The 55689-nt window shown below is 70.6% G+C and carries 53 protein-coding genes, 1 tRNA gene and 1 riboswitch (1 of these 55 only partly in view); of the genes, 29 read left to right on the top strand and 25 right to left on the bottom strand.

Annotated features, from left to right (window positions below):
* Positions 1-162: 162 nt before the first annotated feature.
* Complete coding sequence (locus tag ABEA43_RS35605; protein WP_345568857.1) at positions 163-1092, top strand: ABC transporter substrate-binding protein; 930 nt, start codon at positions 163-165, stop codon at positions 1090-1092.
* Positions 1093-1105: 13 nt separating this feature from the next.
* Here the strand turns inward: ABEA43_RS35605 and ABEA43_RS35610 are convergent, their stop codons facing one another.
* Together ABEA43_RS35610 and ABEA43_RS35615 are read right to left on the bottom strand one after the other, a co-directional pair.
* Complete coding sequence (locus ABEA43_RS35610) at positions 1106-1870, bottom strand: MOSC domain-containing protein (RefSeq protein WP_345568860.1); 765 nt, start codon at positions 1868-1870, stop codon at positions 1106-1108.
* A 164-nt stretch (positions 1871-2034) separates the two neighbouring features.
* On the bottom strand, positions 2035-2841 hold the full coding sequence (locus ABEA43_RS35615; protein WP_345568861.1) for an alpha/beta fold hydrolase: 807 nt from the start codon (positions 2839-2841) through the stop codon (positions 2035-2037).
* A 75-nt stretch (positions 2842-2916) separates the two neighbouring features.
* Here ABEA43_RS35615 and ABEA43_RS35620 point away from each other — a divergent pair, with 75 nt between their 5' ends.
* Together ABEA43_RS35620 and ABEA43_RS35625 are read left to right on the top strand one after the other, a co-directional pair.
* Positions 2917-3486 (top strand): TetR/AcrR family transcriptional regulator, encoded by a 570-nt coding sequence (locus ABEA43_RS35620; RefSeq protein WP_345568863.1) that lies wholly within the window; start codon positions 2917-2919, stop codon positions 3484-3486.
* 43 nt (positions 3487-3529) lie between these two features.
* The gene (locus ABEA43_RS35625) at positions 3530-3664 is read left to right on the top strand and encodes a hypothetical protein (protein ID WP_345568864.1); all 135 of its coding nucleotides are present in this window, start codon (positions 3530-3532) and stop codon (positions 3662-3664) included.
* Positions 3665-3802: 138 nt separating this feature from the next.
* Here ABEA43_RS35625 and ABEA43_RS35630 read toward each other — a convergent pair whose 3' ends face one another.
* From ABEA43_RS35630 to ABEA43_RS35650, 5 genes are all read right to left on the bottom strand, one after another.
* On the bottom strand, positions 3803-4744 hold the full coding sequence (locus ABEA43_RS35630) for a sigma-70 family RNA polymerase sigma factor (protein WP_345568865.1): 942 nt from the start codon (positions 4742-4744) through the stop codon (positions 3803-3805).
* 107 nt (positions 4745-4851) lie between these two features.
* Complete coding sequence (gene hutI / locus ABEA43_RS35635; protein ID WP_345568866.1) at positions 4852-5997, bottom strand: imidazolonepropionase; 1146 nt, start codon at positions 5995-5997, stop codon at positions 4852-4854.
* Complete coding sequence (locus ABEA43_RS35640; RefSeq protein WP_345568868.1) at positions 5994-7316, bottom strand: formimidoylglutamate deiminase; 1323 nt, start codon at positions 7314-7316, stop codon at positions 5994-5996. Before ABEA43_RS35640 ends, hutI begins: the two co-directional genes overlap by 4 nt.
* Complete coding sequence (locus ABEA43_RS35645) at positions 7307-8557, bottom strand: allantoate amidohydrolase (protein ID WP_345568869.1); 1251 nt, start codon at positions 8555-8557, stop codon at positions 7307-7309. The genes ABEA43_RS35640 and ABEA43_RS35645 overlap by 10 nt, the downstream gene beginning before the upstream one ends.
* 31 nt (positions 8558-8588) lie before the next feature.
* Entirely contained in the window at positions 8589-9275 is a 687-nt protein-coding gene (locus ABEA43_RS35650) for an SDR family oxidoreductase (protein WP_345568870.1), read from the bottom strand.
* 56 nt (positions 9276-9331) lie between these two features.
* On the opposite strand from ABEA43_RS35650, the gene ABEA43_RS35655 reads away from it, so the two are divergent.
* Genes ABEA43_RS35655 through ABEA43_RS35665 form a run of 3 tightly spaced genes read left to right on the top strand, consistent with a single transcriptional unit; the run spans position 9332 to position 11585 of the window.
* Positions 9332-9862, top strand: coding sequence for a PadR family transcriptional regulator (locus ABEA43_RS35655; protein WP_345568871.1), 531 nt, complete (start codon positions 9332-9334; stop codon positions 9860-9862).
* A gap of 23 nt (positions 9863-9885) precedes the next feature.
* The gene (locus ABEA43_RS35660) at positions 9886-10839 is read left to right on the top strand and encodes an ATP-binding cassette domain-containing protein (protein ID WP_345568872.1); all 954 of its coding nucleotides are present in this window, start codon (positions 9886-9888) and stop codon (positions 10837-10839) included.
* Positions 10836-11585 carry an ABC transporter permease gene (locus ABEA43_RS35665; protein ID WP_345568874.1) on the top strand — a complete coding sequence of 250 codons (750 nt, stop codon included), beginning with the start codon at positions 10836-10838 and terminating at the stop codon, positions 11583-11585. Before ABEA43_RS35660 ends, ABEA43_RS35665 begins: the two co-directional genes overlap by 4 nt.
* On the opposite strand, the gene ABEA43_RS35670 is transcribed toward ABEA43_RS35665, so the two are convergent.
* The 3 genes from ABEA43_RS35670 to ABEA43_RS35680 are packed head-to-tail and all read right to left on the bottom strand — an operon-like array spanning position 11565 to position 15870.
* Positions 11565-12398 (bottom strand): MurR/RpiR family transcriptional regulator, encoded by an 834-nt coding sequence (locus ABEA43_RS35670; RefSeq protein ID WP_345568876.1) that lies wholly within the window; start codon positions 12396-12398, stop codon positions 11565-11567. The genes ABEA43_RS35665 and ABEA43_RS35670 overlap by 21 nt on opposite strands.
* Positions 12399-12458: 60 nt before the next feature.
* On the bottom strand, positions 12459-14108 hold the full coding sequence (hutU, locus tag ABEA43_RS35675; RefSeq protein ID WP_345568877.1) for a urocanate hydratase: 1650 nt from the start codon (positions 14106-14108) through the stop codon (positions 12459-12461).
* 55 nt (positions 14109-14163) lie between these two features.
* Positions 14164-15870 carry an ABC transporter ATP-binding protein gene (locus tag ABEA43_RS35680; RefSeq protein WP_345568878.1) on the bottom strand — a complete coding sequence of 569 codons (1707 nt, stop codon included), beginning with the start codon at positions 15868-15870 and terminating at the stop codon, positions 14164-14166.
* A 255-nt stretch (positions 15871-16125) separates the two neighbouring features.
* Here ABEA43_RS35680 and ABEA43_RS35685 point away from each other — a divergent pair, with 255 nt between their 5' ends.
* From ABEA43_RS35685 to ABEA43_RS35695, 3 genes are all read left to right on the top strand, one after another.
* On the top strand, positions 16126-17502 hold the full coding sequence (locus ABEA43_RS35685; protein ID WP_345568880.1) for a DUF4331 domain-containing protein: 1377 nt from the start codon (positions 16126-16128) through the stop codon (positions 17500-17502).
* Between the two features lie 149 nt (positions 17503-17651).
* Complete coding sequence (locus tag ABEA43_RS35690) at positions 17652-18851, top strand: tetratricopeptide repeat protein (RefSeq protein WP_345568883.1); 1200 nt, start codon at positions 17652-17654, stop codon at positions 18849-18851.
* Positions 18848-20482, top strand: a complete 1635-nt coding sequence (locus ABEA43_RS35695; protein WP_345568885.1) for a HoxN/HupN/NixA family nickel/cobalt transporter — start codon at positions 18848-18850, stop codon at positions 20480-20482. The genes ABEA43_RS35690 and ABEA43_RS35695 overlap by 4 nt, the downstream gene beginning before the upstream one ends.
* A gap of 55 nt (positions 20483-20537) precedes the next feature.
* On the opposite strand, the gene ABEA43_RS35700 is transcribed toward ABEA43_RS35695, so the two are convergent.
* Together ABEA43_RS35700 and ABEA43_RS35705 are read right to left on the bottom strand one after the other, a co-directional pair.
* Positions 20538-21302: a hypothetical protein gene (locus ABEA43_RS35700; protein ID WP_345568887.1), complete on the bottom strand. Its 765-nt coding sequence runs from the start codon at positions 21300-21302 to the stop codon at positions 20538-20540.
* Between the two features lie 217 nt (positions 21303-21519).
* Complete coding sequence (locus ABEA43_RS35705; protein WP_345568888.1) at positions 21520-22224, bottom strand: FadR/GntR family transcriptional regulator; 705 nt, start codon at positions 22222-22224, stop codon at positions 21520-21522.
* A 124-nt stretch (positions 22225-22348) separates the two neighbouring features.
* Here ABEA43_RS35705 and ABEA43_RS35710 point away from each other — a divergent pair, with 124 nt between their 5' ends.
* The 9 genes from ABEA43_RS35710 (at position 22349) to ABEA43_RS35750 (ending at position 33231) form a co-directional block, all read left to right on the top strand.
* Positions 22349-23719, top strand: a complete 1371-nt coding sequence (locus ABEA43_RS35710) for a glutamine synthetase family protein (RefSeq protein ID WP_345568890.1) — start codon at positions 22349-22351, stop codon at positions 23717-23719.
* Positions 23720-23728: 9 nt separating this feature from the next.
* Positions 23729-25072, top strand: a complete 1344-nt coding sequence (locus ABEA43_RS35715) for an aldehyde dehydrogenase family protein (RefSeq protein WP_345568892.1) — start codon at positions 23729-23731, stop codon at positions 25070-25072.
* Positions 25063-25839, top strand: coding sequence for a 3-oxoacyl-ACP reductase (locus ABEA43_RS35720; protein WP_425570406.1), 777 nt, complete (start codon positions 25063-25065; stop codon positions 25837-25839). The genes ABEA43_RS35715 and ABEA43_RS35720 overlap by 10 nt, the downstream gene beginning before the upstream one ends.
* A 16-nt stretch (positions 25840-25855) precedes the next feature.
* Positions 25856-26545, top strand: coding sequence for a gamma-glutamyl-gamma-aminobutyrate hydrolase family protein (locus ABEA43_RS35725; RefSeq protein WP_345568893.1), 690 nt, complete (start codon positions 25856-25858; stop codon positions 26543-26545).
* 221 nt (positions 26546-26766) lie between these two features.
* Positions 26767-29052: a M4 family metallopeptidase gene (locus ABEA43_RS35730; protein ID WP_345568894.1), complete on the top strand. Its 2286-nt coding sequence runs from the start codon at positions 26767-26769 to the stop codon at positions 29050-29052.
* 184 nt (positions 29053-29236) lie between these two features.
* A riboswitch (glycine riboswitch) is annotated at positions 29237-29335 on the top strand.
* 131 nt (positions 29336-29466) lie between these two features.
* A complete protein-coding gene (gene gcvT, locus ABEA43_RS35735) occupies positions 29467-30552 on the top strand; it encodes a glycine cleavage system aminomethyltransferase GcvT (RefSeq protein ID WP_345568896.1) in 1086 nt (361 codons plus the stop codon).
* Positions 30549-30938, top strand: coding sequence for a glycine cleavage system protein GcvH (gene gcvH / locus ABEA43_RS35740; protein ID WP_345568897.1), 390 nt, complete (start codon positions 30549-30551; stop codon positions 30936-30938). Before gcvT ends, gcvH begins: the two co-directional genes overlap by 4 nt.
* Before the next feature lie 63 nt (positions 30939-31001).
* Positions 31002-32378 (top strand): L-serine ammonia-lyase, encoded by a 1377-nt coding sequence (locus ABEA43_RS35745; protein WP_345568899.1) that lies wholly within the window; start codon positions 31002-31004, stop codon positions 32376-32378.
* A gap of 46 nt (positions 32379-32424) precedes the next feature.
* The gene (locus tag ABEA43_RS35750; RefSeq protein ID WP_345568900.1) at positions 32425-33231 is read left to right on the top strand and encodes an MBL fold metallo-hydrolase; all 807 of its coding nucleotides are present in this window, start codon (positions 32425-32427) and stop codon (positions 33229-33231) included.
* An 89-nt stretch (positions 33232-33320) separates the two neighbouring features.
* Here the strand turns inward: ABEA43_RS35750 and ABEA43_RS35755 are convergent, their stop codons facing one another.
* Positions 33321-33842: a hypothetical protein gene (locus ABEA43_RS35755; RefSeq protein ID WP_345568901.1), complete on the bottom strand. Its 522-nt coding sequence runs from the start codon at positions 33840-33842 to the stop codon at positions 33321-33323.
* A gap of 19 nt (positions 33843-33861) precedes the next feature.
* Positions 33862-34461 (bottom strand): DUF6286 domain-containing protein, encoded by a 600-nt coding sequence (locus tag ABEA43_RS35760; RefSeq protein WP_345568903.1) that lies wholly within the window; start codon positions 34459-34461, stop codon positions 33862-33864.
* Between the two features lie 137 nt (positions 34462-34598).
* Here ABEA43_RS35760 and ABEA43_RS35765 point away from each other — a divergent pair, with 137 nt between their 5' ends.
* Complete coding sequence (locus ABEA43_RS35765; protein ID WP_345568905.1) at positions 34599-35792, top strand: amino acid deaminase/aldolase; 1194 nt, start codon at positions 34599-34601, stop codon at positions 35790-35792.
* A gap of 69 nt (positions 35793-35861) precedes the next feature.
* On the opposite strand, the gene ABEA43_RS35770 is transcribed toward ABEA43_RS35765, so the two are convergent.
* Complete coding sequence (locus tag ABEA43_RS35770) at positions 35862-36191, bottom strand: DUF3618 domain-containing protein (RefSeq protein ID WP_345568907.1); 330 nt, start codon at positions 36189-36191, stop codon at positions 35862-35864.
* A 151-nt stretch (positions 36192-36342) separates the two neighbouring features.
* Here ABEA43_RS35770 and bcp point away from each other — a divergent pair, with 151 nt between their 5' ends.
* The 3 genes from bcp to ABEA43_RS35785 all read left to right on the top strand — a co-directional run bounded on the left by bcp (position 36343) and on the right by ABEA43_RS35785 (position 37482).
* A complete protein-coding gene (bcp, locus tag ABEA43_RS35775) occupies positions 36343-36816 on the top strand; it encodes a thioredoxin-dependent thiol peroxidase (protein ID WP_345568909.1) in 474 nt (157 codons plus the stop codon).
* A 117-nt stretch (positions 36817-36933) separates the two neighbouring features.
* Positions 36934-37419 carry a hypothetical protein gene (locus ABEA43_RS35780; protein ID WP_345568910.1) on the top strand — a complete coding sequence of 162 codons (486 nt, stop codon included), beginning with the start codon at positions 36934-36936 and terminating at the stop codon, positions 37417-37419.
* Positions 37410-37482, top strand: a tRNA-Leu gene (locus tag ABEA43_RS35785). Before ABEA43_RS35780 ends, ABEA43_RS35785 begins: the two co-directional genes overlap by 10 nt.
* A 69-nt stretch (positions 37483-37551) precedes the next feature.
* Here the strand turns inward: ABEA43_RS35785 and ABEA43_RS35790 are convergent.
* Positions 37552-37926 (bottom strand): hypothetical protein, encoded by a 375-nt coding sequence (locus ABEA43_RS35790; protein WP_345568912.1) that lies wholly within the window; start codon positions 37924-37926, stop codon positions 37552-37554.
* Between the two features lie 439 nt (positions 37927-38365).
* On the opposite strand from ABEA43_RS35790, the gene ABEA43_RS35795 reads away from it, so the two are divergent.
* The 4 genes from ABEA43_RS35795 to ABEA43_RS35810 all read left to right on the top strand — a co-directional run bounded on the left by ABEA43_RS35795 (position 38366) and on the right by ABEA43_RS35810 (position 43608).
* Positions 38366-39532, top strand: coding sequence for a sensor histidine kinase (locus ABEA43_RS35795; protein ID WP_345568914.1), 1167 nt, complete (start codon positions 38366-38368; stop codon positions 39530-39532).
* A gap of 14 nt (positions 39533-39546) precedes the next feature.
* Positions 39547-40245 carry a response regulator gene (locus tag ABEA43_RS35800; RefSeq protein WP_345568915.1) on the top strand — a complete coding sequence of 233 codons (699 nt, stop codon included), beginning with the start codon at positions 39547-39549 and terminating at the stop codon, positions 40243-40245.
* Between the two features lie 107 nt (positions 40246-40352).
* A complete protein-coding gene (locus ABEA43_RS35805; protein WP_345568916.1) occupies positions 40353-41105 on the top strand; it encodes an ABC transporter ATP-binding protein in 753 nt (250 codons plus the stop codon).
* 1 nt (position 41106) lies between these two features.
* Positions 41107-43608, top strand: coding sequence for an ABC transporter permease (locus ABEA43_RS35810; protein WP_345568918.1), 2502 nt, complete (start codon positions 41107-41109; stop codon positions 43606-43608).
* 277 nt (positions 43609-43885) lie between these two features.
* Here the strand turns inward: ABEA43_RS35810 and ABEA43_RS35815 are convergent, their stop codons facing one another.
* The 5 genes from ABEA43_RS35815 to rph all read right to left on the bottom strand — a co-directional run bounded on the left by ABEA43_RS35815 (position 43886) and on the right by rph (position 49208).
* Positions 43886-44155 carry a hypothetical protein gene (locus tag ABEA43_RS35815; RefSeq protein ID WP_345568920.1) on the bottom strand — a complete coding sequence of 90 codons (270 nt, stop codon included), beginning with the start codon at positions 44153-44155 and terminating at the stop codon, positions 43886-43888.
* Entirely contained in the window at positions 44152-45012 is an 861-nt protein-coding gene (locus ABEA43_RS35820) for a toxin glutamine deamidase domain-containing protein (protein ID WP_345568922.1), read from the bottom strand. The genes ABEA43_RS35815 and ABEA43_RS35820 overlap by 4 nt, the downstream gene beginning before the upstream one ends.
* 1103 nt (positions 45013-46115) lie before the next feature.
* A complete protein-coding gene (locus ABEA43_RS35825) occupies positions 46116-47855 on the bottom strand; it encodes a molybdopterin-dependent oxidoreductase (RefSeq protein WP_345568923.1) in 1740 nt (579 codons plus the stop codon).
* A 46-nt stretch (positions 47856-47901) separates the two neighbouring features.
* Complete coding sequence (gene rdgB, locus ABEA43_RS35830; protein ID WP_345568926.1) at positions 47902-48492, bottom strand: RdgB/HAM1 family non-canonical purine NTP pyrophosphatase; 591 nt, start codon at positions 48490-48492, stop codon at positions 47902-47904.
* A complete protein-coding gene (gene rph / locus ABEA43_RS35835; protein ID WP_345568928.1) occupies positions 48489-49208 on the bottom strand; it encodes a ribonuclease PH in 720 nt (239 codons plus the stop codon). The genes rdgB and rph overlap by 4 nt, the downstream gene beginning before the upstream one ends.
* Before the next feature lie 68 nt (positions 49209-49276).
* On the opposite strand from rph, the gene ABEA43_RS35840 reads away from it, so the two are divergent.
* Positions 49277-50515 (top strand): MFS transporter, encoded by a 1239-nt coding sequence (locus tag ABEA43_RS35840; RefSeq protein ID WP_345568929.1) that lies wholly within the window; start codon positions 49277-49279, stop codon positions 50513-50515.
* On the opposite strand, the gene ABEA43_RS35845 is transcribed toward ABEA43_RS35840, so the two are convergent.
* From ABEA43_RS35845 to ABEA43_RS35855, 3 genes are all read right to left on the bottom strand, one after another.
* The gene (locus ABEA43_RS35845; protein WP_345568931.1) at positions 50500-51252 is read right to left on the bottom strand and encodes an MBL fold metallo-hydrolase; all 753 of its coding nucleotides are present in this window, start codon (positions 51250-51252) and stop codon (positions 50500-50502) included. The genes ABEA43_RS35840 and ABEA43_RS35845 overlap by 16 nt on opposite strands.
* The gene (murI, locus tag ABEA43_RS35850) at positions 51249-52073 is read right to left on the bottom strand and encodes a glutamate racemase (protein ID WP_345568932.1); all 825 of its coding nucleotides are present in this window, start codon (positions 52071-52073) and stop codon (positions 51249-51251) included. Before murI ends, ABEA43_RS35845 begins: the two co-directional genes overlap by 4 nt.
* A 113-nt stretch (positions 52074-52186) precedes the next feature.
* Positions 52187-52978 carry a thioesterase family protein gene (locus ABEA43_RS35855; RefSeq protein WP_345568934.1) on the bottom strand — a complete coding sequence of 264 codons (792 nt, stop codon included), beginning with the start codon at positions 52976-52978 and terminating at the stop codon, positions 52187-52189.
* Between the two features lie 111 nt (positions 52979-53089).
* On the opposite strand from ABEA43_RS35855, the gene ABEA43_RS35860 reads away from it, so the two are divergent.
* Complete coding sequence (locus ABEA43_RS35860; RefSeq protein WP_345568935.1) at positions 53090-53416, top strand: hypothetical protein; 327 nt, start codon at positions 53090-53092, stop codon at positions 53414-53416.
* An 84-nt stretch (positions 53417-53500) separates the two neighbouring features.
* Positions 53501-55405, top strand: a complete 1905-nt coding sequence (locus ABEA43_RS35865; RefSeq protein WP_345569232.1) for a hypothetical protein — start codon at positions 53501-53503, stop codon at positions 55403-55405.
* Positions 55406-55455: 50 nt separating this feature from the next.
* Here ABEA43_RS35865 and ABEA43_RS35870 read toward each other — a convergent pair whose 3' ends face one another.
* Positions 55456-55689, bottom strand: the 3' end of a protein-coding gene (locus tag ABEA43_RS35870) for a PLP-dependent cysteine synthase family protein (protein ID WP_345568937.1). Its footprint extends 714 nt past the window's final position; 234 of the gene's 948 nt are visible here — the last part of the coding sequence; its start codon lies off the right edge, out of view; it ends in the stop codon at positions 55456-55458.

The following is a 55689-nucleotide window of genomic DNA, read 5'->3' on the forward strand; positions in this document are numbered from 1 at the left end:
AGCGGCAAGTACGAGAACCAGATCCTGCCTTCCGGCATGTCGGCGGGCACGCCCCAAGAAGCCCTCGACTGCGCCTGCGGTCTCTACCTCAGCCACTGACCCCGAAGGACTTACGGGCAGGACCACTTAGGCTTGCCTCACCTAACCGATCAAGGAATGCCCATGCGCCTCAGCCTGGCCGTCGCCGCCATGCTCCCCGTCTTCGCCCTCGCCGCTTGCGGCTCCGGCACCACCGGCTCCCAGGAGGCGGGCGCCACCCGCACCGTGAAACACGCCATGGGTGAGACCAAGGTCCCCATGACCCCGAAACGCGTGGTGGTGCTCGACACGGACAAGCTCGACACCATGGTCACGCTCGGCCTCTCCCCCGTCGGCGCGGCGCAGGCCGCGCAGAACCAGGCCTGGCCCAAATACCTCGGCTCCGCCCTGTCGGGCACGAAGGCGGTGGGCACGCTTCAGCAGCTCAACATCGAGGCCATCATGGCGCTCAAGCCGGACCTCATCCTCGGCACCAAGTTCCGGCAGGCCGCGTTCTACGACAAGCTCAGCAAGATCGCCCCGACCGTGTTCACCGAGAAGGTCGGCGTCACCTGGAAGGAGAACTTCCTGCTCGACGCCGAGGCGCTGGGTAAGAAGGACCAGGCCGCGCAGCTCATGTCCGCGTACGAGACGCGGGCCAAGGAGGTGGGCGCCAAGTTCGCGAAGCTGAAGGTGGGCATCGTCCGGTTCATGCCGACCGAGATCCGGATGTACGGGCCCGAGTCGTTCAGCGGCATCGTGGTCGGGGACGCGGGCATCCCGCGGCCGGAGGTGCAGCAGCTCGCCGCCCAGGAGGACAAGCGGTTCGGCAAGCTGAGCCAGGAGAACATCGCGCAGGCCGACGCGGACGCCGTCTTCTACAGCGCGTACGGCGAGGCGGCCGCCAAGTCACAGGCCACGGTGACCGGCGGGCCGCTGTGGAAGAACCTCGAAGCGGTCAAGTCGGGCAACGCCCACAACGTGGACGACGAGATCTGGATGCTCGGCATCGGCGTCACGGCGGCCGGCAAGATCCTCGATGACCTGGTCAAGTACCTCACGCCACCGGCGTGACGGGGTCGCCCTGTCACGCCACCGGCGTGACGGGGTCGCCCTGTGTGATCCGGCCTGGGCGGGTCACGCGGGCGTACACGCCCAGGCAGGCCTGCGGCTCCAGGTCGAACACCGGCACCCGGTTGTGCTTGGCGACCGTCCGCAGGGCGTCGGTGTCGCGCCCGAGCTCGCCGTGGGCCAGCGTCGGCACCGCGCACCGCGGGCTCGGCACGATCACCTCGATCTCCGCCACGTCGCCGATGCGCAGCCGGCGCCCTGCCCAGTCGTTCTCCGCGAAGCCCTCCGCCGCCCCGCCGATCACCAGGTTGGGGCGGTAGCGGAGCGCTTCGACGGTCCCACGCGGGCTGAGCTCGCCGACCCTGGCGATGGCCGAGGTGGACACCAGATGCAGCGGCGCGAAGTCGAAGAACGTCCCCTCCGGCGCCGCCCCGCCGAGCCGCCCGACCGTGTACGGGACCTCCGCCTCGATCCCCTCCGCCAGCACCCGCTCGGGCACCGACCGCTCGAACTCCGCGCCTTCCGGCGGCACGTCGATCAGCCGTACCTCGCGGCCGAGCAGGCGGGACAGCTCCTCGTCATCCGGGACGCCCGCCCCCTCGATGGCCAGCAGCCCGCGCCACAGCCGGGGGTTCTTGGCGCTGGCGATCTTGCCGGTCGCGACGTCGAGCACCGCCCGCACCCGGTCCCCCGCGAGCCCGCGCTCGGCCATCTCGGCCTGCGCGATCTCCTCCCCCAGCATCGACTTGACGGGGTAGCGGCGCAGGGTTACGAGATGCATGAAACCCACTTTACGGGCGGTCGCCCGGACCCCCGGGCTCAAGCCTCGCTCGCCCGGGTCCGAGCTTCAAGCCCCGCTCGCCCAGGTCCCCAGCTCTAGGCCTCGCTAGCCCCCAGCTCTAGGCCTCGCTAGCCCCCAGCTCTAGGCCTCGCTAGCCCCCGGTTCTAGGCCTCGCTCGCCCAGAACCGGCGCAGATGCGGCACCAGCTCGGCGGCGCGCTCGTCGGGGAAGAACAGCCGCCCGTCCTCGATCTCGACAATCTCCTTGACGCCCGGGATCGTGTCCCGCAGCCACCGCGCCCAGCTCACGTCGAAGAACACGTCGCCGGTGCCCCACACCACCAGCGTCGGCACCGTGAGCACGGTGAGCTGCGGCTCGATCGCGATCATGTCCTTGGCGTCGATCGAGGCCAGCAGCCGCTCGAAGGCCCGCCCGCCGCCCGGCTTGCTCATGATCGGCCGCAGGAACGCGTCCACCAGCTCCTTCGGATCGGCGATCCGCTGATAGCCCTCGCCGAAGGCGGTGTGCGCGAGCAGCTCGGGCTGGTCCAGCACGGCCTCGGTCAGCGCGGCCAGCTCGCCTCTGACGGCCAGCTCGACCGTCGGCTTGAACGCCTCGGGCGGCGTGTTGGTGTGCACGTCGCAGTTGGTGAGGGTGAGCGTGCGCAGGCGCTCGCGATGCCGTACGGCGAAGACCTGCGCCACGGCGCCGCCGGTGTCGTTGGCGACCAGGTCCACCTCGGTGAGGCCGAGCTCGGCGCACAGCTCTTCCACCGCCTTGGCGAGCGCCGGGATGGACAGGTCGTCGCGCGCGGCGCTGCCACCGTGCAGCGGCAGGTCGATGGCCACGCAGCGGCGTTCGTCCTGGAGCTCGGCGATGACGTTGCGCCACAGGTAGGAGCTGGTGCCGACGCCGTGCACGAACAGGCTGACCGGGCCCTGCCCCACGTCCACGTAGGTGATGCCGTCCATGGTTCCTCCGTTTTACAAACCGACTGTCGGTCTATGAAATTACCGACTGACAGTCGGTTTGTCTACAGTGGTTCCATGAACCTCAAGGCGGAACGCGGCGCGGCCACCCGCGACAGGGTCCTGGCGATCGCCACGCGGCTGTTCGCCGAACGGGGCTACGACGACACCTCGATCGAGGCGGTCCTGCAGGAGTCGGGGCTGAGCAGAGGAGCCCTCTACCACCACTACGCGGGCAAGGACGCGCTGTTCGAGGCGGTGCTCGAAGCCACGGAGTCAGCGGTCGGCGACAAGATCACGGAGGCCGTGCGCGGGATCACCGAGCCGGCGCGGGCGCTCGAAACCGGCGTCCTGGCCTGGATCAAGCTCGCCGCCGACCCGGTCATCCAGCGCATCGTGCTCATCGACGCGCCCGCGGTGCTGGGCTGGGAGCGGTGGCGGGCGATGGAGGAGCGCTACTCGTTCGGGATGCTCAAGGCCGCGCTGGCGGCGACGCGCGCGGTGCCCGCCGAGTTCCTGGACCTGCACGCCCACATGCTGCTGGCCGCGATCAACGAGAGCGTCCTGATGGTGGCCAGGGGCGGCGACCGCCGTACGGCGGAGGCGGCCGTCGGGGAGTTCCTGCGCCGCCTGCTCCGCGGCGACTAGCCGTTCGGTCCGCGGGGGCCGGAAAGGGCGTCTGCGTGCCTCGGTGCTCGCCCGCGCCGACGTGGGCGCCCTGCGCGCCGTCATCCTGGCCTTTCACGCGCTTCCCGAGGAAGAGCGGACCCTGGAGTCGGCGCGGGGGGCGTTCGACATCCTGCGCGAAGAAACCCCGCGCCGATGACCGGCGCGGGGTTACTCGATGAGCGGGGTCCCGTCTGAGCGGGTCCCGTCTGAACAGAGTCCCGCTTGAGCGGGGTCCCGTTTGAGCGGGGTCCCGTCTGAGCGGGTCCCGTTTGAGCAGAGTCCCGGTTGAGCAGGGTCAGGCGGCGGCGGTGGCCATCTTGCGCAGCCGCGCCAGCGCGTCCCGCTCGATCCGGCGGGCGCGGTCGCGCCCGATGCCGTAACGCTCCCCGACCTCGGTGAGCGTGTGCTCGCGACCGTCCAGCAGGCCGTAGCGCCAGCGCAGCATCTCGCTGGTGTCGCCTTCGAGCCCGGTCAGCCACTCGTCCAGGCGCTCCCGCTCCAGGATGTCGATGGCCTGCTGCTCGGGGTCGGCCCACGTCTCGTCGGCGATCATGTCGCCGAGCTCGGTCTCGTCCTCGTCGCCCACGCCGAGCTGGAGCGAGACCGGGTCGGAAGCCCATCGCCGCAGCTCACGGACCCGCTCGATCGGTAGCTCGAGGATCCCGGCAAGGTCGTCGTCGGTGGGCTCGGCGTCGAACTCCGCCAGCATGTCGCGCCTGACCCGCATCAACCGGGTCATCTGCTCCCCGGCGTGCGTCGGCAGCCGCACCGGCCGCGCCTGCTCGTGGATGGCCCGACCGACCGACTGCCTGATCCACCACGTCGCGTAGGTGGAGAACTTGTAGCCCCGCCGGTAGTCGAACTTCTCCACCGCTCGCACCAGGCCCAGGTTCCCCTCCTGGACCAGGTCGATCAGCGGCATCCCGCGCCCGGAGTATTTCCTGGCCACGGCCACCACCAGGCGCAGGTTGGCCTGGATGAACTCGTCTTTCGCCCGTTGGCCCGAGATGGCCAGGCGCTCCAGCTCCTCGTCGGCCGCGTCCCCGATCCGCGGCTCCGAGCCCCCGCTGTCGAGCAGCTGCTCTGCGAAAAGACCCGCCTCGATCCGCTTGGCGAGCTCGACTTCCTCCTCCGCCGTGAGCAGTGGGACCCGGCCGATCTCGGCCAGATAGGTCCCCAGCAGGTCGCGTTCAGCGACATGCTGCTCCTGCGTGCGACTCCCCGTAGGCCTTGCCATCCCCAGGCACCTCGTTCCGCAGCTGCAGTTCTATACCCGGCCAACGTCCGGCCAGATGCAAAGATTCCCTAAACAACTACGACCGTGGGATGGTTCTGGATGTCCTCCTAAAGGAGGAGACCTTCGCGAAACACCTGGTGGACAAGGGGAACGCCCGGTCTGTAGGCCAGATGCACGTAAGAAGGCGCCGCCAGCACGACGAGGTCCGCGCGGGCTCCGCGCCGCAGCCAGCCTACGTCCGTACGCCGCAGCGCGCGTGCCCCGCCGTACGTCGCCGCCCTGATCGCCTCCAGCGGCGTCATCCGCATCTCGCGCACGGCCAGCGCCACGCAGAACGCCATCGACGAGGTGAACGACGACCCCGGGTTGCAGTCGGTCGCCAGCGCCACGGTCGCGCCCGCGTCGATCAGCCGCCGGGCGTCCGGATAGGGCGACCGCGTCGAGAACTCGGCCCCCGGCAGCAGCGTCGCCACCGTGTCCGAGTCCGCCAGCGCCGCCACGTCGGCCGCCGTCAGATGCGTGCAGTGGTCGGCGGAGGCCGCGCCCAGCTCGCAGGCGATCCGCACCCCCGGCCCCTCGCCGAGCTGGTTGGCGTGCACGCGCGCACCGAGGCCCGCCTTCAGCCCCGCGCTGAGGATCTCCCGCGTCTGGTCCCCGTCGAAGGCCCCGCGTTCGCAGAACACGTCCACCCACTTCGCGTACGGTGCGCACGCGTCGAGCATCTCCCCCGCCACCAGCCGGACGTAGGAGTCGGCGTCGAGGTCCGCGGGCACGACGTGCGCCCCGAGGAAGGTGGTCTCGTCGGTCAGCCCGGTGGCGATCTCCAGCGAACGCCGCTCGTCCGCCACCGAGAGCCCGTAACCGCTCTTGATCTCCACGGTGGTGGTGCCCTGGGCGAGCATCTCGTTCACCAGGCCGAGCGCCCGGGTGGCCAGCTCGGCGTCGCTCGCCTGCCGGGTGGCGGCGACCGTGGTCCTGATGCCGCCTCCCGTGTAGGGCTCGCCGGACATGCGGGCCTGGAACTCCGCCGTCCTGTCTCCCGCGAAGATCAGATGCGCGTGACTGTCCACGAAGCCGGGGATCACGCCGCGACCGGCCACGTCCACCCGCTCGTCGGCGTCGGGCGCCTGCGCGGCGGGGCCGGTCCAGGCGATCAGGCCGTCCTCGACGACCACGGCCGCGTCGGGGATCTCCTCGCGCTCGGGGTCTCCGGTGTACAGCAGCCCGATCCCGTCGATCAACGTCGTGGTCATCGCAGACTTCCCATCGCCTCGGCCAGCATGGATCCGACGTCGCCGAGCCGGTGCCGGCCCTCCGCGACCACGCGGCGCCCACCGGAGACGACCGAGTGCACGTCCGCCGCCGTGGCCGCGAACACCACGGCCTCCAGCCCCGTCGCGCCCGCCGTACGCACGGAGTCCATGCGTACGGACACCAGGTCGGCCCAGGCGCCGGGCACCAGCAGCCCCGCCTCGGGGAAACCGAGCGAGGCGTGTCCGGCGCCGGCGGCCGCGGTGAGCAGGTCGGCGGCCCGCCAGTGGCCGCGCCGCTCGCTGGCCAGCCGCTCGTTCAGCTCCAGCGCCCTGGCCTCCTCGAACAGGTCGATCACGGCATGGCTGTCGGAGCCGAGCGTGATCTGCGTGCCCCGTCCGGCCACCGTGCTGGCCGGGCCGATGCCGTCGGCGAGGTCGCGTTCGGTGGTGGGGCACATGCACATGTACGCGCCGGACTGCCCGAGCAGCTCGACGTCCGCGTCGGTCAGGTGGGTCGCGTGCACCGCGGTCGAACGCGGCCCCAGCGCCCCGCGCTCGTGCAGCACCTGCATGGGCGTGGCCGCGTACATCTCCGCGCAGGCCGCGTTCTCCGCCCGCTGCTCGGACACGTGCATGTGCAGCGGCGCGGCCTGACGGGCCGAGAACTCGGCCACGACCGGCATCTGATCGGGCGGCACCGCGCGCACCGAGTGGATGGCCGCGCCGATCTCCACCTCGGGCCTGCCCTCGTAGGCGGCGGCCAGGTCCTCGGTCCTGGCGGCCCAGCGGTCGGCGTTCGCGTCGCTGAAGCGCCGCTGCGGGCCGGACAGCCCCGCGCCGACGCCGCCTGACAGGTAGCAGGTGTCGAGCAGCGCGATGCGCAGCCCGGCGTCGAGCGCGGCCGTGATCAGCGCGTGGCCCATCGCGTTGGCGTCCTCGTACGGCCGTCCGTCCGGCCCGTGGTGCAGGTAGTGGAACTCGCCCACGCAGGTCACCCCGGCCAGCGCCATCTCGGCGTAGACGGCCCTGGCGAGCCGGAGGTAGCCGTCGGGGTCGAGCTTGGCGGCCACGTCGTACATGCCGTCGCGCCAGGACCAGAAGTCGCCCTGGCCCTCCTGCCCGGTGCCGCGCAGGGCGCGGTGGAAGGCGTGGGAATGGGCGTTGGCCAGGCCGGGGATGGTCAGCCCCGTCAGCCGCTCGGCCCCGCCGGGCTCGCCCTGGCCGACCCTGGTGATCCTGCTTCCCTCGATCTCGACGAGCACCCCCGGCGTGACGCCGGTGGGCAGCCAGGCCTGCTCGCACCAGTAGGTCAGCGACACAGATCCTCCAGGACGTCCGCGAGTGCCCCCACTCCCGCCTCGCAGTCTGCCCGCTCGGCGTGCTCGTCGGGGGAATGGGACACGCCCGTGGGGTTCCTGACGAACAGCATGGCGCTCGGGATGCCCGCCGTGGCGAGGATTCCCGCGTCGTGACCGGCCCCGGTCGGCAGGATCGGCGCGGGCGTGTCGCCCCCCGCGACCCCACCCGCGACCGTACTCGCGGCCCCACCCTCGGCCCGGCCCACGACCCCGGCCAGCCGGTCTCTGAGCGCTTCGTCGAAGTCGACCACCGGCGTCCACGACTCCTCCCCGACGCTCACGCCGGATCCGCCCTGCCCGGCGAGCTCCGCGGGCGCCGCCAGCTCGGTGAGCTCCGCCACGAGGGCGCGGACGGCGCGCTCGTCGGCGCCGCGCGCGTCGAGCCACGCCGAGACCAGGCCGGGCACGGCGTTCGCGTTGCCCGGCGAGACGCGCACCTTGCCGACCGTGGCCACCACGCCGCGCCGCACCGCCGCCTCCCGCGCGGCCAGGACCATCCGGGCGAACGGCAGCATCGGGTCGTCCCGGTCGGCCAGCCTCGTGGTGCCGGCGTGGTCGGCGCGCCCCCGGAAGTCGAAGCGCCACCGCCCGTGCGGCCAGATCGCACGGGCCACGCCCACCGGCCGCTCCTCGGTCACCAGCCCGCGCCCCTGCTCGACGTGCAGCTCCACGAACGTGCCGACGGTGGCCAGCGTCTCGTCGTCCCGCCCGAGGCCGCGCGGCTCCCGCCCCGCCCTGGTCAGGACGTCGGCCAGCGTGTCGCCCTCGTCGTCGCTCAGCCCGAGCGCCCGCCCGGGGTCGAGCACGCCGGTCAGCAGCCGCGACCCCATGCAGGGAACGCCGAACCTGGCGCCCTCCTCGTCGGTGAAGCAGGCCACGCCCAGCGGCACCGGCGGATCGAAGCCGCGGGCGCGCAGGAGGTCGAGCGCGGCGAAGGCGGACACGACGCCGAGCGGCCCGTCGTAGGCGCCGCCCTGGCGGACGGAGTCGAGGTGGCTGCCCGTCACCACGCCCGGCCGTCGGGACGGGTCGCCCCACCAGGCCCACAGGTTGCCGTTGCGGTCTTCGCGCAGGTCCAGCCCCCGCCGCGCGGCCTCGCCCGCGAACCACTCGCGCAGCTCCATGTCGGCCGCCGACCAGGCGTCCCTGAGGTAGCCGCCGGTCGCAGGGTCTCGTCCTATGTGCGCGAGTGGTTCAAGCATGGCTCCACTCTAGTGAATGGACTTATTCACGTCAGTTGACGGGACCACCTCTGGGCCGGACGGTCAGCTCGGTGAGGTGGGCGTCGGGGCCCGCTTCGACGGCGGCCAGCAGGGCGCGCGCGACGGTCTCCGGCGTGAGGTATTTGCCGGGCTCGAACGCGCCGCCCTCGTACTCCCGCACGCCGCGCTGCATGTCGGTGGCGGTCCTGCCGGGGTAGACGGTCGTGACCCTGAGCCGCGGCTCCTCCAGGCGCAGTGCGTCGGCGAAGGCCTTGAGCGCGAACTTGCTGGCCGCGTAGGAGGCCCAGTCGGGGTTCGCGCGCTGCCCCGAGCCCGAGTTGACGCAGACGACGTGGCCGCCCGCCCGCCTGAGGGCCGGCAGGAGCAGCCTGGTCAGCTCCGCGACCGCGACCACGTTCACCTCCATGGTCCTGCGCCACACGTCGGCGGGCTGGTCGGCGATCCTGCCGAGGACGCCGATCCCGGCGCTGTGCACGAGCACGTCGAGCCGTTCGATGTCCGCGACGTCCGCCTCGGTGACCCGGGTCAGCTCCACCGGCCAGGGACGGGCGTCGGGCAGCTCGGCCGCCACGGCGGCCAGCGCCCGCTCGTCCCGGCCGCCGAGGATGACGTGATGCGTCGGGGCCAGGGCCCTGGCGACGGCCGCGCCGATGCCCCGGGAAGCTCCTGTGACCAGCGCCGTTGCTCGTTCACTCATGAGACCAGCCTATTTGAGGTTGACGATCATTCAAATTTGAGTACAAACTTGAGCACATGTCATCGATGCGCATCCTGATTCTCGGCGCCCTTCTCGACGGGCCGATGAACGGTTACGGAGTCCGCCGACGCCTGGAGACGATGGGCGCCGACAACTGGGCGAACGTGGCGTTCGGCTCGATCTACCACGGCCTCGGCAAGATGGCCGACGAAGGGCTGCTGGAGATCGTCGAGGCGGGCAAGGGCGGCAAGGTCGTCTATGCGCTCACCGAGACGGGGCGCGCGGATTTCCACCGGATGCTGGTGACCGCCTGGCATGAGGTCAAGCCGATCGTGGACCCGTTCCAGGTGGCGCTGACCTTCATGGACCGACTGGAGAAACAGGAGATCCTGGACGCCCTGTACGGCAGGATGACCCAGCTCAAGACGAGCGTCGAAACCATCGGGCACATTTTCGGCGCCAAGCAGCGCTACGGCGCTCCCCAGCACGTGGACGAGAACCTCCGCCTGACGAGAGCCATGCTCCAGGCCCAGCTCGACTGGGTCGAAAAGGCGATCAAACAGGTCGAGGCCGACGAACTGCCCTGAGCAGCGAGGAGCTGAATCCCCCCATGATCATTCAGGCACACGGCCTGCGCAAGACGTTCACCACCAGGAGCAGGAAGGGCACACAGACGGTCGAGGCCGTACGCGGCGTGGACCTCCAGGTCGAGAAGGGCGAGATCTTCGGCGTGCTCGGCCCCAACGGCGCGGGCAAGACCACCACGATCAGGATGCTCTCCACCCTGATCGCCCCCGACGCGGGCACGGCCGTCATCGCGGGCCATGACCTGCTCAAGGACCCCGCCGCCGTCCGGCGCGAGCTCGGCTACGTGAGCCAGGCCGGCGGCGTCGAGGACACGACCAGCGCCAGGGCGCAGATCATGATGGCCGCCAGGATCCACGCCATCGACGACCCGAAGGGCGCGACGACCGGCATCCTGGACCGCTTCGACCTCACCGAGCTGGCCGACCGCCCGGGCCGTACGCTGTCCGGCGGCCAGAAGCGCCGGGTCGCCATCGCGCTCGGGCTGGTCCACAACCCGCCGCTGCTCTTCCTCGACGAGCCGACCACCGGGCTCGACCCGCAGAACCGGGCCAACCTGTGGGACCGCATCAAGCAGTTACGCGAGGCGGGCACGAGCGTGCTGCTCAGCACCCACTACCTCGACGAGGCCGACGCGCTGTGCGACCGGCTGATGATCGTCGACCACGGCCTGGTCGTGGCCGAGGGCACCCCGGCCGCGCTCAAGCGCGAGGTCTCCGGCGACGTCATCACGCTCAGGGTGAACGAGCTGGAGCGGGCCGCCGAGACCCTCAAGCCGTACGCCCGCGAGACCCGCGTGGACGAGGACATGCTGCGCGTCTACGTCGACGACGGCGAGCACACGCTGCCCACGCTGCTGCGGGCGCTGGAGGAGCAGGGCCTCGCGCTGAGCTCGATCGCGCTCGACCGCTCCACGCTCGACGACGTGTTCCTGGCCAAGACCGGCCGCACCCTCCGCGACGCTGGAGCCGCCGCATGATCCGCCACACCGTCCTGTTCACCGGCTACGAGCTGAAGAAGTCGTTCAGCAATCCGATCTGGCCGCTGTTCGGCATCCTGCAGCCGGTGCTCTACCTGCTGATGTTCGCGCCGCTGCTGAAGTCGCTGACGCCGGGCGGCACGACGGTCGACGCGCTGCGGATGTTCACCCCGGCGTCGATGATGATGATCGCCGTGTTCGGGTCGCTGTTCTCCGGGTTCGGGCTGATCGCCGAGCTGCGCAACGGCTCGCTGGAGCGTTACGCCGTCAGCCCGGCGTGGCGGCCGGCCATCGTGCTCGGGCGGGTGGCCAAGGACATGGTCACCCTGGTCTTCCAGGCGATCCTGGTGCTGGTCGTGGCCATCGCGTTCGGCGTCAGGATCGGGGGCGTCGAGCTGGTGCTCGTGCTGCTGCTCATGGCCGCGACCGGGCTGTTCGCCTCAGGGCTGTCGCAGGGGCTGGCGCTGACCGTGCGCGACGAGAACGGCATGTCGCAGACGCTCAACCTGTTCATGCTGCCGATCATGCTGCTCGCCGGGTTGTTCATCCCCATCCAGTACGCGCCCGACTGGATGAAGACCCTGGCCCCGATCAACCCGCTCTATCACGCGGTCGAGGCCGGGCGGGCGTTGTTCGACGGCCGGCTGTCGGACTCGTCGATCCCGATCGCGTTCGGGTTGTTCATCGGGCTGGCGGTGCTCACCACGATCTGGTCGATGCGCTCGCTACGCAGGATCGCCGGATAGGAACGTACCGGTCTCGTCGGTCATCCGCTCGTACTCCTCCAGCCTGGCCTGGGTGCGCAGCGGCGCGGCGTCGGCCATGGCCTCCACCAGGGCCATGGCCAGCGCCAGCGGCGCGGCGTGGGAATCGAACACGAGCCGGTCGCCGACGGGCGCGTCCAGCACGATCTCGGCCGGGAAGTCGGACCTGTCGGTGATGGCCGCCACCCGCAGCCCCATCTTCTCCGCGTACTCCAGCGCCTGCACGGCCTCCGTCGGATAGCGCGGCAGCACCACGGCCACCACCCACTCCGCGCCCGCCCGCCGCGCCGCGTGCAGCCCGTCGATCAGGTCCGAGCCGCCGTGGGTGAGCAGCCGCACGTCGGGATGGATGCGGCGGGCGTAGTAGGCGAACGTGGTGGCCAGCCCGCACGAGACGCGCAGCCCGAGCACCGGCAGCGGCTCGGTGGCGGCCAGCTGCTCGCCCAGCTCCTTCAGCGGGAACGCCGTCAGCCGCTCCCTGATCAGGGCGAGGTTGCGGATCTCGGCGTCGATCGCGCCGCGCAGCAGGCTCTCCTGCGGCGCCTCCACGCCGCCGCCCAGCACGAGCGGCCGCAGCGCCTGCCGCAGCTCGGGATAGCCCGCGAACCCCAGCACCATGGCGAACCTGGTCACCGACGGCTGGCTGACCCCCGCCCGCTCGGCCAGCTCCACGCTGGACAGGAAGATGGCCTCATCGAGATGCTCGCCGAGATAGTGCGCGATCCGCCGCTGCACGGGTGACAGCCTCCGGCCATCCAGGAGCACGCCCAGCCCACCGTGATATCCGTCCCCCACGCCACCTCCAACGTCGCCTGACCGGCATTCTCATCCCTCAACCTGAGAAAGCGGGAAAAGTCAGGACTCACGCATGGGGATGCGGACCCCGCGTTCGGCGGCCACCTCGGCGGCCGTGTCGTAGCCCGCGTCCACGTGCCGCATGACCCCCGTGCCCGGGTCGTTGGTGAGCACCCGGTTGAGCTTCTCGCCGGCCAGCGCGGTGCCGTCGGCCACGGTCACCTGGCCGGCGTGGATGGAGCGCCCGATGCCGACCCCGCCGCCGTGGTGGATCGACACCCAGGCGGCCCCGGAGGCGGTGTTGAGCATGGCGTTCAGCAGCGGCCAGTCCGCGATCGCGTCGGAGCCGTCGGCCATGGCCTCGGTCTCCCGGTAGGGGGAGGCGACCGAGCCGCTGTCGAGGTGGTCGCGCCCGATCACGACGGGCGCCTGGAGCTCGCCGGAGGCCACCATGTCGTTGAACCGCTCGCCCGCGACGTTGCGCTCGCCGTAGCCGAGCCAGCAGATGCGCGCGGGCAGCCCCTGGAAGTGCACTCTCTCGCCGGCCTTCCTGATCCACCTGGCCAGAGGCTCGTTGTCGGGGAAGAGCTCCAGGATGGCCCGGTCGGTGGCGGCGATGTCGGCCGGGTCGCCGCTCAGCGCGGCCCACCTGAACGGGCCCTTGCCCTCGCAGAACAGCGGCCTGATGTAGGCGGGCACGAACCCGGGGAAGTCGAAGGCGCGCGCGTATCCGGCCAGCTTCGCCTCGCCCCTGATGGAGTTGCCGTAGTCGAAGACCTCCGCCCCCGCGTCCTTGAACCCGACCATGGCCTCGACGTGCCGCGCCATCGACGTCCGGGCCCGCTCGGTGAACCCGGCCGGGTCCTTGTCGCGCTCGCCCGCCATGTCCTCGAACGCCACCCCCAGCGGCAGGTACATCAGCGGGTCGTGCGCCGAGGTCTGGTCGGTGACGATGTCGATCTCCGCGCCGCGGGCCAGCAGGTCGGGCACGGCCTCGGCGGCGTTGGCCACGACGCCGATGGACAGCGGCCGGCGGGCGTCGCGCGCCTCGCAGGCCAGCCGCAGCGCCTCGTCCAGCGAGGACGCCTGCACGTCGAGGTAGCGATGCTCGATGCGGCGGGTGACCGAGCGCGGGTCGCAGTCGACGCAGATGACCACGCCGCCGTTCATGGTGACGGCCAGGGGCTGGGCGCCGCCCATCCCGCCGAGCCCGGCGGTCAGCGTGATCGTCCCGGCCAGTGATCCGCCGAACCTCTTGTCGGCGACCGCCGCGAACGTCTCGTAGGTGCCCTGGAGGATGCCCTGCGTGCCGATGTAGATCCACGAACCGGCGGTCATCTGCCCGTACATGGTGAGCCCGGCCGCCTCCAGCCGCCGGAACTCCTCCCAGTTGGCCCAGTCGGGCACCAGGTTGGAGTTGGCGATGAGCACGCGGGGCGCCCACTCGTGGGTGCGGAACACGCCCACGGGACGCCCCGACTGCACCAGCAGGGTCTCGTCGCCCTCGAGCGTGGTGAGCGTCCTGACCAGCGCGTCGTACGACGGCCAGTCACGCGCCGCGCGCCCCGAGCCGCCGTAGACGACCAGTTGCTCGGGGTGCTCGGCGACCTCCGGATCGAGGTTGTTCTGGAGCATGCGGAGTGCGGCCTCCTGCGGCCACCCCTTGGCGGTGATCGTCGTGCCTCGGGGTGCGCGCACGGTGCGGCTCATCGTGACCCTCCTGAATGAACACATTCATCTTTGTCACCCGCACACTACAACGGCGCTAGCTCACCAAGAACTGGGTGGCCGCCAGCTCGCGGTAGAGATCGTCCGCGCCGACCAGCTCGTCGTGCGTGCCGACCGCCCGCACACCGCCCCCTTCCATGACCACGATCCGGTCGGCGTTGGTCACCGTGGACAGCCGGTGCGCGATGACCAGCACGGTCGTCTCCGCCGCCACCTCGGCGATGACCTCGCGCAGCCGCAGCTCGTTGACCGCGTCGAGCTGCGAGGTGGCCTCGTCGAGCAGCAGCAGCCTGGGCTTGCGCAGCAGCGCCCTGGCGATGGCGACCCGCTGCCGCTCGCCGCCCGACAGCAGCACCCCGCGGTGGCCGACCGCCGTCTCCAGCCCTTCGGGCAACCTGGACACCAGGTCGTCGAGCCTCGTACGGGCGATCGCCCGGGTCAGCTCCTCCTCCGTGGCGTCCTGGGCGGCGAAGAGCAGGTTCTCCCGCAGGCTGCCGGCCAGCACGGGGGCGTCCTGCTCGACGTACCCGAGGGTGGCCCGCAGCTCGCCCAGCGGCCAGTCGCGGATGTCCCGGCCGCCGATGACGATGGTGCCGCCCTGATGGTCGTAGAAGCGCTCCAGCAGCCCGAACACCGTGGACTTGCCCGCCCCCGAGGGTCCGACCAGCGCCGTCAGCCCGCCGGGCGGCACCTCGAAGCTGACCCCGTCGTGCACGATCGGCCGGTCGTCGCCGTACCTGAACTCCACGTCCTGGAACGTCACCCCGACCGGCTCGGTGCCCTCGGCGACCGCGGCGCTGACCGGCTCGGCGGGCAGGTTCTCGATCTCCTGGATCCGGGTCATCGCGGCCAGCCCGTTCTGCAGCTGGACCCCGCCCTGGACGAGCTGCCCGATGGGCGGCACCAGGTAGAACAGGTAGAGCAGGAACGCGATCAGCGAGGAGACGTCCAGCACGCCCGAGGCGACCCTGGACCCGCCGACCGCCAGCACGCACAGGAACGCGATCTGCACCGCCATCCACGTCGCCACGCCGGCCAGCGAGGTCCACCCGGCGACCTGCAACCCCCGGTCGCGGGCGCGCACCGCGGCGTCGCCGACCACGGCGATCTCCCGCTCCTCCGCGCCGCTCGCCTTCACCGTCCGGTACGCCTGCAGCGCCCGGTCCAGCACCGCGCCCATGTCGCCCACGGCCTCCTGCGCGGCCAGCTGCGCCCGCTGGATCTTCGGCATGATCAGCGCGACCAGCCCGCCGATCACCACCACCACGAGCAACGTGACCAACAGCAGCACGCCGTCCATGGTCGCCATCATGATGATGGCCCCGACCAGCATGAACGCCGCACTGACCGACTCGACGATGCCGTTGGTCAGCACCGCGCGCAGCAACGTCGTGTCACCGGTCACCCGCGACAGCAGGTCGCCAGGCTTGAGCCGGTCCACGTCGGCGACCTTGAGCCGGAGCATCCGGTCCACCAGCTTGCGCCGGGCGCCGAGCACGATGCCCTCACCCGTGCGTTCCATCAGATAGCTTCCAGCGGCCGACACGACGGCTCCGACCAGCACGGCCACGGTCAGCCCGAGTAACGGCCCGGCCATGGACTGGTCCTGGCCGAACGCGTCCACCACGTACTTGGCCAGCAACGGCATCGCGAGGCCCGCCACTGAGCCGATCAAGCCCAGCAGTCCGCCCAGGATCAGGATCTTCCGGTGCGGGCGGATGTAGGCGAGCAACTCCTTGACCACCGCATCTCCTTTCACGACATTTCTCGATTTGGTTCAACGAACGGGACCGCGTGATCCGCACCCCCCGACGAAGTCAACCTAAATTGACGACCTAAGTATGTCAACTTTGGTTGACCCTCCTCCTTGAGGATGAGACGGCGTCCGCGAAAGCCGCGAAAGTGACGACATCCAGAACACGGCCCCCGGACGAATAGGGCGTCGAGGAACCCGGCCGGAACCTCGTACCACCGATCAGCCCTTCGAAAGGACCGAACCATGGAGCTCCGGATCAACCGGCGCGCTCTAGTCGGAATTGGCCTCGCCGCGGCAGTAGCCGCGTCGTCGTTGGCCGTGCTCCGCACCGACTCCGGCATCGCTTCCTCACACCGTGAGGCCCCGGCCATCTCGGCCGACCCGCAGCACGACAACACCGACGTGTACGCATTCGTCAGCCCGGACAAGGCCGACACGGTGACCCTGCTGGCGAACTGGATCCCGTTCGAGGAGCCTCAGGGCGGCCCGAACTTCTATCCGTTCGCCAACAAGTCCCGTCACAACATCAAGATCGACAATGATGGCGACGCCAAGCCGGACATCACCTACGAGTGGGTGTTCCGTGACGAGGACAAGCGCGGCAACGACACGTACCTGTACAACAAGGCGCCCGTCACCTCGCTGAACGACCCCGACCTGCTCTACCGCCAGCGCTACACCCTCAAGCGCATCACGCCGGACGGCTCCAAGACGCTGATCTCGGACGGCATCGTGGCGCCGAGCAACGTGGGCCCCGCCTCGATGCCGAACTACGGCACGCTGCGCGCCCAGTCCATCAGGAACCTGCCGGACGGTGGCAAGACCTTCGCCGGTCAGGCGGACGAGGCGTTCTTCCTCGACCTGCGCGTGTTCGACTGCCTGTACGGCTGCGACCTGTCCGAGGTCGGCCAGGACACCACCAAGGGCTACAACGTCAACTCGATCGCGTTGCAGGTGCCCGCATCGGACCTGGCCATCAAGGGCGATGCCAAGGCCAACCCCGTGATCGGCGTGTGGTCCACCACGGACAAGTTCAACGGCGACAAGTACGTCCAGGTCTCGCGACTGGGCAACCCGCTGATCAACGAGGTCGTGGCGCCCGCCGGGCTCAAGGACGCGTTCAACGCTCTGCCTCCTGAGAAGGACGCCGACGTGGACGCCCTGGTCAAGCGGGTCACCGACCCCGAGCTGGCCAGACTGCTCCAGTCCCAGTACGGCATCAAGGCTCCCGCGACCCCGCGCAACGACCTGGTCGAGATCTTCCTGACCGGCATCGCCAAGGCCAACGGCCCGATCAAGGCCGACCTGAACTCGCAGAGCCTCAACAAGGACGCGGTCAAGCTGCGCCCCTCCGAGATGCTGCGGCTCAACATGTCGATCCCGCCCACGAAGGACCCGAACAGGCTGGGCGTGCTGGGCGGTGACCTCCAGGGGTTCCCGAACGGCCGCCGGCTCTCCGACGACGTCGTGGACATCGAGCTGCAGGCCGTGGCGGGTGCCGCCCAGTCCGGCAAGCTCGTGCCGGGGCTGACGGACAAGGTGGACAGGAACGACAGGCCCTTCCTGCAGACGTTCCCGTACATCCCGCTGCCCAGCAACGTCGCGGTGAACCAGCGATAACGACCTGACCGGCCTGCCCCCTCTCCAAGCAGGCCGGTCCCCCGGCGGCAGACTCCCGTCTCCCATCGTCTGCCGCCAAAGAGAGGGCCGGCCGGCCGTGCTCCCCGTCACGGCCGGCCGGCTCCGTACCCAGCTCTGGAGCTTCGGACATGCGCGCCTTCGCGATACTCGCCGGACTGGCCCTCATCGGGGTCATGGCCTTCACGATCTTCTCCTTCACGGCCGCGCCCGCCCAGGACCCGGCGGCGGACCGGCCCGTCACCGAGACGCTGCAGGCCCGGCTCAAGCGTCTGCCCACCGACTACCGCAGCTGGGCCCAGCTCGCCTCCCAGTACGTCGACCAGGCCAGGGTCACCGGCGACCCGTCGTTCTACACCAAGGCGGAAGGCGCGCTGGCCACCGGCGCCAAGCTCGCGCCCGCCGACGACACCGTCCTCGCCGGGCAGGCATCGCTGGCCGCCGGCCGCCACGAGTTCGCCGAGGCGGTCCGGCTGGCCGAGCGGTCCATCGCCGTCAACCCGTACGGAGCACCGGCCTACGGTGTGCTGGCCGACGCGAAGACGCAGCTCGGGGACCTGCGCGGCGCCCAGGAGGCCGTGGACAAGATGCTGAGCCTGCGCCCCGGGGTGCCGGCCTTCGCCCGCGCCTCGTACGCGGCCGAGCTGCGCGGCGACAAGACCGCCGCCCGCCGCTACCTCGACCTCGCCCAGAACGACGCCTGGCTGCCCGCCGACCTCGCCTACGCCCGCTACTACCTGGGCGAGCTGGCACTCCACTCCGGCGACCTGGCCACGGCCGGCACCTGGTACGCCAAGGCCCTGCAGGCCTACCCGGCCTACACCCCCGCGCTCGCCGGCCAGGCCAGGACCGCGGCGCTGAGCGGCCGGCTGACCGAGGCGCTCGACCTCTACCAGACGGTGGTCGACCGGCTGCCGCTCCCCCAGTACCTCATCGAGCAGGGCGAGACCCGGCTCAAGGCGGGCCAGGCGGCCGATTGGACGCTGCTCAAGGCGCAGCGCAAGCTGTTCCAGGCCGCCGGCGTGCGCGACGACCTGACGTGGGCCGAGTTCGAGGCCGACCACGGGGACCCGGCGCTGGCCGTGCGGCACGCCCGGGCCGAGTACGCCCGCAACCCGAACCTCGTCGCCGCCGACGCCCTGGCCTGGGCGCTGTTCAAGGCGGGCGAGCCGGCCAAGGCGCTGCCGTACGCGAAACAGGCCACCGCGACCGGCTGGCAGAACCCGCTGCTGCGCTATCACCGCGCCACGATCGAGCGGGCGCTCGGCCGCTCCGCCCGCGTGGAGCCCGGCTTCGACCCGACGCTGTCCGCATTGGCGAGGTTCTCATGAGAATGGTCAGGCTCGGCCTGTTGTCCGTCGCGATGGGCCTGGTGCTGTCGCTGTGCATGAGCGTCCTGCTCATCGCCGCCGCCCGCGCCACGACCGGGGCGCCTGCCACGGTCGGCGTGCCCGCCATGGTCGCGGCGCACCCGTTGGGGAACTTCACCATCAACCACTACAACGGCCTGCGCGTCTCACGCGCCGACGTGCGTAACCACGCCGTCGTTGACCTCGCCGAGCTGCCCACGCTGCAGGCGAAGCCGCAGGTGGACGCCGGGTACGCGGCTCGGCGCTGCGCGAAGCTGGCCGCCGCCCAGCGGCTGAAGGTGGCCGGCCGGGTCGTGCCCTGGCGCGTGATCGGCTCGGCCTTCGCCTACACCCCCGGCCAAGGGGGTCTCCAGACCAGCCGACTGGTGTGCCGGCTCGTGGCCGAAGTCCGTGCCGCGGGGGCCGTGGAGTTCACCGACGGGTTCGAGCAGGACCGGATCGGCTGGCGCGAGATCACCGCGGCCGGCGACGGGGTGCGGCTGACCCGCTCGTCCGTGCCCGCCACGAGCGTGAGCAACGAGCTGCAGTCGTACCCCGAGGACCTGTTGTCCGACCCGCTCGATCAGCGCACGGCCACGTTCACCGTGTCCGGGTCCGCTTACGGCGGCGGGCCCGGCGCCGCCGGCTCGGACGCCCCCGGGAGCGTCGTGCCCGGCGGGATCGGGATCGGCGGGCCGATCGGCGACGCGCTGAACGCGCTCGACCGGACGTTCACCGGTCTCATCGGCTCCGACTCGCTGACGCTGCCGCTCGGCCTCCTGGCCGTCGGGCTCGCCGTGGTGCTGGGCGCCGGGCACGCGCTGATCCCGGGGCACGGCAAGACCATCATGGCGGCGTACCTGGCGGGCCGGCGCGGCCGGCCGCGCGACGCGCTCGTGGTGGGGGCGACGGTGACCGCCACGCACACGGTCGGGGTGCTGGTGGTGGGGCTGCTGCTGAGCGTCTTCACGGCGCTGGCGGGCGAGTCGGTGCTGGCCTGGCTGGGGCTGGCCAGCGGCGTCCTGATCGCCATCATCGGCCTCCGCCTCCTCCTGAACGCCCGCCGCACCTCCCCGCACGGCCACGTCTTCGGCCACGGGCACGGTCATGGACACGGCCATGGACACGGTCATGGGCACGGGCATGGGCACGGGCATGGGCACGGACACGTGCACGACCACGGGCCTAGAGACGACCACGGGGACCACGGCGACCACGGGGACGCCGACGGCCACGACCACGGGGATCACGCTCAAGGGGACAATGGCCACGATCATGACGAGGCCAGGAGCAAGCGGTCGGGTCTGGTGGGGCTCGGCGTGGCGGGCGGGCTGGTGCCCAGTCCGTCGGCCCTGATCGTGCTGCTCGGCGCGATCGCGCTCGGCCGCACCTGGTTCGGGGTGGCGCTGGTGACCGCCTACGGCATCGGCATGGCGGCCACGCTCACCCTCACCGGCCTGCTCCTGGTCAAGCTCGTGGACCGCCTGGAGCGACGCGCCTCAGCCGGCCGCCGCCTGGCCGCCCGGGTGTCCGGCCTGGCCCCGGTGGGCACGGCCGCCATGGTCGTCCTGCTGGGCGCCGGTCTCGCCGTCCGCTCGGTCGCCTCCTTCTGACACCCGGATCAACCGTCCGCCGAGGCCCGGACAGCACGGCATCAAGCGAGGGCGCTCACATGTGCCGTCGGCCGCGCCGCGTGGACGGAAGATCGTGCCGCCCCGAGAGAAACTCCTGGAAGGCGATCTTGACCTTGATGACCGGCCGCCGCCACCGTTCCTCACGATGGATGGCCCTGGCCATCTTGCGCGCTGACCGCTTGGCGAAGAACCAGTGCGCCCACGGCGAGCCGGGCCGCGCCAGCCGTACCGCGCCGACCAGCAGCATCGGCGGGACGAACAGGCCCGCCATCCCCGTCCAGATCTTCCCCTTGAGCAGCGTGACGACGGCTAACACCAGGTTGGCCACGATCAGCGCGGCGGGATTGACCGGCGTGCCGTAGTCCCAGGTCAGCGGGCGCAGACCGATGAGCAGCAGGCCGGTGACGGCGACCGCGATGAAGACCGCGTCCACGGACGTCCGCCCCTCCTCCTCCCAGTACACGTCGTGCAGGTGCAGGATCAGCGCGAACTCGTCCAGCACCAACGCGGACCCGAGGCCGAAAACACAGGCCGCGGCGGCGGCCCCGGCCTGCGAGGCGGGCGACGCGGTCGAGACGACGAGGCCGGTGACCCCGCCGACGAGCATCAGCACCACGCCGAACACGACGTGGTGGATGTGCATCTCGCCCACGTTCAGATTGCGGAACCAGCCGATCTTCGCCCTGATCAGCCGCACGTTGATGCGCGTGGCGATGAACGCCACGATGAGCGTGACGAAGTAACAGAACAGCGGCAGCCGTCCCGTCGCGACGATACTTTGCTGGAACCAGTTCCCCATGACCCTGAAACTGATGGTACGAGCCCCGTGCCCCTTCTAGGTCACTTGCCGGGACCACCGCCGCTCGTACAAGCTCACGATCGCGGACCGCCGTGGCCCTGGTCATCGGCAGCCGCGCTCATACGACGCTGCGGTAAGGCAGGCGGGGCGCACGCTCACAAACGCCTCCACCGGTGACGACTACCAGTTCACGCATGAGCGGCTGCGCAGGCGCCTCTCAGGAGAGGAACGCGCGTAAGAGCGCCGCCGTGCCCTCCAGGTGCTCGGCCACCGCCCGGCGGGCCGCGTCCGGGTCGCCGGAAAGGATCGCGTCCACGATGGCCTGGTGCTGTACGGCGGCGTGGTCCAGGTTGACCTGCAGCATGGGGATGGCGTTGAGCAGGTCGCTGATCCTGGAGCGGGCGTCCGCGCACGTCGTGGCCAGCAGGGTCGAGCCGGTCAGCTCCGCGATGGACAGGTGGAAGGCCGTGTCGAGGCGGCGGTAGTCCTCGATGGCGGCCGCGTTCAGCTCCGACAGCCGGCGGACGAGCACGGCCCGCTTCTCCTCGGTCAGCTCCGACGCGGCCAGCACCTGCGCCGCCCCGCACTCCACCGCCAGGCGGAACGTCAGGGCGTCCGACAGGTCCGCCCGACCCATCTCCCTGACCGCCTGACGGAGATCGCCGTCCTCCGGCTTGGGCGGGACGTAGATGACGAACGCGCCGCCGTAGCGGCCCCGCCGTACGTCGAGATAGCCCGCGTCCGACAGCGCGCGGATCGCCTCGCGCAGGGTGACCCGGCTGATGCCGAGCCGGACGGCGAGCTCACGCTCAGGGGGCAGTTTGTCGCCCGGCGGGACCACGCCCAGCTTGATCGCCTGCAGCAGGCGCTCCACGGTCTCCTCGAAGGCGTTACCCGCCCTGACCGGGCGAAGCACCGTCATCAAACGCGCCGACTCGTCCAACGTGTCCTCAGGTCTTGACAACCGATCCCGCCATGCACATCAATGGTCTGAGACTAGCCCAATTAACGGGAAAGCGCGTCAGGCCAGATCGGAGCGACCCAGCGTGAGCCAGTCACCGGGCACCGGATTCCTTTCCGTCGGCGACCTGCGCGACGAGGTGACGGCCGGCCGGATCGACACCGTGCTCCTCGCGATCGCCGACATGCAGGGCAGGTTGCAGGGCAAGCGGCTGTCCGCGCGCTATTTTCTCGACGAGGTGCTCGACCACGGCTCCGAGGGGTGCAACTACCTGCTCGCGGTGGACGTGGACATGAACACCGTGGGCGGCTACGCGATGTCGTCCTGGGACCGGGGGTACGGCGACTTCGTCATGAAGCCGGACCTCGCGACGCTGCGCCGGGTGCCGTGGCAGGAGGGGACCGCGATGCTGATGGCGGATCTGGCCTGGGAGGACGGCGGCGACGTGACCGCCTCGCCCCGCCAGATCCTGCGCAGGCAGATCGCCCGCCTGGCCGAGCGCGGGCTGGCCGCGTACGTGGGCACCGAGCTGGAGTTCGTCGTCTACGAGGACAGCTACGAGGACGCCTGGAAGCGCGCCTACCGGGACATGTCGCCGGCCAACCTGTACAACGTCGACTACTCACTCCTCGGCACCGCCCGCATCGAGCCCCTGCTGCGCCGCATCAGGCGCGGCATGGAGGGCGCCGGCCTCTACGTCGAGTCCGCCAAGGGCGAATGCAACCTGGGCCAGCACGAGATCGCCTTCCGCTACGACGAGGCGCTCAGGACCTGCGACCACCACTCCATCTACAAGAACGGCGCCAAGGAGATCGCCGCCCAGGAGGGCAAGTCGATCACCTTCATGGCCAAGCCCAACCAGCGTGAGGGCAATTCCTGCCACATCCACATCTCGCTGCGCAGCCTCGAAGGCGACCCCGTGATGGCGGGCCCGGAGCCGTACGGGCTGTCCACGCTCGGCGCCCGGTTCATCGCCGGGCAGCTCGCCTGCCTGCGTGAGCTGACCCTGCTGTACGCCCCCAACATCAACTCCTACAAGCGCTACGTCCCCGGCAGCTTCGCCCCCACGGCCGTCAAGTGGGGCGTGGACAACCGCACCTGCTCGCTGCGGCTCGTCGGCCACGGATTGTCGCTGCGGGTGGAGAACCGGGTGCCGGGCGGCGACGTGAACCCGTACCTCGCGGTGTCCGCGCTGATCGCGGCCGGGCTGCACGGCATCGACAACGAGCTGCCGCTGGAGGACGCCTTCGCGGGCAACGCCTACGACTCCGGCGCCGAGACCGTGCCGCACACGCTGCGCGACGCGCTGGCGCTGTTCGAGGGGTCGAAGCTGGCTCGCGAGACGTTCGGCGAGGACGTGGTCGGGCACTACGCGAACAACGCGCGGGTGGAGCTGGCCGCCTTCGACGCGGCGGTGACGGATTGGGAGCTGTTTCGTGGTTTCGAGCGGATGTGACGGGCACGCATGAAGATCATCAATCCGGCGACCGAAGAGGTCCTGGCTGACGTCGAGCCGGCGGACGCGGCCGAGGTCGACCGGGCGGTGGAGCGTGCCAGGACGGCCTACGCGACCTGGCGCGAGGTCTCACCGGGTGACCGGGCGCGGCTGCTGCGGCGGTTCGCGGACCTGGTGGGCGAGCACGGCACGGAGCTGGCGATGCTGGAGCTGGCCAACGCCGGGCATCCGATCGGCAACGCGCGCTGGGAGGCCGGCGCCGTGCGCGACGTGCTGCACTTCTACGCCGGCGCCCCCGAGCGCAACCACGGCAAGCAGATCCCGGTGCCGGGCGGCGTGGACATGACGTTCCAGGAGCCGCTGGGCGTCGTGGGCGTCATCGTGCCGTGGAACTTCCCCATGCTGATCATGTCGTGGGGCGTGGCCCCCGCGCTGGCGGCCGGCAACACGGTGATCGTCAAACCGGCCGAATGGACTCCGCTGACCGCGCTGAGGCTGGCCGAGCTGGCCCTGGCGGCGGGCCTCCCCGAGGGGGTGCTCCAGGTGCTGCCTGGAGTAGGGGAGGTCGCGGGAGCCCGCCTGGTCGAGCATCCCGGCGTGGCCAAGATCGTGTTCACCGGCTCGACCGAGGTGGGCAAGGAGATCGCCGCCAAGGCGGCGGCGCAGGTCAAGCGGGTCACGCTGGAGCTAGGCGGCAAGTCCGCAAATATCGTCTTTGCGGACGCAGATCTCGAAAAAGCGGCCAAAACCGCGCCTTATGCCGTTTTCGACAACGCGGGCCAGGACTGCTGCGCCCGCTCCCGCCTCCTCGTCCAGGCCGATGTGTACGACGAGTTCATGGAACGCCTCGGCGCGGCCGTACGCGGCGTCAAGGTCGGCGACCCCCTCGACGAGGGCACCGAGATGGGCCCGCTGATCAGCGCCGAGCATCTCGGCCGGGTGCGCGGCTTCGTCGAAGGCACTCCCTACCTCCAGGGATCATGCCCGGCGGGCAAGGGCTACTGGTTCCCGCCGACCGTGCTGACCCCCGGCGTCACCGACCGGGCGTTCACGGAGGAGATCTTCGGTCCTGTGCTGTCGGTGGCGCCGTTCAAGGACGAGGCGGAGGCCGTACGCATCGCCAACGACACCCCCTACGGTCTGAGCGGCTCCATCTGGACCCGCGACGTGGGGCGGGCGCTGCGCGTGGCCAGGGCCGTCGAGTCCGGCGCCCTCTCGGTCAACTCCCACTCGTCCGTCCGCTACTGGACCCCGTTCGGCGGCTTCAAGCAGTCCGGCCTCGGCAGGGAGCTCGGCCCTGACGCCCTCGCGGCGTTCACGGAGACCAAGAACGTCTTCATCTCATGGGAGTGATTGTGCAGCGGTTGCAGGATCGGGTGGCGGTCATCACCGGCGCGGGCAGCGGCATCGGGCTGGCCACGGCGCGCAGGTTCGCCGACGAGGGCGCCAAGGTGGTCTGCGTGGACATCGACGAGGAGTCGGGCGTCAAGGCGGCGGCCGAGGTCGCGGGCACCTTCGTCAAGGCGGACGTGACCAGCGAGGACGACGTCGTCAGGATGTTCGAGACGGCGTTCGCCACCTACGGCAGCGTGGACATCGCCTTCAACAACGCCGGCATCTCGCCGCCGGACGACGACTCGATCCTGGAGACCGGCCTCGACGCCTGGCGCCGCGTCCAGGAGGTCAACCTGACCGGCGTCTACCTGTGCTGCAAGCACGCCATCCCGTACATGCGCCGCCAGGGCAAGGGCTCGATCATCAACACGGCGTCGTTCGTGGCGGTGATGGGCTCGGCGACCTCGCAGATCTCCTACACCGCGTCCAAGGGCGGGGTGCTGGCGATGTCGCGCGAGCTGGGCGTCCAGTTCGCCAGGGAGGGCATCAGGGTGAACGCGCTGTGTCCCGGCCCGGTCAACACGCCCCTTCTGCAGGAGCTGTTCGCCAAGGATCCGGAACGCGCCCAGCGGCGGCTGGTGCACATCCCCGTGGGGCGTTTCGCCGAGGCGTCGGAGATCGCGGCGGCGGTGGCGTTCCTGGCCAGCGACGACGCGTCGTTCATCACGGGCAGTGAGTTCCTGGTGGACGGCGGCATCTCGGGCGCCTACGTCACACCGCTCTAACGTCGGGGAAGGTTCCGTGCAGCGTCCTGTCATCGGCATCACGTCCTACGTCGAGCCCGCGCGGTTCACGGTATGGGACATGACCGTCGCGCTCCTGCCGTACATGTACGTGGAGCAGGTCGTACGCGCCGGCGGCCAGCCCGTCGTGCTGCCGCCGGCCGGCGATCCCGCGCCGGTCGTGCACCGCCTCGACGGCCTCATCCTGGCCGGCGGCGGCGACATCGACCCCGCGCGGTACGAGGAGCCGCCGCACGACCGAGCCAGCTATATAAGGAAATTTCGCGACGATGCCGAGTTCGCGGTCCTGGCCGCGGCCCTCGACGCGAACCTGCCCTTCCTCGGCATCTGCCGCGGCCTCCAGGTCCTCAACGTGGCCCTCGGCGGCAGCCTGCACCAGCACCTGCCCGACGTGGTCGGCCACACGGACCACTCCCCCGCGCCGGGCACGTTCGGCGCGCTGCCCGTCACCCCCGCCCCCGGCACCAAGCTGGCGAAGGCCCTGGGGACGAGCCCCGTGACGGTCCCGCACTATCACCACCAGGCCATCGACCGCCTCGCCCCCGGCCTCACGGTCGCCGCCACCGCGCGGGACGGCACGATCGAGGCGGTCGAGCTGGACTCGGCCCCCTTCACGCTGGCCGTGCAGTGGCACCCGGAGGCCGCCGAGGACTGCGCACTCTTCGAGGCGCTCGTCGCGGCCTGCTGAGCCGTTACTGGAAAGCTTCTTTACGAATATCTGAGCCGAAAAACCAGCAAAACCCCTGGAAAACGGGGCCATAGCGTGACGTTATGGGAAGTTGTTGGGTACCGCACTCTCCTGCACGGGTGTCAACCTGAGGGCATCCCCAGCCGGCCGGGGCTCTTCCACTCCACACCCCCCTGAGGAGCCAGAGAGTGAACCCCAAACTCAGGTTGGGGGCTGCCGCAATGCTCGCGTTAGCCCTGACCACCAGCTCGCTGACGGCGGCCGCGAGCACCCGGACCGCGCAGGCCGAACCGCCCACCCCCGACGAGCGCAGGAACGCGATCTCCACGACGCACAGCGCGATCCTCGCCGGCCCGGCGGCGCTGATGGCCTCCGAGAAGGACACGTTCACGCTGACGTCGACCGTGGCCGGCGTCCGTGGCCGGCAATATCTCACCTACGCTCGCACGTACGAGGGCCTGCCCGTGTACGGCGGCGACGTGATCGCCGCCACCGACGACTCCGGCGCGGTGATCACCACACTGACCACCGGGCAGCGCACCGAGATCGCGGTGAGCACCGAGCCGAAGGTCGCCGCCCCCGCCGCCGCGCTGACGGCCAGGGCCAGGGTGGCCAGGCCCCAGACGGTCGCCACCCCCGTGCTCTCCGTCCACGCCGCCACCGCCAGACCCCGCCTGGCCTGGGAGGTGGCCGTCGCGGGCGGCACCGCGGCCGGGCACGAGACCCGGATGCACGTCTTCGTGGACGCGGTCACCGGCAAGGTGATCGACGCATGGGACGACGTGCGCGACGGCACCGGCAGCGGCTACTACAACGGCACCGTCACCATCGACACGACGCCCTCGTACACGATGCGCGACCCCCGCAGGAGCGGCGTCGCGTGCGGCGGCCAGAACGGCACGCCGTACACGAAGACCACCGACACCTGGGGCAACGGCTCGGGCACGAACCTGGAGACCGCCTGCGTGGACGCCCTGTACGCCGCGCAGCGCGAGTGGGACATGCTGCGGGACTGGCTCGGCAGGAACGGCATCAACGGCCAGGGCGGCGGATATCCCTCCCGCGTCGGGCTGAACGCGGTCAACGCGTACTGGAACGGCTCCTACGGCTCGTTCGGCCACAACTCCGCCAACAGCCAGCAGCTCACCTCCATGGACGTGGTCGGGCACGAGTTCGGCCACGGCATCTTCCAGTTCACCAGCGGCGGCGCGGGCAGCGGCAACGAGACCGGCGGCATGAACGAGTCCACCGGCGACGTCTTCGGCGCGCTCACCGAGGCCTTCGCGAACAACCCGAACGACCCGCCGGACTACCTGGTGGGCGAGGAGGTCAACCTGTCGGGCTCCGGCCCGATCAGGAACATGTACAACCCGGCGGCGCTCGGGCATCCCAACTGCTACAGCGCCTCCATCCCGAGCACCGAGGTGCACGCCGCGGCCGGGCCCCAGAACCACTGGTTCTACCTGGTAGCCGAGGGCACCAACCCGTCGGGCAAGCCCGCCAGCACCCGCTGCGACAGCGGTGCGGCGATCACCGGCATCGGCATCCGCAAGGCCGGCGAGGTCTTCATGTCCGCGCTGAACACCAAGACGCAGCCGTGGACGCACGCCAAGGCGCGGGTGGCCACCCTGCAGGCCGCCAAGACGCTGTATCCGGGCAGCTGCACCGAGTTCAACGTGGTCAAGAGCGCCTGGGACGGCGTGAGCGTCCGCGCCCAGTCCGGCGAGCCGACCTGCCAGCAGGGCGCCAACGACTTCTCGGTCGGGCTGGAGCCCGCCTCCGGCAGCGTCACGCCGGGGCAGAGCGCCACCACCACGGTCCGGACCACGGTGACCGGCGGCTCGGCCCAGTCGATCACCCTGCGTGCCGGAACGCTGCCCGCCGGCGTGACGGCCGCGTTCAGCCCGGCCACGATCACCGCCGGTCAGACCTCGGCCCTGACGCTCACCACGTCGTCGAGCAGCCCTCAGGGCAACCACGCCATCACGATCACGGCCGACGGCGCCGACGTGGACCGGCAGGCCACGTACAACCTGCGGATCGGGCAGACCTCCCAGGACGACTACTCCTTCGGCGTGAGCCCGTCCTCCGCCTCCGTGCAGGCGGGAGCCTCCGCCACCGCGACGATCAGCACGCAGGTGACCTCCGGCCAGGCGCAGAGCGTCACGCTGTCGGCGGGCAACGTGCCGCAGGGCGTGACCGTCGGCTTCAGCCCGCAGACGATCACGGCCGGCCAGTCGTCCACGGTGACGATCACGACCACGAGCGGCGTCACGCCGAGCACCTACGCCATCAGCCTCAACGGTGACGGCGCCAGTGCCGACCACTCGGCCTCGTTCAGCCTGACGGTGGGCGGCGGCCAGGGCACCACGTGGCAGACGTACACGGCCTACGCCGTCGGCCAGACCGTCACCTACCAGGGCGTCAGCTACCGCTGCCGGCAGGCGCACACCAGCCTGCCCGGCTGGGAGCCGCCCAACACGCCCGCGCTCTGGCAGCGGGTCTGAACGCACAAGCTGGGCGGTCACGCCGGGGTGGCCGCCCTCCGGGCGAGCAAGCCTGACTCCACGAGCCGCCGCGCGCGGGCCGACCTGCCATGACCGGTCCGCGCGCGGCCTTTCGCATTCCGGAACGGCAGATCGGCACGCGACAACACCCCCATGGCGGCACTAGGCTTGCGGACATCACCGGCGAAACCGTGCGGGAGAGCACCCTGACAGCCGGTCAGGTGTCCCTGAAGGAGCAAGCCCTCCCCGCGAACCTCTCAAGGCAAAGGACCGCACGGACTAGGTGACCTCTGGAAAGCAGGCCTGCGGGGCCTCGCCGAAGGTGAAAGTCCGGTAAAACTCGGGCGAAGCTCTCAGGCACCCATGACAGAGGGGGAGGATGCTGGCATCCAATCCTGTCCTGAGGTGCGACAAATGTCCCGACCTACACCGCTACGTGACGTTCACCAGAGCCTCGGCGCGACGCTGACCGACTTCGCGGGGTGGCTCATGCCGCTCCGGTACGGGAGCGAGTCCGCGGAGCACAAGGCCGTTCGCGAGGCGGCCGGGCTGTTCGACCTCTCGCACATGGGCGAGATCTTCCTGACCGGCCCCCAGGCCGGCGAAGCCCTGGACTACGCCCTGGTCGGTCATCTGTCGGCGCTGGCGCCCGGACGGGCCAGGTACACCATGATCGTCAACGAGCGGGGCGGGGTGCTCGACGACCTCATCGTCTACCGGCTCGGCGACGAGGAGTTCATGGTGGTGGCGAACGCCTCGAACTACGAAAAAGTCGGGCACGAGCTGAAAAATCGTGCCAAGGCGTATGACGTGGTGGTTGAGGATCGGTCGGACCAGTACGCGCTGATCGCCGTACAGGGCCCGCGCTCCCAGGAGATCCTCGCCACGCTCACCGACGCCGACCTGGCCGGGCTCAAGTACTACGCGGGCCTGCCCGGCCTGGTGGACGGGCGGCAGGCGCTCATCGCGCGCACCGGCTACACCGGCGAGGACGGGTTCGAGCTCTTCGTGGCCAACCAGGACGCCGTCCCGCTCTGGAACGCGCTCACCGCGGCCGGCGAGCCGTACGGACTCCAGCCCGCGGGCCTGTCCAGCCGGGACACGCTCCGGCTTGAGGCGGGCATGCCTCTGTACGGCAACGAGCTCGGCGCCGACCTGACCCCGTTCGACGCGGGGCTGGGCAGAGTGGTGAAATTCGACAAGCCCGGCGACTTCGTCGGCAGGTCGGCACTCGAGGCGGTCAAGGACGATCCGCCCCGGCGCCGGCTCGTCGGCCTGGTCGCGCAGGGCCGCCGGGTGCCGCGCCATGGCTACCCGGTCACCAAAGACGGCGCCGTCGTCGGCGAGGTCACCAGCGGTGCGCCCTCCCAGAGCCTGGGGCGGCCCATCGCGATGGCCTATGTGGACACCGGCGCCGAAGCAGGCCTGGCCGTGGACATTCGGGGCAGCCATGAACCTATGGACCTGGTTGAGCTGCCCTTTTACAGGAGGAACAAGTGAGCAACATCCCTGACGACCTCAGCTACACCAAGGAGCACGAGTGGGTTGCCGGGCTCGACGACGGTCTCACCGTGACCGTGGGCATCACCGCCTTCGCCGCCGAATCCCTTGGTGACGTCGTCTTCGTGCAGCTCCCCGAGGTCGGCGCGGCCGTCGAGGCGGGCGACTCCGTCGGCGAGGTGGAGTCGACCAAGTCGGTCAACGAGATCTACGCGCCGGTCGGCGGCGAGATCGTCGAGGTCAACCAGGCCATCGTGGACGACCCCGGTCTGGCCAACAGCGACCCGTACGGTGAGGGCTGGATGTTCCGGATCCGCATCGAAGGCGACCCGGAGGACCTGCTGTCCGCCGAGGAGTACACGGCGCTCACCTCCGGCGAGTCCTGACCGAACCAACGAGAAGCCGGGGTCCCGCACCGGGCCCCGGCCCTTCATGAAGGGCGCACATCAATGGCGATCAGCGTCTTCGACCTCTTCAAAATAGGCATCGGCCCGTCGAGCTCCCACACGGGAGGCCCGATGGCGGCCGCGCACAAGTTCGCCCGCGGGCTGGCGGACGACGGGCTGCTCGACCAGGTCGCCCGGGTCCAGACCATCCTGTACGGCTCCCTCGGCCTGACCGGCAAGGGCCACGGCAGCGACAAGGCGGTCCTGCTCGGCCTCTCAGGCGAGAAGCCCGAACTGGTCGACGTGGACACCATTGACGCCCGCATCACCGCCATGCGCGAGTCGGGCACGGTCAAGCTGTACGGCACGCACGAGATCCCGTTCGTCATCGGCGAGGACCTCGTCTTCGAACGCAAGATCTCCCTCCCCGAGCACCCGAACGGCATGCGCTTCACCGCCTGCGACGCCGCGGGCGGCACGCTCAGGGAGAAGGTCTACTTCTCGGTCGGCGGCGGCTTCGTCGTGGACGAGAAGGCCACGGGCGCCGACCGCATCAAGCCGGACGACACCGTGCTGCCCTACCCCTTCACCACCGGCGAGGAGCTGCTCAAGCACTGCTCGAGCACGGGCCTGTCGATCTCCGCGCTCATGCTGGAGAACGAGAAGGCCTTCGGCCGTACGGAAGAGGAGATCCGCGCGGGCATCCTGCGGCTCTGGCAGGTCATGTCGGACTGCGTGCGCCGCGGCATCTCCAGGGAAGGCGTCCTGCCCGGCGGTCTCAAGGTCAAGCGCCGCGCCAACCAGCTGCACCGCCGCCTGCAGTCGGAGCCGCCCGAGAAGGACCCGCTGCAGGCCATGGACTGGGTGACGCTGTTCGCCCTGGCGGTCAACGAGGAGAACGCGGCCGGCGGGCGCATCGTCACCGCCCCCACCAACGGCGCCGCGGGCATCATCCCGGCCGTGCTCACGTACTACACCCGCTTCACCCCGCACGCGGACGACGAGGGCGTGGTCCGCTTCCTGCTCACCGCCGCCGCGATCGGCGTGCTGTTCAAGGAGAACGCCTCGATCTCGGGCGCCGAGGTGGGCTGCCAGGGCGAGGTGGGCTCGGCCTGCTCGATGGCCTCCGCCGCGCTCACCGAGGTCCTCGGCGGCACCCCCGAGCAGGTGGAGAACGCCGCCGAGATCGGCATCGAGCACAACCTGGGGCTGACCTGCGACCCGATCGGCGGCCTGGTCCAGATCCCGTGCATCGAGCGCAACGCGGTGGCCTCCAACAAGGCCATCACGGCGGCCAGGATCGCCCTGCGCGGCGACGGCAAGCACTACGTGGCACTCGACAAGGCCATCAAGACGATGCGCGACACCGGCCGGGACATGCTCGACAAGTACAAGGAGACGTCGCGAGGCGGTCTGGCCGTCAACGTGATCGAATGCTGACGACCCGATTCGTGGCTGAAGTGCGAACACCGAGTGGAGCTTTGCGATGACGAACCCAGTGCTGGCACGGCAGGAGTGCGCGGCGACCGTCCTGGGCGGGCCCACCGCCATCATCGATCTCGGCGGCCTGCGCATCGTCACCGACCCGACCTTCGACGACGCCGGGCCGCAGGGCTACCTCACCAAGACCGCCGGTCCGGCCGCGACCGAGGACGAGGTGGGGCCGGTCGATCTCGTGCTGGTCAGCCACGACCTGCACCCTGACAACCTCGACGTGCGCGGGCGCGCCTTCGCGCTGGCCGCGCCGCTGGTCCTCACCGGCCCTGCCACCGCGAAGCGGCTCGGCTCTCCGGCGATCGGCCTGGCCCGGTGGGCCTCCCACTTCCTCCCCCGTCCGGACGGCGAGGGCGAGCTGACGGTTCTGGCGGTGCCCGCGGTGCACGGCCCCGAGGACGGCGAGCGCGACGGCGACGGCAACGTCAACTGCGAGGTCACCGGGTTCGTCCTGGCCGGGCGGGGCCTGCCCACCGTGTACGTCAGCGGCGACAACGCCTCGATCCGTACGGTGGCCGAGATCTCCCGCCGGGTGCCGGAGATCGACGTGGCCGTGCTGAATGCCGGGGCGGCCCGGGTCCCGGCGAAGTTCAGCGGCCGTCCCCTGTCCCTGGACAGCCGCCGGGCCGGGGCCGCGGCCGCGATCCTGGGTGCGTCGGTCGTGCTCGCGGCGCACTACGACGGATGGGCCCACTTCTCGGAGGGCCGCGCCGACCTGGAGCTGGCCTTCGAGGAGGCGGGCTTGTCGTCGTTGCTGCGGATGACCGAGCACCGGACCTGGGTGCCGCTCAAAGCCTGACCCGCCCAGGTCACGGCCTGGGCGGGCGTCCAGGGCCGGGATCGGGCGTCGGGGCGCGGTTTCGGCCGGTACGCCTGGCTGGGTGCCGGTCAGCGGCGGACGTGCAGCCGTACGAGCGTGGCCGCCTCGTCGTCGCGGACCTCACGGCGGATCTTGCCGACGATGTCCTGGTCCAGCTTGCCCACCACCGCGCCCACGTCGGCGGCCGACGGGCAGGTCAGGCCGATGCGCAGGCCGTCCTCGCCGACCCGCACCCCCGCCCGGCCCAGCCCCTCCACGCCCTTGAGCCCGACGAACAGCATCGCCGTCCCCGTACCGTTGTGCGCGCCCCGACGGCCCCAGCCCAGGCAGAGCAGCAGCCAGCGCAGCGCGACCAGGGCCAGGAGCAGCAGGCCGAGCGCGAGCAGCCACAGCGGCCAGGGCTCGTCGGCGAGCACCCGATAGGTCTGGGCGGGCAGGACCCTGGCATTGGGCGGCAGGTCGAAGAACCGGTCCTGGCCGCGCAGCCACGCATACCCGCCCAGGGCCGCCAGCGTGCCCCCCACGACGGCCAGCCCGACGCGATTGCCCGCATACTGCCGGATCGACCGCCCGTTCCCGCTCGCCATCACGACCCCTCCCCGCTCGCCGTCACAGGCCCTTCCTGCGCAGGCGGACCACGACCTCACCGGTGCCGAGCGTGCCCACGCCCGCCAGCCGGTCCCCCACGGCGGTGCCCACCTGCCTGAGCATCGCGCCCGAGCTCTCCGCCCCCGTCACCACGGTGACCTCGATGGTGCGCCTGCGCAGCCGTACCGACGCCTTGTCCACCCCCGGCACCTGCTGGGCGGCCGCGCGCAGCGTGCGCCGAAGCCCGGAACGGGTGATGCCGATGACGATCAGCGGGTCGGACGTCTCCACCGGCACCAGCCTGGAACGTCCGGGCACGACCGCCAGCAGCAGCATCAGCAGGCCCGCCCCCGCCACGAACATGGCCGCGTCGGACAGCTCCGGCCACGTGGTCTTGCCCGCGGCCTCGACGATCTCGTTCACCGGCACCCAGCCCAGCGGCTCTCCGAGCAGCCCGGACACCACCTCGGCGGCGGTCGCCCCCAGTCCCGCGGCCAGCGCGAGCGCCACGGCCGCGCCGGGGACGGCACGGGCCGGCCTGAGCGCCCTGCTCGCCCTGCGCAGCCCGGTGTGCTGCGTGGTGACGGCGGCACCGGGCAGTATCTGCTGAAGCGTGGTCATCACAACGACAGACGTACATGGATCCCGCATCGCCTGAACCGCGCCCTCGCCGCCCATTTGCCCGAACATTACGGGGCCACGGACTATCATGAACAACTCTCATGTTCATTTGCCCCATATGCCGTTACGCTGCCGGTATGGATGACCGCCAGCGCTACGACAGCGCCACCGCGGCGCTCGAACCGCCATTCGCCATCCTCGACCTGGCCGCCCTGCGAGCCAACGCGGCGGACCTCGTACGGCGCGCGGCGGGCAAGCCCATCCGGGTGGCCAGCAAGTCGGTACGCAGCCGCCCGGTGCTCGAACGCATCCTGGCCATGGACGGCTTCCAGGGCATCATGGCCTTCACGCTGCCCGAGGCGCTGTGGCTCGTCTCGCACGGGTTCACGGACATCCTCGTGGCCTACCCGACGGCCGATCGCGCCGCCCTCGCCGCCCTCGCCGGGGACACGCGAGCCGCGGAGCAGATCGCGGTGACCGTCGACTCCCCCGCCCACCTGGACTTCATCGAGGCCGCCGTGTCCGGGGCCCACCCACGCGCGGAGATCCGGGTCTCCATCGACCTCGACGCCGGATACGTCGCCCTGGGCGGGAAATTCCGGGCGGGCGCACTCCGCTCCCCGATCCGCGAGCCGGAGGAGGCCGCCGAGCTGGCCGCCGCCATCGCCAAGCGCCCCGGGTTCCGCGTGGCCGGGCTGATGGCGTACGAGGCCCAGATCGCCGGCGTCGGCGACGCCCCGCCCGCGAACGCCGCCTACACCCGCGCCATCAGGCTCATGCAGGCGCAGTCCGCGAGAGACCTCATCGTCCGGCGCGGCCGCATCGTGAACGCCGTCCGCCGCGTCACCGACCTCGACTTCGTCAACGGCGGCGGCACCGGCTCCATCGAACGCACCGTACGCGAGAAGGCGATCACGGAGGTGGCGGCCGGATCAGGGTTCTTCCACCCGAGGCTGTTCGACTTCTACCGCCACTTCGAGGGGCGTCCGGCCGCCCTGTTCGCGCTGCCGGTGGTGCGCCGGCCGGGCCCGGCCGCGGTGACGGTGCTCGGGGGCGGCTACCTGGCCTCGGGCGCTCCGGGGCCGAGCCGCCTGCCCCAGCCGTACCTGCCCGCCGGTCTGCGCTACACCCCGGACGAGGGCGCGGGCGAGGTGCAGACCCCGCTCCTCGGCCAGGCCGCCCAGGACCTGCGCATCGGGGACAGAGTGTGGTTCAGGCACGCCAAGGCGGGCGAGATGTGCGAACGCTTCGACACGCTGCACCTCATCGACGGCGACACCGTCGTGGAATCGGCCCCCACCTACAGAGGCGAAGGCCGCACCTTCCTCTGACCGAACCCCACGGGATTCCGGCACCACCGACCGCGTCGCGCCGCCGGCCCCGCACCCAGCCGTACGGATTCAGCGGCGCTTGCGTCGCCGCCAGAGCATGATCGCGGCCCCCACGACCAGCACCGCCCCGATCCCGATCAGCACCGGCGCCAGGTCGGGCCGCTCGTCCTCCCACACCCGCTCGGGATCGTCCGCGTATTCAACCGGCCGCGCCGTCACGCCGAGCGCGTCCCCCACCGAAGCCACGAAGTGCCCGGCCCTGCTCTTGACGTCGGCCACCGTGCGCTCGGCGACCCGCTTGGGGCTCACCCGGTCGGCAATGGCGTCGACCGTCTGCGCCAACTCCGCGCGCGTCTGCGCGATCCGCCGCTCGAGCTCGTCGGGATCGGTGTCAGCCATGGCTCTCCTCTCGACCGTACGCGTGGCCGCGCCCGCTCCGCGTGCCGTGCGAGCTCCGTCCGTTCTGGTCGTGATCAGTCTGTCAGGTCAGGGCGCCGTACGGCACGGCGGCCAGGCCGGTAGGTTGGCGGGAAGAACTCAGGAGGGCCCATTGACCGAAACCAAGCTCGCGCCCGGCGACGCCGCGCCCGAGTTCACGCTACCCGCCGCCGATGGCAGCACCGTCTCCCTTGAGAGCTACCGCGGCAAGCGAGTGATCCTCTATTTCTACCCTGCCGCGATGACGCCCGGCTGCACCAAGCAGGCCTGCGACTTCCGCGACAACCTCGGCCAGCTCGCCGCCGAAGGCTTCGTCGTGCTCGGCGTGTCGAAGGACAAGCCGGAAAAGCTTGCCAAATTCACCGAACGCGACGCGCTGACCTTCCCCTTGCTGTCGGACCCCGAGCTGGCCGTGCACCAGGCGTACGGGGCATACGGCCCCAAGAAGCTGTACGGCAAGCTGATGGTGGGCGTCATCCGCTCGACGTTCGTCATCGACGGCGACGGCAAGGTGGAGCAGGCCCTCTACAACGTGAAGGCCACCGGCCACGTGGCCTCGCTCAAGAAGAAACTCGGCCTGTCCTGACGCGCCGACGGGCCCTCTGCCCGAGGGCCCGCTTCGGAATGAAAGCGATATTTGACGCGCATACGGCAAGTGCTTTTCAGTGCGAAAACGTCAGGGGCCTTTTCTAGGCTTGGCGCCATGGCAGCGTACATCAAGTATTCCCGCGAATTGCTCGCGGAAGCGGCCGCCGACTCGCGCAGCGTCGCCGACGTGCTGCGGCATCTGGGGATCAAGTGGACCGGTGGCAGTCATGCCCACATCAGCCGGCGGCTGAAGCACTTCGGCATTGACACGTCCCACTTCGTGGGCCAAGCCCATGGCAAAGGGCGGCGTTCGCCGGCCCTTCGCTCCTACCAGCAGGTTCTCGTGCTTCGACCGCCCGGATCCATTCGCGAGAAGGCGCCCGTGCTGCGGCGCGCTCTTTGTGAAGCCGGGATCCCGTACGCGTGCGCAGGCTGTACGATTGGCAGCACGTGGCATGGAAGGCCGCTGACGCTCCACGTCGACCACATCAACGGTGACTGGCTCGACAACCAAACGGAGAATCTGCGCTTTCTGTGCCCAAATTGCCATTCTCAGACCGATAATTTCGCGGGTAAGGGAAAGGCGAAAAAGGGGTCGTAGCCCAATGGCAGAGGCGCAGTCTTTAGGTGGCTGTTAGTGTGGGTTCGAATCCCACCGGCCCTACAACAACTATCAAACGGTGGAGTTCAGCCGTTGTCATCGCCCGGGCATCGGCTGATGACCCTGGACGCGCTATCCCGTGCGCGTCGGCATGGGAGTGGGCACGACGGTGAGGGTCGGGACGGGTTTGGGCACCACGTACGGCGGTGCGACGCAGACGACCCCGTCAGGCCCCGGGCGGCAGCTCGGCTCGATGCGCTGCGGATACGGATAGGGGTAGCCGCCCTCGCGGCGATGCCCGAAGCCCGGATAGTCCTCCCAGTACGCCGGGCGCATGTCGTCCCGGTGTCCGAGGTTGCTGACGATCGCCACCGTGGTGCCGCCGAGCAGGGCCCCGAGCACGAGGCCGAGCAGGCCGGCGCCGATGATCTGAGCCGGCTTCTGCCGGACGAAGTCCCGGAAGGAGTCGGAGCGCGGAGGCGGCCCGTAGGCCGGCAGTCCTGGCATGGTGTGCGCGTTCGAGAGGTATTCCTGCTGGGAGCCTGGGGTCGTGTGCCCGCCCCTGAGCGGCTCACTTCCCGCGGCCTGCCCGTACCTCAGCCCGCCGAGCAGGCGCGCTCCCGCTCGTCCGGCTGATCCTCAGCTGAGTGGGCTCGGTCCGGCTGGTGGGCTCTGTCCGGCTGGTCCCCGGCCGGGTGGTGAGCTGTGGTCTCCGACGGGGTCGGGTCGCGCGGTGCTTCCTCTTCACCGCGCGACCCGGCGTCGCGATCATGATCCGCCATCACGATCTCCCTTTACTCGCCCTCCAGGGGGCGCTCCCAATAGCTAGGATGCCGAATTCACCGTAAGCCTGGCGTAAGACTCAGGCCATGTAAGACCTGGGTCGTAGTCGCACTTCAGCCTCCAGGCGGACCAATGCCGGGCTGGAGCTACATATCGTGATGGTGTGTTCGGCAAGGTACGGGCGTGGTCGAGACGCCATGAGAAGCTGGCAGGCGCCTTCCGCGTCGCGCCGCTGGCCGCGTTGTGCTTGATCCTGGCGATCCCGTACGCCAGTGCCAATCCGCCGAGCAGCGGCCTGTATCCCAGCGTGAGCGGCTACCTGATCCTGTCGGCCCTCCTGCTGGTGCCGCTGACCTGGCGAGATCGGCCGCTCAGCGCGTTCGCCGTCATCTCGCTGATCAGCTTCGGGCAGTGGCTGGCGGACGTGCCCACGCTGCCCGCGAACCTCGCCGTGCTCGTCGCGCTCTGGACGGTGGCCTACACGTGCTCGTTCCGCTGGGCGCTGGCGGCGGGGCTGGTGGCGGAGCTGGGGGTGTTCCTGGCGCTGGTCGATTGGTCCTCGGTCACGTTGGGGATGTTCTTCAGCGGCTCGATCTTCGTGGTCACGGTCTGGCTGACCGGCCTGTACGCCAGCACGCGCAGGCGCTACCTGGAGGGCCTGGAGGAGCGCGCGGAACGGGCGGAACGCGAGCGGGACCAGCAGGCCAGGATGGCCGCCGCGGCCGAGCGGGCCAGGATCGCGCGGGAGTTGCACGACGTCGTGGCGCACAACGTCAGCGTGATGGTGGTGCAGGCCGACGGCGCGGGATTCGCCATGGACAGCGACCCCGAGCAGGCCCGCCTCGCCGTCAGGAACATCTCCAAGACCGGCCGCGCCGCCCTCGCCGAGATGCGCAGGCTGGTCGGCGTCCTGCGGGAGAACGAGAGCGGCGCCACCGACTACACCCCGCAGCCCGGTCTGGGACAGCTCGACGATCTCGTACGCGGCTCGGCCGTGCCCGCGTCGCTGCGGGTCGGCGGCGTGCCGGGCGAGCTGCCCGAGGGTCAGCAGCTCGCCGTCTACCGCATCGTCCAGGAAGCCCTCACGAACGCGCTCAAACACGGCGGCCCCGGCGTCCACGCGACCGTGGAGATCGACTACGGCTCCGAGGTGGTCGTCCGCGTGACCGACGACGGCAGGGGCGCGGCGGCGCCGCTGAGCGCCGACGGCCACGGCCTGATCGGGATGCGCGAGCGGGTCGGCATGTACGGCGGCGCCATGTCGGCGGGGCCCCGGCAGGGCGGCGGCTTCGAGGTGCTGGCCAGGTTGCCCATGGTCAAAGCGGCATAGAAGGAGGCGACCGGGTGATACGCGTGATGCTCGTCGATGATCAGGAGCTGTTGCGGGCCGGGTTCAAGATGGTGCTCGGAGCCCAGCGGGACATCGAGGTGGTGGCGGAGGCCTGCGACGGCGCCGCGGCGCTGGAGCTGCTGGCCGACGTCGAGGTGGACGTCGTGCTCATGGACGTCCGCATGCCGAACATGGACGGCGTCGAGGCCACCAGGCGGATCGTGGGGCCGAAGGTGCTGATCCTGACCACGTTCGACCTGGACGAGTACGCGTTCTCGGCGATCAAGGCGGGCGCGGCCGGGTTCCTGCTAAAGGATGTGCCGCCGGCCGACCTGGTCAACGCCATCAGGCTCGTGCACGCGGGGGACGCCGTGGTGTCGCCGAGCACGCTGCGGCGGATGCTGGACAGGTTCGCCGCCCAGCTGCCGACGGAGGAGCTTGCCCCTGCGACCGAGCTGACGCCGCGCGAGCGGGAGGTGCTGCTCATGGTGGCGCGCGGGCTGTCCAACATGGAGATCGCCGGCGGCCTTGAGGTGGCGGAGGCGACCGTGAAGACGCACTTGGGGCGGGTGCTGGCCAAGCTGGGGCTGCGGGACCGCGCCCAGGTGGTCGTGTACGCGTACGAGGCCGGCCTCATCGTGCCGTCACACCGCCCGGCCGACCGGCCGTTCGGCCGGCCCGTCGATGGCGCGCCCCATCAGCCGAAAGTCTGACCGGGGTCATCCACGGTGCTACGCGAAGTCCCTCCTCAAGACCCATAGATACCGAAATTTCCACTCCTAGCGTGGTTCGCGTTGATAAATCACGACAAGGAGTGAACGTGACGCTCACCGAAACGCCACGCCAAGCCCCTCCGGCCGTGGTGGCCGGCGACCTGACCAAGGTGTACGGCGAGGGCGACGCCCGGGTACACGCCCTGCGCGGCGTGACCGTGTCCTTCGCGACCGGCGCGTTCACCGCCATCATGGGCCCATCGGGATCCGGCAAGTCCACGCTGATGCACTGCCTGGCCGGTCTGGACACCGCCACGTCGGGCACCGTGCACATCGGCGACGTGGAGCTGACCGGCCTCACCGACCGCCGGCTCACCCTCCTGCGCCGCGAGCGGATCGGGTTCGTCTTCCAGGCGTTCAACCTGCTGCCCACACTGACCGCCGAGCAGAACATCCGGCTCCCCCTGGAGATCGCCGCCCGCCAGGCGGACCAGCAGCTGTTCGACCGGGTGATCGAGACCGTCGGGCTGAAGGACCGGCTCGCCCACCGTCCGAGCGAGCTGTCGGGCGGGCAGCAGCAGCGCGTGGCCGTGGCCAGGGCCCTGATCAGCAAGCCCCAGGTGATCTTCGCCGACGAGCCGACCGGGAACCTCGACTCCCGCAGCGGCGCCGAGGTCCTGTCCTTCCTGCGCACGTCGGTGCGCGAGCTGGGCCAGACCATCGTCATGGTCACGCACGACCCGGTGGGCGCCGCGTACGCCGACCGTGTGGTCTTCCTCCGTGACGGCGAGCTGGTCACCGAGATCGCCGCGCCGACGCCGCAGTCCGTACTGGACACGCTCGTGAAGCTGGAGGCGTGAGGTGCTGAGGACGGCGCTGGCCGGGCTGCGCGCGCACCGGCTGCGGCTGCTGCTCACCTCCCTGGCGATCATGCTGGGGGTGGGTTTCATCGCGGGCACGTTCATCCTGAACGACACCATCCAGGCAGGTTTCTCCCAGCGGGTCACGGCCGACGCGGGCAAGGTGGACGTCGTCGTGCTCCTCAAGGAGCAGGACACCGCGCTGACCGAGCAGATCCTTGACCGGGTACGCGCTCTGGACGGAGTCACCGAGGCCCAGGGCCTGATCCGCGGCACCGCCCCGCTGCTGGGCAAGAACGGCAAGACCGCCGGGAACGCCCCCACCACCGCCCTGTCCGTCGTACGCGGCCCGCTCGACCGCACCGCGATCGTCTCCGGCACCGGGCCCGGCACCGACGACCAGGCCGCCGTGCTGGACAAGAACACCGCCAAGGCCCAGGGCTTCCAGGTGGGCGACACGATCACGGTGCTGGACAGCCGCCAGGCAGCGCACCGGTTCAAGCTCGTCGGCCTGCTCGACCCCGGCGTGGACCAGGAGCTGGCCTACACCGGCGCGCTCGGCTTCACCTCGGCCACCACGCGGCGGATGACCGGCGTGCAGGGCTACAGCGAGATCGACGTCGCGGGGACCGCTCCCGGGCTGGAGCAGGCCGTCGCGGCCGCCGTCGGCGACGGGTACGCGGTCAAGACCGGTGCCGAGCTGGCCGACGACCTGGCCAAGGCGGCCGGGGTGGAGATGCAGGCGTTCACGGTGGGCCTGCTGATGTTCGGGATCGTGGCGATGATGGTGGCCGCGCTCGTCATCTACAACACCTTCAACATCCTCGTCGCGCAACGCACGCGGGAGATGGCGCTGCTGCGCTGCATCGGCGCGACGCGAGGGCAGGTGTTCGGCTCGATCGTGCTGGAGTCCGTCGTGGTCGGCGCGATCGCCGCCGTGCTGGGTCTCGCCATCGGGTACGGCCTGGCCGCGCTCACGCTGGTGGCGCTCGCCGCGTTCGACGCCCCGCTGCCCACCGACGCGGCCGTCACGCTGACGCCGGGCACGATCGCGATCGGCCTGGCCGTGGGCCTGCTGGTCACCCTGGGCGCGGCCCTGCTGCCCGCCAGGTCGGCGACCCGGGTCCCGCCCATCGCGGCGCTGCGCAGCCAGGTGGAGGAGCGGACGTTCCGCGCCGGGCTGCTGCGCGGGGTCTTCACCGCCCTGTTCCTGCTGGCCGGGCTCGGGACGACCGCCGCGGGCGCGCTGATGTTCCAGCCCGGGGATACGGTCGCGCTCTTCACCGTGATGGCCGGGGGTGCGCTGACGTTCCTCGGGGTGCTGGTCCTCGGCCCGGTGCTGGTCAAACCACTGACAGCGGTGGCCGGCTGGATCCCGCGCAAGATCTTCGGGGTGCCGGGCCGGCTCGCGGTGAACAACGCCGCGCGCAACCCCAAGCGGGCCGCGACCACGGCGGTCGCGCTGACGATCGGCGTGACGCTCATGACGCTGATCTCGGTGGTCACCGACTCCACCCGGTTGACGGTGACCTCCAAGCTCGACGACCAGTTCCCCATCGACTATCTGCTGGCCGGCCAGCTCCGCGACTCCATCATCCCCAGGTCGGTGGCCGACGAGCTGCGTACCAGGCCCGAGCTCGACTCGGTGGCGCAGATCCGCGAGGCCAGGGCGGCCGTGGCGGGCGCGGGCGCGAGCAGCCGCTTCGACGTGGGCACCTACAGCGGGCCGATCGAGCCGTACCTGGCCGCGGGCTCCATGAACGGCTTCGGCGCGGGTCAGGTGGCACTGGACGAACGCACCGCCACGCAGCTCGGCGTGCGGATCGGCGACTCGGTGTCGCTCACGACGAAGCGGGCGGGCAAGGTCGCGCTTCGGGTCGTCGCGCTGCTCGACGGGGACCAGTCGCAGCTGCCGCCGGTCACGGTCGCGCAGGCGCCGTTCGACGCCTACTTCGGCGCGGTGCCCGACTCCCGCGTGATGATCGGCATCAAGGACGGCGTGCCGCCCGAACGGGCCCGCGCGGTCGTGGACGCCGCCACCGCCGCGCATCCGGTCGTTCAGGTGTCGAGCTCGACGGAGATCCGCGGGCAGTTCGACGAGACGCTCGACATGGTGCTCATGATCATCACTGGGCTGCTCGGGCTGGCGATCCTGATCTCGCTGCTGGGCATCGCGAACACGCTCTCGCTGTCGGTGCACGAGCGCACGAGGGAGTCGGCGCTGCTGCGGGCGCTGGGGCTGACCAGGGCGCAGCTGCGCGCGATGCTCTCGATCGAGGCACTGGTGCTGGGGCTCATCGGGGCGCTGGTCGGGGTCGTGCTCGGGGGCGTCTTCGGGTGGGCCGCCATGATGGCGCTGCTGAACGGGCCGCTGTTCGCGGTGCCTGTGCTGCAGATCGCGCTGTTCGTGGTGCTCTCGGGGCTGGCGGGGGTGCTGGCCGCCGTGCTGCCCGCCCGCCGCGCCGCACGTGCCTCGATCGTGGAGTCCTTGGCGACGAGCTGACTTGCTCGGGACGAAAGCCCTCTTAGACGAATAAAACCGAAATATCCGGATAGAGGGGATGTGCGGGCTACCCCGGCACGCGTCCGCTCCCGGCAGCCCGCATCCAGAGGGTCGGGCGTCTCATGGGGGCGGCGCCCGGCCTTCCCCCGGACGCGGGGGGTCGTGCGGCCTCAGCGCAGGTGCCGGCCGCAGCAGCGGGTGACCACATCACGAGGTACGACCTCACCGGCGTCGTGCGGCCACATCACGAGGTACGACCTCAGCGTTGGGTACGGCCTCAGCGTGGGGTGCGGCCGGGCCAGAGGTCGGCGACCGTCTCCGGATCCAGCAGCGGCCGGGCCACCACCTCACCGGTGGCCCGGTCGATCACGATGCACCCACCCCCGACGGTCTCCGGCAGCCTGGCCGGATCGTCGGGGTCGAGCTCCCGCACCCAGGCGACATATCCGTCACCGAACCCGTGCACCCCCACCGGCACCGCCTCCCCCGGCGGGCGCACCCCGTTGAAGTACTCCTCAGCCAGCGCCCTGGCCTGGTCCAGATTCATCTCGGCCGTCCCCGCCGGTCGAGTATCACGCAGAACACCCCGGTCACCGTCGTGTACGGCGGCTCGACCGACATGTAGCCCCGCTGGGCGTCGATCCAGATCACCTCGCCGCCGGAATTGACGGCGTTCCAGGCGTGGGAGCCGCCGCCCGGCCAGCGCACCACGATGACGGCACTCGCTCCGTGGCCCGCGTCGAGCAGCCGCCGCGCCATGGCCGGGTAGGCGTGCCGCCCCTGGCCCAGGTACTGCAGCCGCTGCCCGACCCATTGCTCGATCCGGTTCACGCTGCCCCGCTCGCCGGTCAGCACCGGGCGGCCGATCCTGTCGTACTCGGGCAGCCTGGGGGCGGCGGTCGCGGGCTCGCCGTACCAGGTGGACAGCACGGCCAGCGCGCAGTCGGCGGCGTTGGAGGCCCTGAACGGGTCGTCGGCGGGACCTCCGCCGTTGACCAGCCGTACCCAGGTGCCGCGCGGGTCGGGGAAGCGCGCACCGGGCGGCAGCGCGTCGGCCAGGTCCCGCTCCACCTGCGGGTCCGGCTGGGCCAGCCCGCCACGCACGCCGTACGGGCGGCAGTCGGCGAGCCTCGGCGGCCGCTCGGGCAGCTCGAACCAGTCATCCTCCGGAACGGCCTCACCCGGCCCCCGAGCCGCACGAGCCTCCCCGGACCTCCCGAAGTCCCCGAGCTCCCCGAGCCCCCCAGGCTTCCCGAGCTCCCCGAGCTTCCCGAGCCCCCCAGGCTTCCCGAGCTCCCTGGGCTTCCCGAAGTCCCCGGGCTTCCCGAAGTCCCCGGACGCACGACGATGCGCATCGTCCGGCAGCTTGAGATCACCGAGCCAGAGGCCACCAGCCGCCTCCAAGCCCTCTAAGGCGGTCCAGCCACCCTGAAAGACGCCCCTCTCCACCGAAACAGCGCCAAACCCCCCACCGGCACCCGAGCCAGCGCCGGTCCTGGCGCTACTGCCACCCCCTACCTCCATGCCACCGCTTGGCTGAGCACCGGTGCCGACGCCAGGTCTCCTGGCGCTGCCGGAGCTAGCACCGCTGCCAACCCCAGGCCCGACGCCGTTCCTAGACCTGGCGCTGGGACCAGCCCCGGACCCTCTGCCGCTACCGGGCCCAGCGCCGCTGCCCGCGCCGGAGCCAAAGCCGGGGTCGACGTCGCTGCCGCCAGCGGAGCCAAGGTCGGGACCGGTCGTGCCGGCGGCACTGACGGTGCCAGGGTCGGCGCCCAGGCCGGGCCGGGCCCATGGGGCCTGGTCGGTGCCGGGGCCGGTGACGCCCGAGCCGGTGACGCCACCAGTCGCGCCAGAGCCCAGACCAGGCCAGATCCCGGGGCCCTGGTCGGCGCCGGAGCCGGTGATACCCGAGCCCACGACGCCACCAGTCGCGCCAGAGCCGGCGCCCAAACCAGGCCAGGCCTCTGGGCCCTGATTGGCGCCGGAGCCGGTGATGGAGCCGGTGATACCCGAGCCCGCCACACCGCCCGTAGCACCAGCGCCAAAGCCAGGCCAGATCCCGGAACCCGAGTGGGCTCCGGGGCCGGTAGCGCCGAGACCAGTTGTACCGAGACCGGTAGCACCGAAACCCGGAGTACCGGGGCCAGTCGTGCCGGGGTCAGTCGTGCCGAGCCTCGTGGTGCCGGGGCGGGTCGGGTCGGTGGCGTTGGGGTGGGTGGCCGGGTCGGTGGTGGGGTTGGGGTGGTGCGTGCCGGGGTCGGCGTCAGGGTCGGCGGCCGACTCGTAGTCGAGCCATCGCACCCCTTCCGCCACCACCGGGTTGTACTGCCCGTCTGGAAGGACCCACCGGACGCTCGGCTTACGCTCGCGGAACACGGCTGCCTCCTGTCGTACTCGACGACCGATCGTAGAGGGGCCACCGTGACAGGGAGGCGAAGTCAGGAAGATTCGCCGCCAGAACCACCCGCCGGACCTGCGCATACAGTCCAAACCATGACGAACGCTCAGGCGACCTTCACCGTGATCGTGTGCCAGCCGGTGGCGCCGTCGGGCGCGGGCGGCGCTTCCTGTTCGACCTGGGTATACCCGGCGGCATCGGTCGCGCGCACCTGGATCGTGTGCTGCCCCGCCGTGGCGTCCCAGTCGATCGACCACTGCCGCCAGGTGTCGGGCCCCGGCACCTGGGCCAGCTTCGCCTGCCGCCATTCCTGGCGATCGACCCGCACCTCCACCGCGTCCACCCCGGTGTGCTGTGCCCACGCCACCCCGGCGATCGTGACGCGCCCGGCCTTGAGCGAGTCACCCGATTTGGGGACATCGATCCGCGACTGGGTCTTGATCGGCCCCTTGGCCGACCATCCACGCGGCGTCCAGTACGCCTCGTCCCTGTCGAACCTGGTCACCTTGACGTCCACGACCCACTTGGTCGCCGACACGTACCCGTAGAGCCCCGGCACCACCTGGCGCACCGGGAAGCCGTGGTCCACGGGCAGCACCTCGCCGTTCATCGCGATCGCGAACAGCGCTTCGCGGCCGTCCATCACCACGTCCACAGGGGTGCCGCAGGTGAAGCCGTCCTCGGAGGTGGACAGGAGCATGTCGGCGTCGGACCGGAGCCCGGCCTGGCGCAGCACCTCGGACATGCGGACGCCGAGCCAGCGGGCGTTGCCGGCGTACTCGCCGCCGACCTCGTTGGAGACGCAGGTCAGCGTGACGTCCGCCTCGGTGAGCGGCATCTTCAGCAGGTCGGCGTACGTCAGCTCGACCGGCCGGTCGACCAGGCCGTGGATGCGCAGCTTCCACGTGTTCGGATCGACCTGGGGGACGACGAGCGCGGTGTCGACCCTATAGAAGTCCTGATTTCTCGTAATAAAGGGGGAAAGGCCGTTGATGCGGAGGTCCGCGCCCGCCGGGATGGGCTTGGCGAGGGTCGCCGGCTTCGGCAGCGCCACACCGACCCGCGCCGCGTCCACCGCCTGCCGCCCGCCGAGCTGCCGTCCGAGCACCGTGGCCGCCCCCGCGACCACCACGCCACCGGCGACCCCGGTCAGCAGCTTCCGCCGATCGAACGCCCGCAGATCCGCCCCGGCCCGCATCACCGCAGGCCGCTCCACCTCAGCGGACCGGCCGCTCTCAGCGGATCGCTCAGCCTCAGCGGATCGGCCAGTCTCAGCGGACCGGCCGGCCCCCACCGGCCGCTCAGCCGCGTCGCCGGTGACGTCCCCGGGGATGTCCCCCGTGACGGTCCCGGCATCGGCGGCGTCCGCGTCAGAGGGCCCGGTGTCGCCGGCACGAGCCGCCCCACCGGTCGCGCGGCGGAGGAGCCAGGACAGGGCCCAGGCGCCGACGGCCACGCCGACCACGGTCGGCAGCACGTCCAGCACCCCCGCGTCCGGCCGGGTCAGCACCGCGAGCACCCCGACCACACCGAACGCCGCCAGCCCCGCGACGCCGTACACGGACCTGCGCCGCGCCAGCACCCCGATCAGGGCGGCGACCAGCGCGAGCACCACAAGCACGCCCCCGACCAGGACCGCCTTGTCGTTCTCGCCGAACGTCCTGATCGCGAAATCCTTGACCGGCGCCGGCGTCAGATCGACGGTCACATCGCCCACGGCGACGACGGGAAAGGTCTCAGGCCCGACGAGCCCGGCTGCGAGTTGCGCGACCCCGAGAGCCACGCCTCCGGCAACCAGTCCGGCCAGCGCTCCCGCCCAAGCGGGCACCATCTCATTCCTCTGCACAATGCGAAGGTACGTCGCCCCGGGCCAAGGGGTTCTTACGCGATGGTTACGAGCTGAGCAGCTCTCGGACGATCGGCGCCAGCGCGCGGAAGGCGCGGCCCCGGTGACTGATGGCGTCCTTCTCCTCCGGCGCCATCTCAGCCGTGGTGCGCTCCTCGCCGTCGGGCACGAGGATCGGGTCGTAGCCGAACCCGTTGGTCCCCCGCGGCGTGGTGACCAGGCGGCCGGGCAGCAGGCCCTCGACCACCCTGGACTCCCCCGACGGCAGGGCCAGCGCCGCGACACAGGTGAAGTGCGCGGTCAGCAGGCCGGCGGGCACGTCGGAGACCTGCGCGAGCAGCAGGTCGAGGTTGGCCTGGTCGGCGCCGTGCCGCCCCGACCAGCGGGCGGAGAAGACGCCGGGCATGCCGCCGAGCACGTCGACGCACAGCCCCGAGTCGTCGGCGACCGCGGGCAGCCCGGCGCCCTGCGCCACGGCGTGCGCCTTGAGCAGGGCGTTTTCCTCGAACGTGACCCCGGTCTCGGCGATCTCGCCGATGGCGGGGAACTCCTCGAGCCCGACGATGTCGAACCCGGCCAGGATGCGCCGAAGCTCCGCGATCTTGCCCGGGTTGCGGGTCGCCAGCACGATCTTCATGAGCCCAGGGCCTCCTGCTGGATCAGGGTGAGCTCCTCGCAGCCGGCCACGGCCAGGTCGAGGAGCTGGTCGAGCGCCGCGCGGTCGAAGGGGGCGCCCTCGGCGGTGCCCTGCACCTCGACGAAGCTGCCCTCACCGGTCATCACGACGTTCATGTCGGTCTCGGCGGCGACGTCCTCGGTGTAGCAGAGGTCGAGCATCGGCACCGCGCCGACCACTCCGACGGAGACGGCCGCGACCGAGCCGATCAGCGGGTCGCCGGGGCACATCCGCCGCTCGCGCATCCAGGAGATCGCGTCGGCCAGCGCGACATAGGCGCCGGTGATGGCGGCGGTCCTGGTGCCGCCGTCGGCCTGCAGGACATCGCAGTCGAGCAGAATGGAGTTTTCGCCCAAAGCTTTGTAATCGACGCAAGCGCGCAGTGAGCGCCCGATCAAGCGCGAAATCTCGTGGGTCCTGCCGCCGATTTTCCCGCGGACCGATTCGCGATCGTTACGGGTATTGGTCGCCCTGGGCAACATCGCGTATTCGGCCGTAACCCAGCCCTGGCCGCTGCCTCTTCGCCAACGGGGCACGCTGTCCTGGACCGAGGCCGCGCACAGAACCCGGGTGCCGCCGAATTCGACCAGCACCGAGCCTTCGGCATAGGTGAGCCATTGCCTGGTGATGGTAATGGGACGGAGCTGGTCAGGGTTGCGGCCATCCTGTCGGGACATGCAGTTCACCCTATCTCCGGGGCACGACACTCTTGACCAAATGTGTCCGCCACATGGATCCTTACGCAATGACAACGGGGGTGTTGCGAAACCCTGACTTCCTCCGGTTCCTCAGTTCGCACGTAGCGAACGAACTCGGGGCGAATATCTCACGCGTGGCGCTCCCGCTGGTGGCCGTGCTGGTTTTGCATGCCGGCCCCGCGGAGGTCGGGCTGCTGTCGGCACTGCAGACGACCGCGTTCCTGCTGATCGGCCTGCCTGCGGGGGTATGGGTCGACAGGATGCGCAAGCGGCGCGTGATGATGGCCTCGGATCTGGCGAGGTTCCTGATGATCGGGAGCATTCCGCTGGCGGGCGAAGCAGGGCTGCTGTCGATCGGGATGATGTTCGTGGTCGCGCTGCTCGCGGGGGTGGCGCAGGTCTTCAACGACGTGGCGGATCCGACGTACCTGCCTGAGCTGGTCAGCACCGAGCAGCTCAGCGACGGCAATTCCAAGCTGGAGGTGGTGCGGTCGGGAGCGTTCCTGGCGGGGCCTGGTCTGGGGGGTCTGCTGGTGCAGCTGCTCGGGGCGCCGCGCACGCTGGTCGCCACCGCGGTGGCCGGGCTGGTCTCGGTGCTCTTCCTGAGCACGATCAAGGCCCCGGACAAACCGCCCGCGGTCACCGAGCGCACGCCGCTGATGCGGGGCATCGCAGAAGGGCTCGCGTACATGTGGCGCGACCGGCTGCTGCGCATGTTCGTGGCGACGACGGCGACGGTGAACCTGTGCATCAGCGCGGTGCTGGGGCTGTCGGTGCTGTTCCTGGTCCAGGAGGTCGAGCTGGGGCCGGGCGTCATCGGCCTGCTGCTGATGTCGGGCGGGGTCGGCGGCCTGATCGGCGGGCTCACCGGCGGCTGGCTGTCCAGGAGGTACGGCAGCGCCAGGATGACCTGGCTGGCGATCACCCTGGCCTCGCCCTTCGGCCTGCTGCTGCCCATGACGCAGGCCGACTGGCGCGTGGCGTGTTTCGCGATCACCTCGATGGTGCTCTCGTGGAGCGCCGCCCTGTCGAACGTGGGCCAGATCACCTACCGGCAGACGGTGACTCCCGACCACCTGCTCGGCCGGGTCAACGCCTCGGTCCGGGTCGTCGTCTGGGGGCCCATGGCGCTGGGCGCGCTGCTCGGCGGTCTCGTCGCGCAGCAGATCGGCGTGCGGGAGGCCCTGTGGGTGTTCATGGTGGGCAGGTTGCTGGCGTTCGTCCCGCTGCTGTTCTCGCCGTTGCCACGCATGCGTGACTTCACGGAGGCTCAGGCGAGGTCGTAGACGGCGCCGCTGCGGGCCAGCTCGACCGGGCCGTCGTAGCCACCTCGCGTGGCCTGGTCGAGCACGGTGGCCTGGTCGTTCCACGGGACGAGGTGGGTGAGCACGAGCCGGCCGACGTCGGCCTGGGCGGCGTGCTCGGCGGCCTGGCGGCCGGTCAGGTGCAGGCCGGGCGGCAGGTCGGGGCCGTCCAGGAAGGACGCCTCGCACAGCAGCAGGTCGGCGCCGGTGGCCAGCTTGACCAGCTCGTTCGACTCGCCGGTGTCGCCTGAGTAGGCCACGCTCTTCTCGCCGTTGGCGACGCGGAAGCCGTAGGCCTCGACGGGGTGGTTCACCTGCCGTGCCGTGACGGTGAAGGGGCCGACCTCGAACGTGCCGGGCGCCAGGCCCACGAAGTCGAAGGCGGTCTCGAGTCCGGGCTCTTCCGGCATGCCGTACGCGGCCCACAGCCGGCGCGGCGCGTCAGCGGGCGCGTAGACCGGCACCATCGGGTACGGCGCGGCCGGCCCGTACGTGCGGGCCACGTGATAGCTGCACAGGTCGAGACAGTGGTCGGCGTGCAGATGCGTCAGGCAGATCGCGTCCACGTCGTACAGCCCGATATGGCGCTGGAGCGCGCCGAGTGAGCCGCTGCCGAGGTCGAGCAGCATCCTGAACCCGTCGGACTCGATGAGGTAGCAGGATGCGGGGCTGTCGGGCCCGGGATAGCTGCCCGAGCATCCGACGATGGTCACCTTCATGTGGGCCTCCCGTTAAAGGTAGTACCCCCCACTGGTGCGACTTCGACCACATCGATCTCCGGGCCCAGGAAACGTCGCCCGAGCCGGGCGAAGAGCAGGGAATCGCCGGTGGCGCGGAAACGGTGCCGGGGGGTGGCCTCGCCTCCCGCCGCCAGGCCGCGGTCGTGCAGGATCCGGTAGACGTCCTTGGCCGTCTCGTCGGCGCTGGAGACCAGCGTGACTCCGTCGCCGGCGACGTAGGAGATCGCGCCGGTCAGGAGCGGGTAGTGGGTGCAGCCGAGGATGAGGGTGTCGCACCCGGCGGCCCTGATGGGCTCCAGGTAGTCGCGGACGACCTCGATGAGCTCATCGCTCGTCGTCTCTCCTCGTTCGACGTACTCCACCAGGCGTGGGGCGGCCACGCCGGTGAGCTGTACGTCGGGAGCCGCGGTGAAGGCGTCGTGATAGGCCATGGAGTCGATGGTGGCCCTGGTGGCGATCACACCGACCCTCCCGGTGCGGGTGGCTCGCACCGCGCGCCTGGTGGCGGGCTGGATCACCTCGACGACAGGTACGTCGTAGCGCTCGCGCGCGTCGCGCAGCACGGCGGCGCTGGCGCTGTTGCACGCGATCACGAGCATCTTGACGTCATGCTCGACGAGGTGGTCCATCACCTCCAGGGCGTAGGCGCGCACCTCCGCGAGGCGTTTCGGCCCGTACGGCTGACGGGCCGTGTCGGCCACGTAAGTGATCGATTCGTGGGGCAGCTGGTCGATGATCGCTCTTGCGACCGTCAAGCCGCCGACCCCGCTGTCGAAGATCCCAATACTTGCGTCCGGCACGACTTAGAGGGTAGGCGACCTGCACGATCAACACTGCGTAAGAATGCTCACAGGTGCGTCTCCTGGGCAGGATGCGATGTTGTCTTGGTCACATTCTGCCAAGTGAGCGGCTTTCAGCCCCGTCCGACGCGGGCGAGCTGGCGTGCCTGGGCGACGAGTCGGCCGGCCGAATCACGTACCTCGACCTCCTCGTCGAACCATCCGTCGGAGACCAGCCGGCCGCTGCCGAGCAGGGTGAGCCAGCCGGGCGCGGGCAGGGCGCGCAGGTGCCAGGTGAGGTCCACGGTGGGCGCCCAGCCCCGTCCGCCGGCCGAGAACACCACGGGCGGCAGCGCGTCCACGGCCAGCGCCAGCACGTACGGGTCCGGGTCCTGAGGCTCGGTCATCCTGAAGTACGCCCGCGACTCCGGCCTGCCGGTCGGCTCGCCCTTCAGCCAGCCGATCGTGGGCGGGTCGAAGACCAGCTCCATCTGGGCGTTCAGCGTCATGCCCGACTCCGGCTTGGGGCTCGGCAGCTTCAGGCACTCCTCGATCGGCGGCAGCGTGGCCGGCGGCGCCGCGGCGTAGACCGGCTCGGCCTCGTTGAGCGTGGCGGTGGTGATCAGGCTCTCGATCTTCGCCGTGCCGTCCTGCACCAGCGTGGCCCTGGCGAACGCGGCCGTCCGGCCCGCCTTGAGCGGCTCGACCCTGACTTGCGCGGGTCCGGCGACCGGCGCCTTCAGGAACTGCGCGCTCGTGCTCACCGGGTGCTCGAACGGCGCGGCGTCCACGGCCGCACGCAGGATCACGGCCATCAGGTAGCCGCCGTTGAGCGGGCCGCCGATCGAGTAGCCGGGGTCGAGGCACACGTCGTAGGTGTTCTCATCCACCCGGATCGCCTGCGTGGCCTCGTCGAACTTGGTCATCCGCGCCTGCCCTCAAATCTGGAACTATATTCTAGTAGCCACATACTCTACGGCATCCCGTTATCAGCGCGCCTACCTGCGAAAACATGATTCGACTGAGAAAGTTCGATCATGGCAAGTGTCACCGAACTCATCGGTCAGTCCGTATGGGACTCCAATGGGGTGTGGGTCGGTTTCGTGGTGGACATCCGGGTGGTCCGGCACAAAGGCGAGCTCCAGCAGAGTCACACGGTCTACGGCCTCGTCGTCTCGGGCCGGCGCGCGCCGGTCTTCCTCGGCCTCACGCGCGACCGCCAGGGACGCTCCGCGTGGTTCTCGCGGACGCTGGCGCGGCTGGTCTACGCGGGCTGCACGTTCGTGCCGTGGGAGAGCGTGGCGGACTACGGCGGCGGCGAGGTGCATATCGACGTGCTCAGAAATGAGCTCAGCCGGGTCTAATCGGACTTCAGTACATTGCAAGCGCCCGTCTAGCAACATCGGTTACCTTCTCTGTGGTCAAATGTCCACATTGTGAGTTGAGTGATGTCTGCGAATAATCCCCCCTATGGCCAGGATCCTGATCGGACCACGGCGTACAACTGGAATCAGGGACAGCAGCCGGAGCACCCCCAGACGATGCCGCTGTCCCAGCCGTACCCTCCGCAGCAGCCCTACCAGCAGCAGGACCAGCACGGCCAGCAGGACCAGTACGGCCAGCAGTCCGCGCAAGGGCATGGGGGCTATGGTCAGCAGCCGTCCTATGGCCAGCAGCAGCAGCCGTACAACCCCCAGCAGGCGTACGGCCAGCAGCCCTCGTACGGCGCCCAGCAGGGCCAGCAGAATTGGCAGCAGGGCCAGCAGCCGCAGCAGGACCAGTACGCCCAAGGCGGCTGGCAGCAGCAACAGCAGCCCCAGCAGGGTTGGCAGCAGGAGCAGCAGGGCTGGTCGCAGGACCAGTACGGACAGGGCGGCTGGCAGCAGCAGGGCCCCGACGGCTTCGGCCCCGGCGAGCCGGCCAAGAAGGGCCGCAAGACCTGGATGATCGCCGCCGCGGCGGCACTCGCGGTGGTCGTGCTCGGCGGCGGCGCGGTGTGGGCCGTCGGCGCCATCGGCGGGGGCGGCACGCAGCCGAACGACGTCCTGCCCGTCAACTCGATCGCCTACGCCAGGATCGACCTGGACCCGGCCGCGAACCAGAAGCTGGCGCTGTTCCAGCTCGCCAGGAAGTTCACGGTCACCAAGGAGAGCTTCTCCGGCGAGGACCCCCGCAAGGCGCTGTTCGACTCGCTCGACGCCGACTCCGAGGGCAAGGTCGACTTCGCCAAGGACGTCGACCCGTGGCTGGGCAACCGGATCGGCGTCGCCGCCGTCCCCTCCGGCAAGGAGGTGCCCGACTACGCGGTGGCCGTGCAGATCAAGGACGAGGCGCAGGCCAAGAGCGGCATCGCCAAGCTCATGGACGGCGACAAGTACGGCATCGCCTTCCGCGAGGACTACGCGCTGATCACCGAGACGCAGCAGCTCGCCGACAAGTACGCGAAGTCCGACGGCAGCCTGGCCGACAACGCCGAGTTCAGCGATGACATGGGCGCGGTCGGCGAGCAGGGCGTGCTGTCGTTCTGGGCCGACCTCGGCGGCCTGATGGAGCTGGCGAAGAAGGAAGTGACGGCCGACCAGGCCGCCTACCTCGACAAGGTCAAGGACGCCAGGTTCGCCGGCGCGCTGCGCTTCGACAGCGCCTACGTCGAGCTGGCCGGCGTCGTACGGGGCGCCAAGGGGATGACCCCCGAGGGCGATCTGCCCGTCGCGAACATCGGCACCCTGCCCGCCACCACGGCCGGCGCCCTGTCGATCTCCGGCCTCGACCAGATCGTCACAAAGCAGTGGGCCGACATCGAGAAGCAGGCCACGGCGGCGGGGGCGGCCGAGGTCAAGCAGCTCTTCGAGTCCGCCAAGACGCAGTTCGGGCTGGAGCTGCCCGGCGACCTGGCCACGGTCGTCGGCCAGAACTTCACGCTCGCGGTGGACAGCGAGGGCCTGGACGGCGACCAGATCAAGGGCGGCGTCCGCGTCGTCACCGATCCGGCCAAGGCGCAGGCGATCGTCGACAAGGTGCAGCAGGCGCTGACCTCCAGCGGCCAGCCCGCTCCGCAGATCGCCAAGGTGGCCGGCGACGGCGTGTTCACCGTGGCGACGACCGACGAGTACGCCAAGAAGCTGGCGGAGGAGGGCACGCTGGGCGACTCGGAGACGTTCAAGGCGGCGATCGCCGACGCGGGCGACGCCAGCTACGCGCTCTACGTCGACCTGGACAAGGTCGAGAACCTCTACCTCAAGTCGATGCAGGGCGATGACAAGGCCAACGCCCAGGTGCTCAAGGCCATCGGCATGAGCGGCAAGCTGAGCGACACCGAGGCGACGTTCTCACTGCGGCTCCTCGTCAACTAGCAGGAACGGGCGGCCGGTGTCGACACCGGCCGCCCGTTCGCCTGTCGTCCTCAGGCCCAGAGCTGGCCTTCGAGCCGCTCTTCCGCCTCTTCCAGGGTGCCTTCGTACGCGCCCGTGGACAGGTATTTCCAGCCGCCGTCGGCCACCACGAACACGACGTCGGCGCTCTCCCCCGCCTTGACCGCCTTCGCGGCCACGCCGAGGGCCGCGTGCAGCGCCGCGCCGGTCGAGACCCCGGCGAAGATGCCCTCCGAGGTCAGCAGCTCACGGGTGCGCCGCAGCGC

Source organism: Nonomuraea rosea (genome assembly GCF_039539705.1).
Taxonomy (GTDB): Bacteria; Actinomycetota; Actinomycetes; order Streptosporangiales; family Streptosporangiaceae; genus Nonomuraea; species Nonomuraea rosea.

Bases quoted from the DNA above. Each gene is read 5' to 3' on its own strand.
- ABEA43_RS35860 (WP_345568935.1), top strand. From the start codon at position 53,090: ATGGCAAGTGTCACCGAACTCATCGGTCAGTCCGTATGGGACTCCAAT.
- ABEA43_RS35845 (WP_345568931.1), bottom strand. From the start codon at position 51,252: ATGAAGGTGACCATCGTCGGATGCTCGGGCAGCTATCCCGGGCCCGAC.
- rdgB (WP_345568926.1), bottom strand. From the start codon at position 48,492: ATGAAGATCGTGCTGGCGACCCGCAACCCGGGCAAGATCGCGGAGCTT.
- ABEA43_RS35620 (WP_345568863.1), top strand. From the start codon at position 2,917: ATGAACCTCAAGGCGGAACGCGGCGCGGCCACCCGCGACAGGGTCCTG.
- ABEA43_RS35695 (WP_345568885.1), top strand. From the start codon at position 18,848: ATGAGAATGGTCAGGCTCGGCCTGTTGTCCGTCGCGATGGGCCTGGTG.
- ABEA43_RS35765 (WP_345568905.1), top strand. From the start codon at position 34,599: ATGGATGACCGCCAGCGCTACGACAGCGCCACCGCGGCGCTCGAACCG.
- ABEA43_RS35840 (WP_345568929.1), top strand. From the start codon at position 49,277: ATGACAACGGGGGTGTTGCGAAACCCTGACTTCCTCCGGTTCCTCAGT.
- hutU (WP_345568877.1), bottom strand. From the start codon at position 14,108: ATGAGCCGCACCGTGCGCGCACCCCGAGGCACGACGATCACCGCCAAG.
- ABEA43_RS35655 (WP_345568871.1), top strand. From the start codon at position 9,332: ATGTCATCGATGCGCATCCTGATTCTCGGCGCCCTTCTCGACGGGCCG.
- ABEA43_RS35605 (WP_345568857.1), top strand. From the start codon at position 163: ATGCGCCTCAGCCTGGCCGTCGCCGCCATGCTCCCCGTCTTCGCCCTC.
- ABEA43_RS35855 (WP_345568934.1), bottom strand. From the start codon at position 52,978: ATGACCAAGTTCGACGAGGCCACGCAGGCGATCCGGGTGGATGAGAAC.
- ABEA43_RS35660 (WP_345568872.1), top strand. From the start codon at position 9,886: ATGATCATTCAGGCACACGGCCTGCGCAAGACGTTCACCACCAGGAGC.
- ABEA43_RS35700 (WP_345568887.1), bottom strand. From the start codon at position 21,302: ATGGGGAACTGGTTCCAGCAAAGTATCGTCGCGACGGGACGGCTGCCG.
- ABEA43_RS35715 (WP_345568892.1), top strand. From the start codon at position 23,729: ATGAAGATCATCAATCCGGCGACCGAAGAGGTCCTGGCTGACGTCGAG.
- ABEA43_RS35760 (WP_345568903.1), bottom strand. From the start codon at position 34,461: ATGACCACGCTTCAGCAGATACTGCCCGGTGCCGCCGTCACCACGCAG.
- ABEA43_RS35750 (WP_345568900.1), top strand. From the start codon at position 32,425: ATGACGAACCCAGTGCTGGCACGGCAGGAGTGCGCGGCGACCGTCCTG.
- gcvT (WP_345568896.1), top strand. From the start codon at position 29,467: ATGTCCCGACCTACACCGCTACGTGACGTTCACCAGAGCCTCGGCGCG.
- ABEA43_RS35780 (WP_345568910.1), top strand. From the start codon at position 36,934: ATGGCAGCGTACATCAAGTATTCCCGCGAATTGCTCGCGGAAGCGGCC.
- ABEA43_RS35720 (WP_425570406.1), top strand. From the start codon at position 25,063: ATGGGAGTGATTGTGCAGCGGTTGCAGGATCGGGTGGCGGTCATCACC.
- ABEA43_RS35650 (WP_345568870.1), bottom strand. From the start codon at position 9,275: ATGAGTGAACGAGCAACGGCGCTGGTCACAGGAGCTTCCCGGGGCATC.
- ABEA43_RS35745 (WP_345568899.1), top strand. From the start codon at position 31,002: ATGGCGATCAGCGTCTTCGACCTCTTCAAAATAGGCATCGGCCCGTCG.
- ABEA43_RS35645 (WP_345568869.1), bottom strand. From the start codon at position 8,557: ATGCTTGAACCACTCGCGCACATAGGACGAGACCCTGCGACCGGCGGC.
- ABEA43_RS35665 (WP_345568874.1), top strand. From the start codon at position 10,836: ATGATCCGCCACACCGTCCTGTTCACCGGCTACGAGCTGAAGAAGTCG.
- rph (WP_345568928.1), bottom strand. From the start codon at position 49,208: ATGTCCCGACAGGATGGCCGCAACCCTGACCAGCTCCGTCCCATTACC.
- ABEA43_RS35685 (WP_345568880.1), top strand. From the start codon at position 16,126: ATGGAGCTCCGGATCAACCGGCGCGCTCTAGTCGGAATTGGCCTCGCC.
- ABEA43_RS35770 (WP_345568907.1), bottom strand. From the start codon at position 36,191: ATGGCTGACACCGATCCCGACGAGCTCGAGCGGCGGATCGCGCAGACG.
- ABEA43_RS35730 (WP_345568894.1), top strand. From the start codon at position 26,767: ATGCTCGCGTTAGCCCTGACCACCAGCTCGCTGACGGCGGCCGCGAGC.
- ABEA43_RS35615 (WP_345568861.1), bottom strand. From the start codon at position 2,841: ATGGACGGCATCACCTACGTGGACGTGGGGCAGGGCCCGGTCAGCCTG.
- hutI (WP_345568866.1), bottom strand. From the start codon at position 5,997: ATGACCACGACGTTGATCGACGGGATCGGGCTGCTGTACACCGGAGAC.
- ABEA43_RS35790 (WP_345568912.1), bottom strand. From the start codon at position 37,926: ATGCCAGGACTGCCGGCCTACGGGCCGCCTCCGCGCTCCGACTCCTTC.
- ABEA43_RS35705 (WP_345568888.1), bottom strand. From the start codon at position 22,224: ATGACGGTGCTTCGCCCGGTCAGGGCGGGTAACGCCTTCGAGGAGACC.
- ABEA43_RS35610 (WP_345568860.1), bottom strand. From the start codon at position 1,870: ATGCATCTCGTAACCCTGCGCCGCTACCCCGTCAAGTCGATGCTGGGG.
- ABEA43_RS35815 (WP_345568920.1), bottom strand. From the start codon at position 44,155: ATGAATCTGGACCAGGCCAGGGCGCTGGCTGAGGAGTACTTCAACGGG.
- ABEA43_RS35690 (WP_345568883.1), top strand. From the start codon at position 17,652: ATGCGCGCCTTCGCGATACTCGCCGGACTGGCCCTCATCGGGGTCATG.
- ABEA43_RS35865 (WP_345569232.1), top strand. From the start codon at position 53,501: ATGTCTGCGAATAATCCCCCCTATGGCCAGGATCCTGATCGGACCACG.
- ABEA43_RS35630 (WP_345568865.1), bottom strand. From the start codon at position 4,744: ATGGCAAGGCCTACGGGGAGTCGCACGCAGGAGCAGCATGTCGCTGAA.